General features: G+C 58.9%; 49 protein-coding genes and 4 pseudogenes. 16 read left to right on the forward strand and 37 right to left on the reverse strand.

Annotated elements, in window-relative coordinates; translation table 11 throughout:
- Together IEX91_RS14905 and IEX91_RS14910 are read left to right on the forward strand one after the other, a co-directional pair.
- A pseudogene (locus tag IEX91_RS14905) lies at window positions 1–203 on the forward strand (heavy metal translocating P-type ATPase); the annotation flags it as partial.
- Window positions 204–231: 28 nt separating this feature from the next.
- The gene (locus IEX91_RS14910) at window positions 232–885 is read left to right on the forward strand and encodes a hypothetical protein (protein WP_004594625.1); all 654 of its coding nucleotides are present in this window, start codon (window positions 232–234) and stop codon (window positions 883–885) included.
- A gap of 33 nt (window positions 886–918) precedes the next feature.
- Here the strand turns inward: IEX91_RS14910 and IEX91_RS14915 are convergent, their stop codons facing one another.
- The gene (locus IEX91_RS14915) at window positions 919–2,151 is read right to left on the reverse strand and encodes a tyrosine-type recombinase/integrase (RefSeq protein ID WP_049987695.1); all 1,233 of its coding nucleotides are present in this window, start codon (window positions 2,149–2,151) and stop codon (window positions 919–921) included.
- Window positions 2,152–2,526: 375 nt separating this feature from the next.
- Between IEX91_RS14915 and IEX91_RS14920 the strand changes: the two genes are divergently transcribed.
- Complete coding sequence (locus tag IEX91_RS14920; RefSeq protein ID WP_229772920.1) at window positions 2,527–4,227, forward strand: transposase; 1,701 nt, start codon at window positions 2,527–2,529, stop codon at window positions 4,225–4,227.
- Window positions 4,228–4,632: 405 nt separating this feature from the next.
- Here IEX91_RS14920 and IEX91_RS14925 read toward each other — a convergent pair whose 3' ends face one another.
- The 7 genes from IEX91_RS14925 to IEX91_RS14955 form a co-directional block, all read right to left on the reverse strand.
- Entirely contained in the window at window positions 4,633–6,447 is a 1,815-nt protein-coding gene (locus tag IEX91_RS14925; protein ID WP_188880027.1) for a transposase, read from the reverse strand.
- 320 nt (window positions 6,448–6,767) lie between these two features.
- Window positions 6,768–7,124 (reverse strand): hypothetical protein, encoded by a 357-nt coding sequence (locus tag IEX91_RS14930; protein WP_188879985.1) that lies wholly within the window; start codon window positions 7,122–7,124, stop codon window positions 6,768–6,770.
- 574 nt (window positions 7,125–7,698) lie between these two features.
- A complete protein-coding gene (locus IEX91_RS14935) occupies window positions 7,699–8,118 on the reverse strand; it encodes a hypothetical protein (protein WP_188879987.1) in 420 nt (139 codons plus the stop codon).
- A complete protein-coding gene (locus IEX91_RS14940; protein ID WP_188879988.1) occupies window positions 8,111–9,049 on the reverse strand; it encodes a ParA family protein in 939 nt (312 codons plus the stop codon). The genes IEX91_RS14935 and IEX91_RS14940 overlap by 8 nt, the downstream gene beginning before the upstream one ends.
- 288 nt (window positions 9,050–9,337) lie before the next feature.
- Window positions 9,338–10,141: a nucleotidyl transferase AbiEii/AbiGii toxin family protein gene (locus tag IEX91_RS14945; RefSeq protein ID WP_188879990.1), complete on the reverse strand. Its 804-nt coding sequence runs from the start codon at window positions 10,139–10,141 to the stop codon at window positions 9,338–9,340.
- A 5-nt stretch (window positions 10,142–10,146) separates the two neighbouring features.
- Window positions 10,147–10,977, reverse strand: coding sequence for a type IV toxin-antitoxin system AbiEi family antitoxin domain-containing protein (locus IEX91_RS14950; protein WP_188879992.1), 831 nt, complete (start codon window positions 10,975–10,977; stop codon window positions 10,147–10,149).
- 98 nt (window positions 10,978–11,075) lie between these two features.
- Window positions 11,076–11,513: a TRAM domain-containing protein gene (locus tag IEX91_RS14955; RefSeq protein WP_188879993.1), complete on the reverse strand. Its 438-nt coding sequence runs from the start codon at window positions 11,511–11,513 to the stop codon at window positions 11,076–11,078.
- 233 nt (window positions 11,514–11,746) lie between these two features.
- On the opposite strand from IEX91_RS14955, the gene IEX91_RS14960 reads away from it, so the two are divergent.
- The 5 genes from IEX91_RS14960 (at window position 11,747) to IEX91_RS14980 (ending at window position 16,575) form a co-directional block, all read left to right on the forward strand.
- A complete protein-coding gene (locus IEX91_RS14960) occupies window positions 11,747–12,775 on the forward strand; it encodes a Cdc6/Cdc18 family protein (RefSeq protein WP_188879994.1) in 1,029 nt (342 codons plus the stop codon).
- A 109-nt stretch (window positions 12,776–12,884) separates the two neighbouring features.
- Window positions 12,885–14,798 (forward strand): DUF262 domain-containing protein, encoded by a 1,914-nt coding sequence (locus IEX91_RS14965; RefSeq protein ID WP_188879996.1) that lies wholly within the window; start codon window positions 12,885–12,887, stop codon window positions 14,796–14,798.
- Window positions 14,799–15,152: 354 nt separating this feature from the next.
- On the forward strand, window positions 15,153–16,103 hold the full coding sequence (locus IEX91_RS14970; RefSeq protein WP_188879998.1) for a hypothetical protein: 951 nt from the start codon (window positions 15,153–15,155) through the stop codon (window positions 16,101–16,103).
- Window positions 16,104–16,105: 2 nt separating this feature from the next.
- Window positions 16,106–16,414 carry a hypothetical protein gene (locus IEX91_RS14975; protein ID WP_188879999.1) on the forward strand — a complete coding sequence of 103 codons (309 nt, stop codon included), beginning with the start codon at window positions 16,106–16,108 and terminating at the stop codon, window positions 16,412–16,414.
- 5 nt (window positions 16,415–16,419) lie between these two features.
- Complete coding sequence (locus tag IEX91_RS14980) at window positions 16,420–16,575, forward strand: hypothetical protein (protein ID WP_188880001.1); 156 nt, start codon at window positions 16,420–16,422, stop codon at window positions 16,573–16,575.
- Window position 16,576: 1 nt separating this feature from the next.
- Here the strand turns inward: IEX91_RS14980 and IEX91_RS14985 are convergent, their stop codons facing one another.
- Both IEX91_RS14985 and IEX91_RS14990 read right to left on the reverse strand, forming a co-directional pair.
- Window positions 16,577–17,344 (reverse strand): Nmad3 family putative nucleotide modification protein, encoded by a 768-nt coding sequence (locus tag IEX91_RS14985; RefSeq protein WP_188880002.1) that lies wholly within the window; start codon window positions 17,342–17,344, stop codon window positions 16,577–16,579.
- Entirely contained in the window at window positions 17,344–18,222 is an 879-nt protein-coding gene (locus tag IEX91_RS14990; RefSeq protein ID WP_188880003.1) for a hypothetical protein, read from the reverse strand. The genes IEX91_RS14985 and IEX91_RS14990 overlap by 1 nt, the downstream gene beginning before the upstream one ends.
- A 423-nt stretch (window positions 18,223–18,645) precedes the next feature.
- Between IEX91_RS14990 and IEX91_RS14995 the strand changes: the two genes are divergently transcribed.
- Together IEX91_RS14995 and IEX91_RS15000 are read left to right on the forward strand one after the other, a co-directional pair.
- Window positions 18,646–20,793 carry a type B DNA-directed DNA polymerase gene (locus tag IEX91_RS14995; RefSeq protein WP_188880004.1) on the forward strand — a complete coding sequence of 716 codons (2,148 nt, stop codon included), beginning with the start codon at window positions 18,646–18,648 and terminating at the stop codon, window positions 20,791–20,793.
- 837 nt (window positions 20,794–21,630) lie between these two features.
- Window positions 21,631–23,025, forward strand: coding sequence for a Cdc6/Cdc18 family protein (locus IEX91_RS15000; protein WP_188880005.1), 1,395 nt, complete (start codon window positions 21,631–21,633; stop codon window positions 23,023–23,025).
- 135 nt (window positions 23,026–23,160) lie between these two features.
- On the opposite strand, the gene IEX91_RS15005 is transcribed toward IEX91_RS15000, so the two are convergent.
- Window positions 23,161–23,484, reverse strand: a complete 324-nt coding sequence (locus IEX91_RS15005) for a hypothetical protein (protein WP_188880006.1) — start codon at window positions 23,482–23,484, stop codon at window positions 23,161–23,163.
- A gap of 144 nt (window positions 23,485–23,628) precedes the next feature.
- Between IEX91_RS15005 and IEX91_RS15010 the strand changes: the two genes are divergently transcribed.
- On the forward strand, window positions 23,629–24,555 hold the full coding sequence (locus tag IEX91_RS15010; protein WP_188880007.1) for a MarR family transcriptional regulator: 927 nt from the start codon (window positions 23,629–23,631) through the stop codon (window positions 24,553–24,555).
- Entirely contained in the window at window positions 24,552–25,355 is an 804-nt protein-coding gene (locus IEX91_RS15015) for a DUF6036 family nucleotidyltransferase (RefSeq protein WP_188880009.1), read from the forward strand. The genes IEX91_RS15010 and IEX91_RS15015 overlap by 4 nt, the downstream gene beginning before the upstream one ends.
- Window positions 25,356–25,498: 143 nt before the next feature.
- Here IEX91_RS15015 and IEX91_RS15020 read toward each other — a convergent pair whose 3' ends face one another.
- The 4 genes from IEX91_RS15020 to IEX91_RS15035 all read right to left on the reverse strand — a co-directional run bounded on the left by IEX91_RS15020 (window position 25,499) and on the right by IEX91_RS15035 (window position 29,680).
- The gene (locus tag IEX91_RS15020; RefSeq protein WP_188880010.1) at window positions 25,499–27,205 is read right to left on the reverse strand and encodes an SIR2 family protein; all 1,707 of its coding nucleotides are present in this window, start codon (window positions 27,203–27,205) and stop codon (window positions 25,499–25,501) included.
- 180 nt (window positions 27,206–27,385) lie between these two features.
- Window positions 27,386–28,204 carry a hypothetical protein gene (locus IEX91_RS15025; RefSeq protein WP_188880011.1) on the reverse strand — a complete coding sequence of 273 codons (819 nt, stop codon included), beginning with the start codon at window positions 28,202–28,204 and terminating at the stop codon, window positions 27,386–27,388.
- Between the two features lie 111 nt (window positions 28,205–28,315).
- Window positions 28,316–29,245: a M78 family metallopeptidase domain-containing protein gene (locus IEX91_RS15030; protein WP_049987708.1), complete on the reverse strand. Its 930-nt coding sequence runs from the start codon at window positions 29,243–29,245 to the stop codon at window positions 28,316–28,318.
- 87 nt (window positions 29,246–29,332) lie between these two features.
- A complete protein-coding gene (locus IEX91_RS15035) occupies window positions 29,333–29,680 on the reverse strand; it encodes a hypothetical protein (RefSeq protein ID WP_049987709.1) in 348 nt (115 codons plus the stop codon).
- A gap of 212 nt (window positions 29,681–29,892) precedes the next feature.
- Here IEX91_RS15035 and IEX91_RS15040 point away from each other — a divergent pair, with 212 nt between their 5' ends.
- Window positions 29,893–31,218 (forward strand): hypothetical protein, encoded by a 1,326-nt coding sequence (locus IEX91_RS15040; RefSeq protein ID WP_049987710.1) that lies wholly within the window; start codon window positions 29,893–29,895, stop codon window positions 31,216–31,218.
- A 115-nt stretch (window positions 31,219–31,333) separates the two neighbouring features.
- A complete protein-coding gene (locus tag IEX91_RS15045) occupies window positions 31,334–31,639 on the forward strand; it encodes a putative quinol monooxygenase (RefSeq protein WP_004054295.1) in 306 nt (101 codons plus the stop codon).
- 97 nt (window positions 31,640–31,736) lie between these two features.
- On the opposite strand, the pseudogene IEX91_RS15050 reads toward IEX91_RS15045, so the two are convergent.
- The 9 genes and pseudogenes from IEX91_RS15050 to IEX91_RS15080 form a co-directional block, all read right to left on the reverse strand.
- Window positions 31,737–31,889 (reverse strand): annotated as a pseudogene (locus IEX91_RS15050) (DJ-1/PfpI family protein); the annotation flags it as partial.
- A pseudogene (locus IEX91_RS16405) lies at window positions 31,849–32,340 on the reverse strand (DUF6610 family protein); the annotation flags it as partial. The pseudogenes IEX91_RS15050 and IEX91_RS16405, both read right to left, overlap by 41 nt.
- Window positions 32,341–32,464: 124 nt before the next feature.
- Window positions 32,465–32,731 carry a hypothetical protein gene (locus tag IEX91_RS16410; RefSeq protein ID WP_229772922.1) on the reverse strand — a complete coding sequence of 89 codons (267 nt, stop codon included), beginning with the start codon at window positions 32,729–32,731 and terminating at the stop codon, window positions 32,465–32,467.
- 8 nt (window positions 32,732–32,739) lie between these two features.
- On the reverse strand, window positions 32,740–33,309 hold the full coding sequence (locus IEX91_RS15060; protein ID WP_229772923.1) for a hypothetical protein: 570 nt from the start codon (window positions 33,307–33,309) through the stop codon (window positions 32,740–32,742).
- A pseudogene (locus IEX91_RS16795) lies at window positions 33,242–33,509 on the reverse strand (ATP-binding protein); the annotation flags it as partial. The gene IEX91_RS15060 and the pseudogene IEX91_RS16795, both read right to left, overlap by 68 nt.
- Window positions 33,510–33,630: 121 nt before the next feature.
- Complete coding sequence (locus IEX91_RS15065) at window positions 33,631–33,852, reverse strand: hypothetical protein (RefSeq protein ID WP_144906789.1); 222 nt, start codon at window positions 33,850–33,852, stop codon at window positions 33,631–33,633.
- Window positions 33,853–33,938: 86 nt separating this feature from the next.
- On the reverse strand, window positions 33,939–34,598 hold the full coding sequence (locus IEX91_RS15070; RefSeq protein ID WP_188880012.1) for a helix-turn-helix domain-containing protein: 660 nt from the start codon (window positions 34,596–34,598) through the stop codon (window positions 33,939–33,941).
- Window positions 34,599–34,638: 40 nt separating this feature from the next.
- Window positions 34,639–34,917 (reverse strand): DUF7389 domain-containing protein, encoded by a 279-nt coding sequence (locus IEX91_RS15075; protein WP_188880013.1) that lies wholly within the window; start codon window positions 34,915–34,917, stop codon window positions 34,639–34,641.
- Window positions 34,918–34,936: 19 nt separating this feature from the next.
- The gene (locus tag IEX91_RS15080; protein WP_144906795.1) at window positions 34,937–35,341 is read right to left on the reverse strand and encodes a DUF6166 domain-containing protein; all 405 of its coding nucleotides are present in this window, start codon (window positions 35,339–35,341) and stop codon (window positions 34,937–34,939) included.
- 122 nt (window positions 35,342–35,463) lie between these two features.
- On the opposite strand from IEX91_RS15080, the gene IEX91_RS15085 reads away from it, so the two are divergent.
- Window positions 35,464–36,828 carry a restriction endonuclease gene (locus IEX91_RS15085; RefSeq protein ID WP_188880014.1) on the forward strand — a complete coding sequence of 455 codons (1,365 nt, stop codon included), beginning with the start codon at window positions 35,464–35,466 and terminating at the stop codon, window positions 36,826–36,828.
- A gap of 13 nt (window positions 36,829–36,841) precedes the next feature.
- Here the strand turns inward: IEX91_RS15085 and IEX91_RS15090 are convergent, their stop codons facing one another.
- Entirely contained in the window at window positions 36,842–37,414 is a 573-nt protein-coding gene (locus IEX91_RS15090) for a hypothetical protein (protein ID WP_188880015.1), read from the reverse strand.
- A gap of 330 nt (window positions 37,415–37,744) precedes the next feature.
- Here IEX91_RS15090 and IEX91_RS15095 point away from each other — a divergent pair, with 330 nt between their 5' ends.
- Window positions 37,745–38,485 carry a RecQ family zinc-binding domain-containing protein gene (locus IEX91_RS15095; protein WP_229772924.1) on the forward strand — a complete coding sequence of 247 codons (741 nt, stop codon included), beginning with the start codon at window positions 37,745–37,747 and terminating at the stop codon, window positions 38,483–38,485.
- Window positions 38,486–38,507: 22 nt separating this feature from the next.
- Here IEX91_RS15095 and IEX91_RS15100 read toward each other — a convergent pair whose 3' ends face one another.
- From IEX91_RS15100 to IEX91_RS15155, 12 genes are all read right to left on the reverse strand, one after another.
- Entirely contained in the window at window positions 38,508–38,903 is a 396-nt protein-coding gene (locus IEX91_RS15100; protein WP_188880017.1) for a DUF7567 family protein, read from the reverse strand.
- Window positions 38,904–38,976: 73 nt separating this feature from the next.
- Window positions 38,977–39,342: a DUF7568 family protein gene (locus IEX91_RS15105; protein ID WP_188880019.1), complete on the reverse strand. Its 366-nt coding sequence runs from the start codon at window positions 39,340–39,342 to the stop codon at window positions 38,977–38,979.
- Between the two features lie 3 nt (window positions 39,343–39,345).
- Window positions 39,346–39,837, reverse strand: a complete 492-nt coding sequence (locus tag IEX91_RS15110; protein ID WP_188880020.1) for a hypothetical protein — start codon at window positions 39,835–39,837, stop codon at window positions 39,346–39,348.
- Window positions 39,838–40,054: 217 nt separating this feature from the next.
- Window positions 40,055–41,317, reverse strand: a complete 1,263-nt coding sequence (locus tag IEX91_RS15115) for an RNA-guided endonuclease InsQ/TnpB family protein (protein WP_188880021.1) — start codon at window positions 41,315–41,317, stop codon at window positions 40,055–40,057.
- Window positions 41,314–41,511, reverse strand: a complete 198-nt coding sequence (locus IEX91_RS15120; RefSeq protein ID WP_188880022.1) for a hypothetical protein — start codon at window positions 41,509–41,511, stop codon at window positions 41,314–41,316. The genes IEX91_RS15115 and IEX91_RS15120 overlap by 4 nt, the downstream gene beginning before the upstream one ends.
- Entirely contained in the window at window positions 41,501–41,710 is a 210-nt protein-coding gene (locus IEX91_RS15125; RefSeq protein ID WP_188880023.1) for a hypothetical protein, read from the reverse strand. The genes IEX91_RS15120 and IEX91_RS15125 overlap by 11 nt, the downstream gene beginning before the upstream one ends.
- A gap of 311 nt (window positions 41,711–42,021) precedes the next feature.
- A complete protein-coding gene (acnA, locus tag IEX91_RS15130; RefSeq protein WP_049983736.1) occupies window positions 42,022–44,811 on the reverse strand; it encodes an aconitate hydratase AcnA in 2,790 nt (929 codons plus the stop codon).
- A gap of 201 nt (window positions 44,812–45,012) precedes the next feature.
- Window positions 45,013–47,388, reverse strand: a complete 2,376-nt coding sequence (locus IEX91_RS15135) for a heavy metal translocating P-type ATPase (RefSeq protein ID WP_188880024.1) — start codon at window positions 47,386–47,388, stop codon at window positions 45,013–45,015.
- Between the two features lie 60 nt (window positions 47,389–47,448).
- The gene (locus tag IEX91_RS15140; protein WP_135830760.1) at window positions 47,449–48,198 is read right to left on the reverse strand and encodes a helix-turn-helix domain-containing protein; all 750 of its coding nucleotides are present in this window, start codon (window positions 48,196–48,198) and stop codon (window positions 47,449–47,451) included.
- Between the two features lie 61 nt (window positions 48,199–48,259).
- Complete coding sequence (locus IEX91_RS15145) at window positions 48,260–48,544, reverse strand: hypothetical protein (protein WP_188880025.1); 285 nt, start codon at window positions 48,542–48,544, stop codon at window positions 48,260–48,262.
- A gap of 37 nt (window positions 48,545–48,581) precedes the next feature.
- On the reverse strand, window positions 48,582–49,244 hold the full coding sequence (locus IEX91_RS15150; RefSeq protein ID WP_188880026.1) for a DUF6735 family protein: 663 nt from the start codon (window positions 49,242–49,244) through the stop codon (window positions 48,582–48,584).
- A gap of 68 nt (window positions 49,245–49,312) precedes the next feature.
- Window positions 49,313–49,630 (reverse strand): hypothetical protein, encoded by a 318-nt coding sequence (locus tag IEX91_RS15155; protein WP_407647980.1) that lies wholly within the window; start codon window positions 49,628–49,630, stop codon window positions 49,313–49,315.
- Window positions 49,631–49,642 lie beyond the last annotated feature (12 nt).

Genomic DNA, 49,642 nt, shown 5'->3' on the forward strand with positions numbered 1-49,642 from the left:
TCGAACGCATCCCGTACGCGGTCAAACTCAGCAAGGCGACGCGCTGGAACGTCCTCGAGAACGTCGGGCTCGCGGTGCTGACCGTGACCGTCCTCCTCGCGGGCGTGCTCACCAGCTACGTCACCCTCGCGTCGGGAATGCTGGTCCACGAGGCCAGCGTCCTCCTCGTCATCCTCAACGGGATGCGACTGCTCCGCTACTGACCACGAGACACGATCACAACCACAACTCATGACATCGAATTCGACTGCGACTGACACGACCCAGACGAGAACCAATTGGCAGGTCGACTACGACGCCGACCCGATCGAAATCCGCGACCCCGTCGCGGAGGCCCTCGGCGTCCTCGAACCGGGCGAGCCGTTCGTCGTCACCTACCGGGACGCGGTGAAAGAAGCCGGACACTCCTGTCCGACAGCCTCGGGTGCCTATCGGATCGTCCAGCTCGGGCTCGACGCCCTGTATCCCGACGACTATCCAGTCCGGAGCGAAATCGAGGTCCAGACGGCCGGCCCGCAGGACGATGCCGCGTACGGCGTGATGAGCCGCATCATCTCGTACGTGACTGGCGCGACCGGCGATGACGGATTCAGCGGGCTCGCCGGCGGCTATGGCGGCCGCCGCGACCTCCTGCGCTTCGACGCGTTCGACCCGGACACGGCGGACCCGACGTTCCGGTTCCGGCGAACCGACACGGACGAGACCGTCGAAGTGACCTACCACGTCAGCGACGTTCCTGACGGTGGACCCGCAATCGGGAACCTCCAAGGGATTCTCGACGAATCGGCAACTGACCAGCAACGAGAGGCTTTCGCTGACGCCTGGCACCGCCGGGTACAGGTCGTCCTCAGCGACGACTCGCTGTTCACCGTCGACGCGGTGTGAACGCGACGGTCTACCCCTCTCACTCGAAATAAGTTACTGCGGTACACTATCGATCTCCTCAAGGGCCTCAGTAGCGACATCACCTAACTCACCAGCCTCGATATGCGAGTACCGCTCACGAACCATCTCCTCAGAATTATCGAGATATCGGGCCGCCACAGTATATCCGAATGCCCGGACCAGAACCTCGCCCATGCCACGACGGCCACCGTGCGGAGCAAGATAATCGTGTTTCGGATGGTCGATGTCGATCTCCGCGGCCTCCGAGAGTCGTTGGAGAATCGACCGTGCGCCGTCCGTCGTGATCGACGGCGGCCGAATGTCCACATCGAGCGCCAGCAGCAGGTCGCGAGCGTACTCCGCACGGCGTTCAATGATTGCTTCTGGGCGTTCCCCTCGTTCGGCGAGGTTTTCCCGGACGAGCCCTGCGAGCGTCCGTTGGTCGAACGTCGGAAACACCGGCCAGCGCTCCGTTGGTGGGTCCATCAACTGGCGATAGCTTCGCAACGGCGAGATCACCGGATCGGGAAGGCTCGCGGCATCCCATTGCTGTTTCTTCCGGTAGACGTCCATACTCCCGTCGTCGACGGAGAGGTCCTCCCAGCGGACGCCGCGCCGGCGCGGGTCGTTCGGATCGCGGAGGAGTTCGCCAACGCGGACGGCGGTGTACGCGAGGACAAACACCAGCGCCCGGTCACGAGCCGCCTTCAACGCCGCGTAGCGTGCTCGCTGCTTGTCGAGGGGATCAGTATCCTCCGGGAGTGTCGTGTACGCCTCGACGGCGTCGCGGGCCCGTTCGTCGACGTGACGGGTGAGGGCGTGGCGCTGTTCGGACGTCCAGGCCTGCTGGTCGCCGGGCTTGCGACCGTCGTCCTCCGGCAGCGGCGCCATCGCACTCGCTCGCTGCGCGTAGTGGGCCTCAAGATATCCCTCGTTGACGCACCAGCCACACCACGCAGAGATATAGCGGTAATAGGTTTGTACTGTGTTCTGCTTGAGTCCCCGATCTCCACCGAGATGTCGGGCGTACTCCCGGAACACGCGTTCGTCGAGATCGTCGAAGGTCGGCTCGCGGCCGACGTCGTCGGCGATCCCGGTCCAGTCGTCGGCGCCGCGGTCGCCGGCGGCCCACTCGGCGAACCGTTCGAGCTCGCGTGCAGCGTTACGTCGATAGTTCCCACCGCCGCCGCCGCGGCCTTTCCCCTTGTCTTGGAGGTAGCGCTCGAAGCTGTCGTCGAGCGGCGTCGAAAGCGCTCGGTCAGGCATTCACCGGCCCTCCACCGTCCTGCAGCCCCGGTCTCGGTGCCTCTACCCTGGGGGAAGCGTCGTCGTGAGGCGGTTGCAGCATTCGTGCTTCACCGACGGCGCCGGGGTACTTCAAAGTGGTCGTGATTACTATACTAATCACGTCCAGTTGTTGTTTTGGGCGTACTAGCCAAATCCAGCGGTCTCAGCCTACAATTCCGCCATTCGGAGATATATAAACTTCATATGGCTATACCAATTCGTGGGCCTGATGTTCACAGGTTCGGAGGATGGCAGAATACAAAGCACTAGCGGAGCGATACGACGGATTATCGTCACACTCAGTCGTGAGCGGCGTCGGCATCCGCTATGCCGACGCCACAAACGGAAGCCGCGGTGGATGGCCTCGTCGAACAGGCCGAAGAACTGTGCACGCTTCACGACCACATCACCCGAGTGATCGCCGCCCTCGACGTTTCGGAGGGTCCGTTTTCCGACCAGTACGGACGGGCCAGCACGACCGACTTCGCGTTCGAGTCGGTCGTGCGGATGTTCCTCTACCAGCACGCGCGCGGGTTCAACGACAGCGAACTCCACCGCCGGCTGAAAGGGACAGCCTACGTGTTCATCCGGTTCGAACTCGGACGAGCACCGACTCAGCAGGCAATCAACTATATGTGGCGGCGACGATTCTCACTGGCCGACCGACGAGCGATCAAGGCTACCGCCCGCGACATACGGGCGGTGGCCGCCGACCACGATATCGTCTCAGACGGAGAGCCACGTCTCGATCCCGGCGAAGTCAGTGACGCGGGCGTCACTGACGAGCACATCATGAAGGCAATCCGGACTGCTCGCGACCGCGGCCTCGGTGCCTTCGAGACCGACCGCGCAGCGAATGCGCGGTATCCCGATGAACTGTTCTTCGAACGCCAAGCGTATCTCAACCTTGCCGACGTGGGGACGACGACCCCACGTCGGCGCTTCGACCGGCTGAGCGACTGGAACAACACACCCCACGGCGATACACACCTCCGCACGATGAAACAGATCGCAGCACCGACTGAACAGATGTCGCTCACCGACTTTGCAGACGGTGAGCGACCTCGCGACTGGCAGCGGATCCGTGAGGCGATCCTTGAGCCGTTCCACGCGGGATTGGAGTGTTTACTCGAAGAGATCGACGCGAACGACGGGCTCCGCGAGCCCGTCATCGCGGCAGTCGACATCACTCACTGGGAGTTCTATCCCTCGCCCTACAAAGACGATGACGACGTCGAACCAGAGGATGACGTCGTCATCGTCAACGGCAAGGAGAAGGTTCCAAAGGACGAATTTCCCGGGATGGTGAGCGGTGACAAAGAGGGACGTAGCTACAAATTCGCAACACTGACGATCATCGGTCAGGACACACCGATCGTCCTCGGAATCGAACCCGTCCGGGAGGCGTCGACCTGGGAGGGCGACGCCTCCCAGATCGAGAGCCACACAAAAGCCGGCATCGTCCGGCGGTTACTGGCGCAGGCCCAACAGCACGTCGAGATCCACAAACTGTTCGCCGATCGTGAGTTCGACGCCATGGAAGTCCGGGACGTGATCGACCGGCACAACATTACCTACCTTATCCCGCGGCCAGTCTACGCCGCCGATCTCGATCAGATTGAGAAACTCGAGGAGCACCCGCTCGCCGACGTTGCCGTCGAGCGAGCGGTGCCTCTCTCTGTAGACGGTCGCTCACACGAACTCAGCTTCATGTACGTGCCATCGACGGAAGAAGACGGCAAATACGCCGTCTTCACGACGAATCGTGACGTCACGCCCGACCAAGTCATGGGACTCACCGCACAGTACAGCCACCGCTGGCAGATCGAAAGTGAGTACAAAACCATCAAACACCATTTCCTCCCGACCACAGCCTCCACTGATTACCGTGTCCGGCTGCTGTACTTCGTCCTTGGCGTCGTCATGTACAACGTCTGGCGCCTCACGAACCTCCTGCTTCGTGAGGCGGTCTCCGGTAGTCTTGGCGCGAAGCCACCGCTTCGCGCCGGCGAAGTCGTCGAACTCGTCGGCTTCTGCCTAGTCCCACCTGACTGACCGGCTCCACCCCTCTAGTGGGCGAGAACCGTCCCGGACCGCGGGACTCGGGAGTGACAACTCCCTCCCGAGTCCCGCTCTCTCACTGTAACTCTTCGGCTTCCAGGGTGTCCAACTGACTCACGCATCGATCCTGCCGAACTATCATTCATCTCAACCGCAACACATCCGTCTTCCCCTCCATCTCGCTTGTATTTTCGATATCCTCCGAACCTGTGGATGTTGCGAAGATGGCTCTATAATGCACAGGTATCACAGCTAAGAAGTCTGGAAGAAGTACCCGAGCAAGTCTTGGAACGCGCTTCCGGGAGAACTGTCTGATATCGTTCACAAATCCGGTGAGAAATCGGCGTCCGGGACAGCACTGCCGCTCACGACCGAGCAAGCCCAGCGGAAACGAGGGAGTTAGTCGGGCGGGTCGAGGCCGTAACTCTTCTTGGCAAACGTCAGGAACGAGTTCGCCGTGATCGCCGGTTCGTTCCCAACCTCCCCGTCCATCTCCAACTGCACGAGGATGTCCACAAGCCGCCAGCAGTTGTAGAGGACGCAGGCGAACGCGAAGTTGAAGTACCGGAACCGGTGGTCTGGCGACTGCGTCTCCGCGAGGAACGTCTTCAGCTTCTTGAACCCGTTCTCGATGCCCCAGCGCCGCTTGTACCGGACCATCAGCCGCCCAACCTGGTGCTTCATCTCCTGCTCATCCTCGGGATCAACGTCCACCCACGGGATGTTCGTCTCGAAGGGTACCGTCGGCGCTTCAACCCGTGCCGGCTCCTCGATTACCTCCTCTTCGGCAACCTCATCGAGAAGGTCCCTTAGTGGCGAGTCGCTGTCGCGGTCCTCCGAGAGCGGTGTCGTGTCGCCGACGTCCTCAAAGTCCTCGATGAGTTCCTGTCGAATTGTGACGTCCGTCCCGTCATCGTCTTCGTCCTCACGCCCCCACTCGCGTTTCGGGAGGTAGACCGCTTTCCGTGTCGGGCCATCGTCCAGACGCTCCTGCTCGACCACGTCAAAGTCTTTGTCCTCGCTGGCGAGCTTGGCGATCTGGTGCTCGTGGTCGCTACTGGACCGGACAACGCCGGGGTTCAGGTAGTGGACGTCGTGTTTCTCGCAGGCGTCCTTCACGCCGTCAAGCGCGAACTCGCGGTCCATCATCACCAAATCGAGTCCGGGGACAATGTCGGTCGCGCCGTCGAGGAGATCGTCCACGATGTCCGCTCGCTTCCGACCACGAACAACCGGGACGGCATCAAGGATCAGCGGGATGTCGTGGCCGACGAGTTTGATGACCGCCCACTGGAAGAACGGCCCGTTGTCTCCCTTGTACCCGAGAATCCACGGCTCCTGATTCTGTCCGCTGCTATCGCGTTCAACGTGGCCGCTCCACGGGTTGCCCTTCGTGAAGTCGATTGCCGCCATCTGCTTGCGCCCCATCTTGTCCTTCGACTTCGCCCGCGCAACGAGCGTCCGGCCAGTCTCCCGGAGCATTGTCCGAATGCGCTCAACGCCGAGCGTCTTCGTCTGTAACCGGTGCGAGTCGCCCGACGGCGTCTTCCGCCGGGTCGATTCCTCGGCGAAGTTTCCGGCACCGTCGTGCGGGTGCATATCCGACCGCATCCCGAGGTAGGCCTGCTGCTCCCAGAACGCACCCTCGGGAATGGAGGCGTTGTCGCCGCGGTTGAGGTGGAAGCAGTCCTCGACGATAGGCTTCGCTCCCTTCCAGACCTCACGGGCCTTTTCGCGGGCGAGCGTGTCCTTGCTCTTCGAGTTCGTCACCGTATCGGTCAGCTGATCAGGCAGAAACTCGGGTTCGGGCGCGGGGATGTCGTGGTAGCGGGCGATATCCACGACGACTTCGGCGGCGTCTCGTACCGCGTCCTGTACCTCGGAGAGACGGTATTCCCACGCTCGATAGAGGGTTGACTGGTCGGGAATGCCGTCGAAGCCCAGCTGCGTGCAGAGGAACGGCTTCTGCTTGAGGTAGCGCCAGAGTGTTTTCTCGTTCTTCCAGCCTTTCACGCACCGTAGGACGTGAGCGCGAAAGACGGCTCCCCAGGGCTTCGGGTGGCCCTGTTCGTGATCGTAGGAATCGTAGAAGCGGAGGTAGCAGGCTGGGATTTCGGCGACGAGGTCGTCCAGCGTCACCGAGCGGTCGTGTCGGACCTGTTGTTCACGCGGGTAGGTCTTGAGGACGCCATCGACCATCTCGTAGAACGTCATATCGAAAGAGGCAGCGCGGACGAGCGTGCAATCGTCAGAGCCGTAGAGACCGTCAACGGGGTAATCACTTGGTGTGGATTCGTAGCCAGCACTCTCGATATTCCTCGTTGGACCGAGCCACTTCCACCGGGAATTTTTGGGCGGACGCGCCGTCTGTGACACTACTGTCAATTCTGGCGTTTTGTCATAAAAGCATTCGCCTACTGGGGGTACGCTATTCGTTGGTCCGCTACGCCCCCTACCAGTAGTGAGAGCATCATACAACCATTCACATACCCCGTCTATCGATGCTGTTGCACCGATAAGTGCAGACCGTTGGGCTATCGGCCCAGTGCAGTGAAACATCCATAGAGTACGAATGCGGCCCCAATTACCAGTCCGCCCCCGAACCTCCCAATCGTAGGTGAGGCGGCGACAGCGATAGCGGCGACACAGATTCCGACGAGTATCCAAAACAGCCCGACCACCCGATCATCGAGATCCTTGAACCATGGTACGATACGAGGAGCGAGGGTTTGGGAAAGCCCAAAGATAGCGAGGGCAACACTCGCTATGACCCCGCCACTATTGATGGGGTCTGTCGTAAACACGAACACACCCAAGGCTACCAGTGCAACAAGAAGTGTGCTTATTCCGGCCCAAACACCACCGAACTCGTCCTCATCAATTTCGTGCATATTGTAGAGCGGATTACCGGAATAGTAGTTAGCGAGTACGACCCCGACAGTTCATATGGGTAACTAGCTAGATGGGAAATAAGTATCTTCTGCCAGACCGGGTAGAGTAGTCAGTGTTACATACGCACATCTACTGATCAGATGATTCAGCGCAATTTGATTGGAACAAACGAAGTCCGTTTGCTGCTCGTGGAAACAAATTCTCCCATTGTTCTGATAAAATCGGGGTATCCTCTCGTGAGCAGGGGGTACACGAGACCACTCAGTCCTGCGAGTGATCGCCGTCAGACCTGTGCATTATTCCCTATCTTCGCAACACGTCGTGGGCGTCCATTTTCGAGTTGTTTTACCGATCTATAACGTAGAAACCCGTTCTCTCTGGTCAGATACGCGAATATAGTTCGTCGGGCAGCGATGGACGCATCCAGAATTCATGCGTCCCGTGCCCTTGTGGAGGTGCATATATGAATAGAATACTCTTCATGCTATTTGACCTATTCCAGTAAACCTCCTTCCTGAAGAGATGGACATCCCCCCGTCGTTCTCCTTGTAAAGAAATAGAATGCTATTCAGGCTATTTTGAAATCGTATTCTTTCGTTCTTGCTCGAACCGTTCAGCCACCTCGTCAACCAAGTCTTCCTCTACAACCGTGCGCAGCAACGCATCAGTCATCTCACGGACAACGATATTCTGATAGCCGCGAGTACTGAGCTCGCGCTCTAATTCGTAGTTCAGCCAGGAATCGAAGTTCTCGATAGTCTCTTCGCGTGCGTAAAACGGCCGTTGATTGGCTGCCTCGTATGAAAAGGCAGTATCTGTCATCGGGTCCAGTTCCTCGACGTCCCCCTCATCCGGTTCGTCGACGTGTTCGGTTGTCGTGTCTGAGGCGGGTGGCTCGCGCGGTTCCTGTTCACTCTTCGTCTCGTCCTGATCGTCAGCATCGTCATCCAGCGTCTGACTAAGATCTGCGAACGGGTCACCGTCGTCAGCCATGCCGGATCACCTCACCGGCCTCGACGATGTGCGCGAGTTCGTCGAAATTCTTCAGTTGATCACAGTTGGCGTCGTAGTCCAATAGCGGTTTGCGTTCACCGTACGCTTTCGTGATACTCGTTCGGTCTCGGATACCTGGTGTCGGGCTAATGTCACCGGTGCCCACAGCCTCCCAATCCGTGATTCGAGCGAAGTTCGGAATACGGTCCTGCAAGCTGTTGTGGGAGTTCAGCCGTTCGAGGAGCTGGCGATCTTGCGTTTGCTGGTCGATACGCCCATCCAGCATATTCGGGACGAGTGCGAGGACGTCGACGTCCATGTGCTTTCGCAGCGGAGCAATCTGGCGCTCGATAGTGCGTTCCAGTCCGGACATCGCCTCGTTGCCGGGCGCTAGTGGAAGTACAAGATTAGACGTCGCGACGAGAGCGTTGTCGGTCAGTCGCGAGCGATATGCGGGCGAGTCCGTGACGATGAAGTCGTATTCGTCGCCCAGCAGCGGCTCAACGACTTCGCGCTTCAACAGAGCAGACGGCTGGAAGACGTCACCGACGACGATTTCTCGCTCGACTTGCTCGAGATCCTCGCTCGAGGGAAGGATATCGAATTCATATTCGGTATCGTAGACGACTGAGGTTGGATCTGCCTCATCGAAGAATACCTCACCGATACCTTCGTCTGTATTGTGGTAATGGTCATCGAACCCGAGACCGACTGAAGCGTGTCCATTCGGATCGAGGTCGATGAGGAGGACATCGTGGTCGTGGGTAGCAAGCTGACGCGCGAGATTCACTGCGATGGTTGACTTGCCAACGCCACCCTTCAGCATACAGACTGAGACAGCCCGAGAATTCCCCGCTGTATCCACGGATTCGTACGGGCTATTTGGGCTATTCGTGCTATCTATGCTATTCCTGCTATTCGTTCCCGCCATGCTATTCTGGAATAGTGCTCTACCCCCTCTTATAACTAAGGGCAGTGAATAGCCCGAATCGCCAAGATAGCCTGAATAGATTGAATAGATTGAATAATAAGAATAGCAAGAATAGCAAGAATAGCATAAATAGTATGAGTAGCAAAGGTAGCCCGAATTGTTAGAATAGCATAAGTAGTATCGATAGAAAATTTCTATGAATAGGATGCTATCTTGGAATAGTATCCGATTTCAGAATACCCCTAATAGTGCAGGGCTAGTACGTGCCGCAGGCGAGAGGATTCGTACCTACTCCGTCCCTTTGTCAATGACGGCCTCGTCCAGTCTCTTCCAAACAGTATCGAACAGCGGTGGATCACCGGTCAGGTCTGGAAGTGAGGTTTCCCACTGGCGCTGAATGTCCTCGCTCTGGTCACCCGGCAGACCTGTGGTGAGATCGACGTCAAGGTCGTCGTGGTCGCACTTTGCTTCGAAGGCAGGCAGGACAACGTCGAACTCAATCTCAACAGATTCGGTCTCTAAAAGCTGATAAAGATCGTAGTAGTCTCTGGCAGCACCCCGTTGGAAGATCGCCCGAAGTTTCTCCGCGAAGATCTCTTCGACACTATACGCCTGCAGTTCGAACTCCGGGATATCCTCGTAGGAGTGCGTATGGTGAACCGAGTCGAATGCGACGTACTCGTCGACCATCACGTCGAGACTGGTCGTATTCGGATGGTCAAGCACCGCCCGATACTGGATGCTCATGTCGACGTAGTGTGTCGGATAGTGTTGCTGGCGGGACTCGTGGTGCTCGCTGATGGTGAACTCAATCCCGGAGCGCTCGGTAACTGTGTCAAGGACATCACGGAGGTCGTCTTCTGATCCGTTGTACTGACCTTCGACGCCGAAATCGAGATCCTCTGAGAATCGCCACGACTGGGGGAAGTACAGTTTGCTCAGCGCCGTTCCACCTTTGAACATGAGGTTCTCGCCAAAGTCACTCGTGAAGATACCCCAGAGAATCCAGGAGTTGACGTAGTTCTTCTCAGCATAGCCCTGGCGGACACCTAGCTCACGGGCAAGGACACGGAGTCGGTTTTGACTGATCATTAGAATCAGGACTCCGTCGGACCGAGCGTGCCCGGGTCGACGTTAATTCGGAGGCGATACTCACTGTCGTATGATCCCTGCTCGCTCTGCGTTGGGTCAAGCAGCGAGTACCCGCTCGTGAACGACTCGACGAGCGTCTCACGCGTTGGGAGGTCGATATCCAGCTGGTCGGCCAAGTAGACGATTCGCTTGGTCGCCGCGCCGTTGTCAAGCCGCTGGAGGTACTCGCCGACCGTCGCCCACGAACAGTCTTGGTCGTCCGCCGCGACCATCGCCGTTGCGAGTTCGCGGATGCCACCGCAGTACTCGGGATGGTCGGCACAGTCGACAAGCGTCTTCTCCAGGTCGGCGACGTTCACGACAGTTCCCTCGATGGACGTCGGCTCGTAGCCGAAGAACTTCCGCTCGGTGACCGTCGCGACGCGATAGGGGACGCCGTGAATCTCGCGACTCTGGGCTCGCGTCGGGGTGACGACGTACACGGTTCGGGGAACCTGTTCGGTCAACCCGTGATGGCTGAGGGCGCTGTAGTAGCCGATGTACATCGGCTCAGCGACGTGCGAGGCGATGAGATACTCGTGGGTCGTGTACACGGCCTCCTCGCCAGCAGCGAGCGGGATGATGAGATATCGGCCGGGGAGCAGCCGATCCAGCCACCCTTTCTCGGTGAGGCGGGAGGCGATCTCGCGGGCGGTGTTCGGCGCGACCTCGAGGGTCGCCTCGACGTCGTCGATCGAGATGATTTGGTGGCCCTCAGCGGCGAGATGCGAGAGGAGTCGGCTCTCACGGGTCGAAAGGCCCTGCCGTATAGTTTGGGTCTCTTGTGTGGAACTCATACCTGCATTTCGTACATAGAATATGAAGCCCGGCAGGCATCAACGTTGCGCCTCCTCCTCCTCCTCCTTGCCGGACAGACACCGGATTGTGAGCCTAGTTAGAGTGATTGAGGGCCGGTATCGACAACGCTGGCAAATGCGACGTTCTCTTGGACCTGGTCGATTTCGACGGTCGGCTCGTCACCGGGCTGCGCACCTGGAATGATGACGACATAGCCGCGTTCAACCTTCGCGATTCCATCGCCCTGGTCGCCGACTGTCTCGATCGTCACGTCACGGAGTTCCCCTTCAGTGACCGGTGGGGTAGGTGGTCCCGATTTCCGTTCGGAAGGAGCGAGCTGCTCCTGTGCTGTGCGCTCGTCAGCTGTCTCCGTCGAGGAGTGTCGTTGCGTGAGTACGCCGATCCGGTATGTTTCACCAGCAGAGATAGTGCCGTGATCAACCTCGGCTTGCGGAACTTCGAGCGTATATGTCTCTCCTCGTTTTTCTACAGTTGCGCTAAACAAACTCTGGAGCGACTCCGGAACCTCAACCATACGCCGACCTACAGCCCCTAGTAGTTAATCGGTTATCTTCCGCGAAGATAGGTATCTATTCAGGAAGGCTCGTGTTTCCTAGAATTTCCGGAAAACTTTGAGGTGCAATTCCAGCAGAATCGCCTGCCAGCGATACAGTATCCGGGTAGAACTCAATTACAAGTGCTTCCTTTCCGGAAACGACCCGGTCACTCTTATATGACCTGCCGCAGAATCACTTTTGTACCGAATTCATGATACGCGATGCTCGCGTTCTCCGCGCCGGGTTCGTCCCTCGGGAAGTCGAGCATCGCGACGCCGAAGTCAACCATCTCTCCAGCGTTCTCGAACCCATTACGAATGGCGAACCTGCGGATACAGCTATCGTCACAGGGGCGAGCGGCACTGGGAAAACCTGTATTTCACAGTTCGTTACCGAGCGCCTCCGCGAAGAGGTTCTCGACGTTGAGGCCACCTACGTCAACTGCTGGCGTAACTACACCCGATTCCGAACGCTCTACCAGATCCTCGACGATTTCGGCGAAACCATCGATATCCACCGCCAGTCGACACCCCACGACGAACTCATCGACCGACTCCAACAGTACGACGGGCCACGGACAGTCATCATCCTTGACGAGGTCGACCAGCTCGAAGATCCGGGTATTATCTACGACCTGCATAGCCTGCCCCAGTTCGCGGTGATTTGTATCGCCAACAAAGAAGAGGACCTCTTCAGCCGCGTCGACGACCGCCTCGTGAGTCGGCTTCGGTCCAGCGAACACGTCCGCATGGACAAGTACCACGATGAGCAACTCCACGATATCCTCGATGCTCGTGTGAAAGGAGGGCTTGAACCGGACGTCGTCACGAATAACCAACTCGACCGCATTGCCGACGCCGCTGCTGGCGATGCCCGCCTCGCCATTGGCATTCTCCGGACCGCCGCGAGCAAAGCCGATCGTGAGAGCAGCGAGCGAATCACTGACGATATCCTCCTTGACTCGGCGGAAGATGCCCGCGCCCAGATCAAGCAGAAGAGCCTCGATTCACTCACGCCCCACCAGCGGATCGTCTACGACGTCGTCCGCGAACACAGCCCGCTCGGCCCGAGCGAGATTCACGAGCGCTACACCGACGAGGTCGACGACCCTCGGACGAAACGCACGGTCCGCACGTATCTCTCGAAAATGGCCCAGTACAACCTCCTCGAAGCAGAGGGGACAAGCCGGGATCGGGAATACTCGCTCGTCGATTCGGCGGCTGCCTCGCCGATTCAGTAACTCCGGAAAGTTCGGCTGGGTGCTCGAACTGCATCCCGAGCGGTATCACGTTCGGGGAATTCGGGATCCGACGACAGAGTATAAATACTCTTCTTGCGTTCTGGTGACTATGTCCAGACAGGTCTCCGATTATTTGTCTGAAATAAATGACCACATCTTCCTCCCTGGGCTCCAGCGAGAATTTGTCTGGAACCCGAGACAAATTGAGGAACTGTTCGATTCACTGATCCGAGACTATCCGATTGGCGCAGTAACTGAATGGAGAGTGCGAGCGGCCAATATCAACGACTACAACTCGTATAACTTCCTGCAGATGTACGTTGCCGATGACTACCGACCACCGGATTCAGTTCTAGCGGAATACGACCTCTACAATCAGGAGATTGAGGACGAAGAGCCGGAAATACTAATTATAGACGGCCAGCAGCGGTTGAATTCGCTCTATATCGGTGTCGAGGGTGAAATCGCAGTGTACAATGGGGGACGGGGACAGCCCAGCGATCAGCTCCAGTACTGGGAAGGCCGACGGCTGTGTGTTGACCTGTTCGGCCACCCGGAGTACGACCGCGACGACACGGCAGGCGACTACGGGTTCGAGTTCAGATCGACGGGGAAGTTTGGAGGAACCGACGACACTGGCTATTCCATGACTGGCGACACACGACACCTATGGATGCCGGTAGGGGAGTTATGGAACGGTGGCGGTGAAGCGGCCACCGGGAACTCAACGGTACTTGAGGGGAGAGCGCTTAGTGAGGTCGTCGATAGATACGTCGACACTGCTGAACTGAGGGCGGATAACGAAACCCGATATCAGCTGCGTAGTATTTCGATGGCCGTTGCGAGAGACATCACGAGCAACGTTCTTCAGGACGATCTCGAAACCGACAGTACGAGCAAGGACCGGTCCGAAATTCCCGAGATATTCACTAGGCTAAACATGGAGGGCTCCGACCCGAAGCCGTACCAGCTCCTCCTCTCAAAGCTAATGAGTTACTGGCCGTACGCGGAAGAAGAGAGCAAGCGGATCAACCCCCGGGAAGTGATTCAGGGTTGGATTGACGAATTTAAACAGAGGTTCCCTCAGTATGAGCAGGAGATCGACCGGAACCTGTTCCTCCGGTATACAGCGTACCTCGTCGGAACCGATCTCCTCCGTAGCAACCTCAGCAGTATCGACGAGGATAGAATGGACGAGATGCGCGAGCGTTGGTTGTTCGACGAGCCCGTCGTCGCCGGTCGGCGATTCGAGTGGTTTCGAACGTCGCTCGAGAAGGCATTCCAGACAGTAATTGAGAGCGGGATTCGGAGCTCGGTCATGAACACGATGCCAATCTTCGCATTACTTGGAGTGTTTTACTACCAGAATCCGGATGCCGAGGTCTCTGACGCGAACCGCGAGAGTGTTTTCCAGTTCATCGCAAGAGCGCTCCTGCTGAACAAGTACTACCAAGTTCTGACCTACGGCAAGTGTCGCAACTGGATGCGGTATCTCCGCAAATGGGAACCAGCACCTAACGAGCCCATTGTTTTCCCAGGAGAGGAACTATTTGAATCGGAGAACATCAGCCCGTCCGCCGAGGACATCCGCCGGGTCGTAGCCAACGCCCGTTACGAGAGTAGCCCTGGGAAGCCTGTATTCACCGACACAGATGTCACGGCAGTACTCGGGCTCATCGAGGAATCGTATACGCAGTCGATGTCTGATAGTATCGGCGACTACTCGGTTGACCACATCTACCCGAAAAGCAAGGAAGAAACAGTATCCGAAGCCGTAGGAGAAACCGTTGATCTTGACCGAATTGGGAACCTGCAGCTGTTGCCTCATGAGATGAACGAAGAAATCAAACGCGATCAGTGGCCACATGACTGGCTGGACGACCTCGGCGATGCCGAGGCCGAGCGGATTTGTCGGATAAACCAGTACCCCGATACCGAGCCTACGCCGGAGAACGCACAAGCGTTTATTCAGGCCCGCGAAGAGCAGATTACGGACTACCTGCTCGATAGATATGTCAAATGACTAGCTGCAGCGCGTCTGTCTGTTTCCAACAGAGACTCTCAGAAACAGTTACTGCTACAAGACCGCAAATTCAGCCGACGAGTCCAGAACGTCAACTCTGGAGTGGTAGATTCCAACTGGATCACGCGAACTGCTGAGACTCCGAGCAGGGGATTAACCAACAGATCATCAGATTAACCGCGGTTGTTGGTTAAGCTCAAAGATGGTCATCATCTCCGGAACCGTTCTCGGAAATGGCCTCTTCAAATACGAAGAGACGGCAACAGCGCTGCCACTCGCCCGGTTCTGGTCTGTTTCCTGAAACGCGGAAGCGACACGCCGCGGCTTATCGGGAGCCTGAGCATCTAGTTGAGTATGGCCGAGAGATCAACGTCGTCATCGAACCGGCTGGCAGTGAATCAGCCGACCCGGGGCGCAGAGCGCAATCAGACCCTCGCTGACCAAGCCGATCCAGCGGCCGAGGATCTCCTGCTCCCCTCGCTTGACGACGGCATCACGCTCCTGGACGTCGACGGCAGTCGAGGCGTCCCTGTTCTCCAGTCACTGGTTCTCGATCATCTACTCCTCCACGAGGGGCCCGCCTTCTGGATTGACGCAAACGGCCACGCGACGACGACCACCCTTGCCCAGATAGCCCCGAGTCAGCGGTTGCTCAACCGAATCCACGTCGCTCGCGGCTTCACCGCTTACCAGCACTACGGAGCGGTCTGCGATCTCACGGCGGCGGTGAATCAATCCATCCAGCAATCGACCACTGACATCGAGACTCCAGGCCGACAGCGACCGGGTCGCGACGACGATTCGTCCCCGTATACTCCCTCGCTCATCGTCGCGCCGGCCGTCGATGCGCAGTACCGTGCCGCCGACACGCTCAGAGAGGAGTACACGGAGACGTTGCAGGCGCGAACACTCGCACAACTGGCGACCTACGCCGAGGGCTACGACGTGCCGGTCCTCGTCACCCGGAGCACGGCCGACGAGTTCACGGCGCCGGTCGCGACGGCCGCCGATCACCACCTCAAATGCGAGCAAACCCGCATGGGGCCCCGGTTCGTCAGCGACGAGTTCGAGACACTCGTCTACCCCGTCGACGACGGTGCGTACTACCAGACCACATTCGCCTACTGGCGACAGCTGCTCGATGCTCGTGCCACGCAGGTCGGCTTCGAATCCGCGACACCCCCGTCATCGACGACGAGTACTGCAGACGTCGGGAGAGGAGTGATGGCTGACGGTGAGACGACGTCGCTCACCGCGAATCCCCTACTGGACGCGTGGACTGCCGCCGGGGCTGGAGGGCGATAACGATGGGGCGAACGAACCCGACATATCGGGATGCACTACGGGCCATCGAGGAGCGCTGGGCGGACTTCCGGCGGGCGCTCCGCCGGCGCGACCAACCCCGCTTCGACCAGTTGTTCGCGTACGCTCGCGAACACGCCGACGCCAGCGGGCTGTTGAACCACCAGAACCCGCTGCTTCCGGCCCTCTTCAGCATCGATCTCGAACAGGAGGCCAGGCTCGATGCGCACGAAGAGCGCCTCGCGGAGCTCGAACAACGACTCGCAGCAGTCGACGACAGCGAGTCCGGACAGCCTGACACCAAAGAGGGATAGCTACGGTGGCAGACTTCGATACCGTAGCCTTCGACATCGAGGTGACGGGGTTTGCAACCGACGACCAACTCACCGTCGTGGAGTTCGATGCAGAGGCGGGCACGCATATCTTTCTCAACACCGGTGGACGAGAGTGTGGGAGGAGCCGGTTGAAGGGATGATTTAGGTCCGTTCGATTTTTTCTATGAACGAATCTCCATCCATATCCAGAATCAGCGGGAACTTTCGGCCGATGCCTTTCTGGCCGCTCTCCACGTTGAACTCGTTTGCAAAGCTCTGGCTTACCTGATACCATGGAGCCCGGTCCAGCCGTTCGCTTATTTTAATCGGTGAATCAATCTTCGCGGTGGGTTTTCGCCCCTCAATAATTACGAGGTCGTCATGCTTCGGAGTTCCGGCAGCAGCAAGCCGCTTTGCGTGTGCGTTCTCAGGGAACTGTTCGATTGCATCGTGGTACTCGTCCCCCTCAAGCTGAGACAGGTCGTGGACCGCCTCAACCGTCATGTATCCGTAGAGGAATCGGTTCAGGTTCGAATCATCGGGACCGTCCTTCATTCCGGTATAGAAACCGAGTACATCCTCGCCTGTAGAATCCAGGTGCTTCACTAACGTCGTCCCTTTACCACCCTGACCGCGGCGATCACCGAACGTCATTGCCTCAAAGTTGGGATCGTGATGCACGGGATGTGATTTGATTTTCTCAGCGTCCCGAATCCAGTCGCTATCCTCTCCTCGGGGACTGATACCATCCACAAACTCAGATGCATACCCACCCCGGTGTTGCAACTCCCAGTTTCCGTGCGTGGATTCCTCATTAGTGGGGTATGACTCGGGGATTGGGATGTAGTCGAACTTTCCGCCCTCTGTCAACTCTAACGCTGGACAGAGATGCTCAGTATCGGCTCCAACGCCGACGAGAACCACCGTCATCAGAGGACGCTCCTGAGTTCAGACAAGATCGTTCCGTCCTGTGATTCACCGGAGTCGCGGTAGGATCGCTTTCGTTGTCCCCCTCCCCAAGCATCCGGCCCATTACCGACGGTCCAGTAGAACTGGGGCTCCGACCAACTCATCCAATAGTCAGACGTGGATGCAAATTTCAGAATGGACCTATCATTGTCCTCGTGATAAACGTGGTCGTACTCTGGATTAACTGTCGTGCTACAACCACAGGAGGAGGTTCCCGAGCTGGAGACGTGGTCGTGCTCTGGATACGGGGAATCAACGCCAACCACCTCCCCATCGTTAATTACCGCGTGACAATCGCCTTTCTTCCTCGCCCAAGCCGTGTCCTCGGACGATTCCTGAGTCGCTACGCGGTCTTTCCACGCCGCTTCGTCCTGTTCCAGCAGGAATCGGCCGTAGTCATCCATCCCTCTAAACGCGTGGGTGACCAGAGCGACGCTGGTCACCCATCGTCTCCGGTCAGCCGCCCAGTCCGGGGTATCCGAATTCATCTTCCCTGCACAGGTGAATAGGAAGAAAGGCTGTGTAGGCCGCAACACACCGGGCTCAACCTCCTCGAAGTAGTCGAAGAAGTGTTCCTGGCGCATCTTGTGCTTGCAGCAAGCAAGTGACCAGAGGCCGCCCCAGTAGCTTGGAGAGCTACCACCCTGAACTAGGCCAGAATCGTTGCGGTAGTCAATTGAATCCGCAGGGTAAATTCTACCGTTCACCGGAGAGGTATCAAAGTCGTCTCGTTCCTTTGCGAACTTTTCGACAAGTTGCTCTAACCGGGTCCTCAAATCCTCTATACTAGAAGACTGAGTCGCGTTACCTCGTTCAGGAACGGCTCGCTGCGGCGCCATACAGTCGCATCAGAGGATGCGGAAATAAGTCTAATGTTGACAACCCACGGCTGCTTTTCGTCGACACGAATGCGCTCGTGGCACGATTTGACACGTAGAGAGCGGAAATCCACCACTTTAGGGAAGAGGTCAATTTGGGTCTGATTGCAGTGTCACGCCTCGTATCCAGGTCATAACCAACGCCGGATCAAGACAGAGAGAAGCCTATATTAACCAACAGCCCGCAGCCATTCGTCCCCAACGTTGGTTAATCCGGAGATCGTCGCCGTAATAATTCGGAAAGTTGCTCTAAAGGGTGGAAGTCAGGGATTAGACGGCCACAGTCAATAATTACGCTAATCTCGGAAATCCGGAAGCGACACGCTGCGGCTTATCGGGACACCGGTCGTAGCCTGGTGTACCCCGGAGAACCCGAGATAAACAATGTCGTTCACTATTGACTTCCTTGATGATGGTCGCGTCCTCGAATGGGAGACAAGCGGCGACGGTGCCGTGGCGACCGAACGTGACGACTACACGCCCCATTTCTACGTTGCCTCGCGCACACCTGATACTGACATCGACCTCACGGCGCTTCGCACGCTGTACGAACGTCACCCCGACGTCATTTCGACCGAGGTCGTGTCTCGGCGGCCCGGCTTCCGTCGCGACGACGAGCGCGTCCTCGCCGTCGACGTCCACCACATCAACCAGATCACGTCGCTTGCTCGTCAGGCTCGCCAGCTGTCAACGTATCCGGTCGGAGATCTCGCCTGCTTCAACGTCGACTTCTCGCGTGAGTTTCGGTACTGTCTGGAGAATGGCCTTAATCCAACGCCGGCGACGGAGCTGTCACCACTTTGGCTCAGCGTCCCGGTGACCGAAACGAGTGGGGACACGTACACGGAACTGACCGTCGCCGGCGAGACAGTTACAGGGCCACCGGAAGACATTCTATCAGCTGTTCAAGCGGCGCTCGAGACACACGACCCGGATATCCTGATATGCTCGACGAGCGAGATCATCCCGACGCTATACGAAATGGCCACGGCTGCCGGCATCGACGAGTTCACGCTGAGTCGGTGGCCGGGCGTCGACTACCAACAGCTCGCGAGTCGGTCGACGTACGCGAGCTATGGCCGCGTCGGCCACTCGCCATCCCGGTACAACGTGCCCGGCCGGGCGATCATCGACGAGTCGAACACATTCTTCTACGGCGAGACGAACCTCGACGGTGTCCTCGATCTTGTCTCGCGGTCGAAAAAGCCAGTTCAGGAACTCGCCTGGGCGTCGATTGGGAACGTTCTCACCGCCATCCAGATCTGTGAAGCCCACAACCGCGGCGTCCTGGTTCCGTGGAACTCCTGGCGGCACGAGTTCTACAAGCCGATGGGGACGCTCCACGACGCCGACCGCGGCGGATTCATTTTCGCGCCTGATGTCGGCCTCCACGAGGACGTCCACGAACTCGACTTCTCCAGTCTCTACCCGAACATCATCTGCACGCGGAACGTCTCGCCCGATGTCATCCGGTGTGACTGCCACAGCGACCGCGACGATGTGCCCGGCCTCGGCTACGCGATCTGTGACGACCGCGGCTACCTCGTCGACGTCCTCCAGCCAATCATCGATGCGCGCAACGAGATCAAGACCGCAATCCGTCGCGAAGAACAGCGGGAGAACCCCGACCAAGACTGTCTCGACGAACTCGAGGGGCGGTCGGCCGCGCTAAAGTGGATTCTCGTCGCGTGCTTTGGGTATCAGGGATTCAGTAACGCGAAATTCGGCCGAATCGAGTGCCACGAAGCAATTAACGCGTTCGCTCGGGAGATCCTGCTCACCGCGAAACAGCGGTTGGAAGCGGGCGGATGGCGCGTCGTTCACGGGATCGTCGACTCGATCTGGGTGACGCCCGACCCGGACGTCAGCGACGACGAACGAGGATCACTGGAGACGTTGGCCGCCGAGATTACGGACACCGTCGATATCCGTCTCGAATATGAAGCCGAGTACGAGTGGGTAGCGTTCGTGCCACAGCGCGAGAGCGACGCCGGCGCGCTGACGAAATATTTCGGGAAGGTTGCGGGCAAGGACGAGTTCAAGATACGCGGCATCGAAGCCCGGCAACGATCGACGCCCGGATTCATCGAAGACGTCCAGCGCGACTGTCTCGAGATTCTCGGTCAAACGCAATCTCCGGATGTGGTAATTAATCGCTTGGAACGGGCGATTTCGGAGCTTCACGCTGGCGATGTCGATTCCGACCGACTCGTCGAACGGAACCGTGTTTCCAAGCCTGTCGAGGCGTACACGCAGTACACCCAGAACGTGGCGGCACTCGAGCGTGCTCGGGACCAGAACCTCGCTGTCCATCCCGGTCAAGATGTCGAGTACGTGGTCGTCGACGACGAGAAGGCATCACGAGAACGTGTCGCCCTTGCTCACGAAGAGACGGACCAGTATGATCCATCGTACTATGAGACGCAGCTGGTCCGAGCTGTCGAGAGTATTATCTCACCCTTGGGATGGGATCGGTCGGATATCCGACGAAGGTTAGCAAAGACACGAACGACTAAGATCACCTCGTTCTGACCCTGCGGTTGCAACAAGATACAGCTGGAACCACACACCCCCCTCGTTCGGAATGAGATTATACCCTCCATACCACCTGATTAGAAGCTGAGTTTCCACCCGATGAGAAGGTTGCAGTAATGGATTCGTTGGGTATACGCCCTCGACGTATGGTCTACTGCTTCGATTCAAAGGATAGAATAGCTGTACTTCCAGTGTTAGGCGTATTCACGAATACTTCTAACTAGTGCCGTATTCTACTTAATGAGCTTTTAGCGTAACTAGGTAATAAAGCTAGGGTAGTAACTAGACAAGTGATTCTTCGAAGTCTACGCTATCTTGCGGTTTGGAGAGAATGGCTCGTCCTAGTTAAGAACTGCCTAGTTGGTTGTTGGAAGATCGCGCCCATACGGTCAGTCTTACGGGATCTCATTCCGAATCAGGGGGGTGTGTCCCTCCAACTCCAATCTCCATCCATCCTGTTTAAGCTGGCATCAATATCGTCCATTAGTTCGGGGAACAGCTCACTCCGAATCAGGGGGGTCTCTTTAGCATTCCCGATTCTTGGCTGATGGACCAACTCGTACTACCTCATTCCGAACGAGGGGGGTTGATCTGAACCCCGCTGATCATTTGAGCTGCTGGCAATCCTCTCGTTCTAGGAAATAGCTCACTCCGAATCAGGAGGGTGAGGTCATCAGAAGGCGCAGATTTGAACAACAGCTCACTCTGAATCGGGTATCCTTGGGTATGGCGGTGTCACCTATCGATTTTCCGCTGTTTAGCACCGATATCCAACGAATCTCACTCCGAACCAGGGGGGTAACGACTAAGTAGGTTCCTTCCCAGGATGAATCTATGACAGACAACGAGGAACCAGATGGTGGAGGTGACTCGTCTATCACGGACCAGCAGCTGAATGATTTCGATACAAACAGGGAGGGCAGTTCTGCTTCTGAAATCTCGTCGACCTCGGAGGAAATCCAACGACAAGACTCGAACGATCCGGCAAATGACCCGTTGTTCGTTCGGGAAGGCGATGAAGACGGGTCTTCAACTCATATCTGGGCAGATCGAGATTTACTCTCAATTGGAACAGTTCCTGGCCCTGATCGCATCGTCGGTCGTGACACGGAAATACAATCGGTTGCTGGAGAAATCCGACACCTCATTCACGAATCACAACCAAACCACGTCGTCATTTATGGGGAAACCGGAACTGGAAAATCACTTGTCAGCCGTCACGTGTCCGACCGTCTCGTTGATACTGCCACGGCACGTAACGTTCCCGCTGCTAGCGTCTACGTTGAGTGCAAGAAGAATAATACCGAAACACGAGTGGCCCGAACAATCGCTCGTGCGTTAAGCGACAAATCTGATTCTGATATAGATATCCCTCGTATCGGTTTAGGTTCCGCCGAGTACTACGATTACGCCTACGACATCATCGACGAGTACTACGATGGGCTCATTGTCATCCTTGACGAAATCGACATGGTTGATAACGCTGAGGGGCTCCTCCATGAACTCTCGCGGGCTCGAGAAGCTGGTCACACCGACGCCTATATCGGAATCATTGCTATCAGCAACGACATCGATTTCGGACAAAAACTCAACGCACGCGTTCAGAGTTCGATGCGGACAACGGACTTCGTCTTTGAACCATACCAAAGCGATCAGATTGAACAGATCCTGGAGTATCGACGAGACGCGTTCCATGATGGTGTCGTTCAAGACGGCGTCATAACCGAGACTGCCGACCGGTCGGCGGATGAACACGGTGATGCGAGAAAGGCAGTCGACGTCCTACGGATTGCTGGTGATATCGCTGACGACACCGATGCAGAGGTCGTTAGTCCAGAACATGTCGACAAAGCAGTCAAGCGTGCAGAGGTTAATCGAGTCAAGGAGACGATCGAGAGCACCTCACCCCAGTCTAAGCTCGTTCTCTACACTCTCGGTCGCTTGACTGGCTCGAATAATCGCCGCTTCCGCACCTCTGGTATCTACAGTCAATACGAGACGACCTGTGGCGACGTCGGTGCTGATCCTCTCTCATATGATCGAGTGAGCCAAATTCTCAGCACGCTCGCGCTAATGGGGATTTCTGAGTCACATCAGGTCGGTGGCGGACACAAACAGGGTGTCTACCTGGAGCACCAGCTTATCAAGGACAAAGATGTAGTGATGAAGGCCGTTGTAGAGAGTGATGAACGGCTTTCAGAACTTCACAACGGTACCTACGAGATTTGATTAAGCATCATGAGGGTTCGTTCTACCTAGAACCCTTCTGCTGAAGCTCATTCCGAATCAGGGGTGTCAAATCTTCTGAGAAGTGAACAAGCTCACTTCGAATCAGGGGGGTTGTTCTCGAGAAAACCAGATCAGCTAATCGTCCGGACTGACCGGTCCTTTATACTTTGAGCGCACCTTCTCGCCTTCCCGCCACTGCCAGTAGTAGTAGCGGTTGTCGTTAATCTCCTTGATTGTGATTGTAGCCTTCGAGGGGACGTCGTCCGGGAGATCCTCAGGTCGCTCTTCGATCTCGTCTTCGTCATCCTCCTCGGCGAGGCGGGCTTCACGCTCGCGATATTCGGCGAGTTCCTCGGCGTAGCGGGCAACGTGGCGGAGCAGTTCCGGAGAATACTCGTTGAGCGTGTCGACGACGTCGGTGGGCAGTTCCGATGGCGGCGTCGGTGGCTCGTAGGACATGGGTCAGTTCTTGTTAACCAACACAGACGCCAGGCGCATAGATTTGTTGGTTAAACCGGTGCTCGCTCTCCTTCCCGCCGATTCGCCGAGACTGTAACACTACTCGAAACTCGTTTATATGTGGGTTTCGTACTATGTTACAACGTGCTCGGGAGCATCGAACTCGAGGTCCTCGCCACCGTCGAACGCGGCGACACGATCTCCGACATCGCGGCCAAGCTGAACCACAGCAAGAGCTACGTCTCCCGTGCAGTCACGGACCTCTCCGAGAAAGGCCTCATCTACACGGAGCGCGATGGTCGCCGGAAGCGAGTAATCCCCTCTGATGCCCGGGCGGTCGAAGTATACCAGGACCTCGTCCGTCAGCATTCCCACATCGACTTCCCCGAGCTGTTGACCGGGAAGAGCCTCGAGGTCCTCTATTACTTCGACGGACCGAGTACCGTCGCCGAAGTAGCTGCCGCGAGCGATAACTACCGCAATACCGTCAACCGCATCATCAAACGACTCCGCGACCGCGGACTCGTCGGACCGGACGACGGGCAGTACCGCTTCAACGACGAGTTCGACCAACTTCACGAGTTCGCACAGGAACTCGCGCACCACCTCCATCGCCAGCGGCTCGAATCGGTCGCACCGAGCGGGACGATTCTCTGGGAAGACCACGACGAATTTCTCGCGCAGACGGAGATAGAAATCGACGCGGAGGACTTTCACGAGACTGGGCTGGCCCGGTTCGCGGCGTACGACCTCCAGTTCCTGCTGACCAGCCACCGCTACTACGTCTATTCAGAGAACCTGGAATCAATCTCGCCGGCGGACCTCTGCTGCCATACGCTATTGATCGACGAGGACAGCCGCCACCGGTCGTACTGTCTACTCTTGCTCAGCCACGTTGACGTCGACGAGGCTACGCTCCGAGAGCGAGCGGACAAATACGGACTGGAGGACACAATCGACGCGCTCCTTCGGTATCTCGACACCAATGGTGACGCCCAAAACGTGCGACTCCCGGAGTGGGCCGAGTTCCAGGAGCTAGCGGCTGACTACGAGGTGACCCTGACACAATGAGACCGACGTTTGGACGAGAGTACATCGAGGATGAGTTCCGGCGGATCGCCGATGGTCTGGGTGACCCGCTCACCGTCTATCTGATCGGTGGCGGCGCGATGTCGCTCCGTGACCTGAAGGGCGCGACGAAGGATATCGACCTTGTCGTCACCGATGGTGACGCGTATGGCCAGCTCTGGGCCGTCCTGATGGACCTCGAGTATTCGGTGGTCCAATCGTTGGATCCCGACTACCGGGCCCTCGGAGCGACGAGTTGCGTCGAGAATGACGACGGCTGTCGCCTCGATATCTTCAACCAGCAGGTCGCGAACAAACTCGTCCTGACCAACGGGATGCGCGAGCGCAGCGAGCCGTTCTTGGCGACGGGCGCGTTGGCCGTCCGCTTGGTCAGCAACGAGGATATCTTCCTGTTCAAGATGATCGCCGGACGTGACGATGATATCGCGGATATGAATATGCTCGTGCAGGCTGGACTCGACTACGACGTTGTCCGGGCCGAACTCGAAGCACAGATCGACCGGCTCGGCGACGACCAGTTCGCCACCTTCGCGAACGAAGCCTTAGTCGACCTCGACGAGCGGTACGGGGTGACCACGCCGATTGAAGACCGCGTCCAAGAGCTGACCAACCGATACTACCGCGGGCTCGAAGTCCTCCAGGCGCTCGATGACCCGAAAACGCTCGACGAACTGGCGGCCGCCCTTGACCTCGATTCTGCTGAGGTCGCGGAGCGAGTCACGTATCTCGAGGAGTTCGACCGGGTATCCCGAGATAGCGAGACGATCCGTCCGTCGGAGTAGAGCTTAGATCGCCGGTATTCACTCAGGAGTGAGTGTGTCACAGAATCGTCCGCAAGGAATTGTTTTTCACTCTGTCTTTCAACGAATCAGCTGTTAGATAGAGCGTGCGAATTGAACACACGGCGTATTGAATGCGTGTCCCTCTACCTGAACCAAGTCGACTCATTTCGGAACTTCTCAATTAGGTCGGGGACAACGTCTTCCCCGAGATTTTCGTCCAGAAGGGTCTGGAGGCCGCCTCCGGACTCATATCGCTCCGTCATTTGTTCGAACTGCCCCTCATCATAGACTGCTCTCGGGGCATCAGGCAGGCTTCCCATCATGTCCCCGTTCTCTTTCACGTATAGCAAGTCCGACGCAAATTCGAACGTGCTAAAGGCGTCCTTGTACCGTCGTTCATCCGGGATCACATCCTGAAGTGGCTCACGAAGATTCTCGGCCAGCCTCTTCTTCAAGAGAGAGCTGTTGAGGCGAATGCCATGACCCAGATGCGCGCAAACTGTTGTCGGGTGGAGCTCCAAAGAAGCAGGGCGACCAATCCGTGAAAACTGCACTTCGGTGTTGACGAGCCGTTCGACTAGGCCCCAGTTCTGGGCTTCGACAGCAGCGATTCCTGTCCCGTAAAACACCCGAGTCGCAGGATATTTTTTCAGGTGGTCGTATGCGTCGTTGTATCTCGAAGGTCTCGGAGGCGAACACAGCCTACTGACCGATCGCAGAACATCCCGACTGACCGGGTTTTCGACCTCATTCTCCCAGTAGGCAGAAATCGACGTCGCGATGACTAACTTCTCGACCTGTTGTTCGTACGTCTCCACCCGCTGCTCGACGTTCTCATCGTTCACGTCCTCGTTCAGCGGTAGCGTGGAGTAGTCGAACACCTCGCCATAGACACGCTCTGTTTCCTCTTTCATCAATTCGGAGAGGTCGATTCTCCGATCGTTCCGAGGCAGATACTGCTTCGTACGTTCTCGGATGACCTCTCTGGTCAGCGGAGCGCCATCTTCTGCTTTCTCGAGCGCCCTCACGTTTTCTTTAAGGTCGGAGAAGAACTGGCTCGCTCCCTCTATCTCTAACCTGAACCCCTTGCGATGTTCGATGATCTCCTCTGCGAGGTTGGATACTTCACTCCGATGGGTCCAGTAGGTGGAATAGCGCCTGTCCTTGCTCGAGAGAATCGATTCTCGGAGTGCCTGGTCGGTATCACCGGACCAACCACAGATGATGAGGCCGTAGTCGTTTAGGACCTCGTCGATGAGTTCCTGCATCGGTTCATCGTAGGAAGACAGCTCCTCTGTCGTGTTCCTGAGATTTGTCTCCTTGTAATCGCCGTGAATCTTCAGCACGACCGGACCGACGTGGGCGAGGGGCTCAGCTCCATCAGCGGCCTCCATCGTCGAGATCACAGTCGGCTCTACACCGATATCACGGAGGGCGCTCTCCAAGAGGTTGTCAAAGTTCGTGGTCAGCACGACCCTGATGTACCCCTTTTTCATCAGCCATGCGATACTCTTGTGAGCATCCGTAGGGGTCTTCACTTCATTCTCCCGTTCTTCGTCCGTCGGTTCGAAGTATCGTTCCAGTAGAACGCGGCGCTCCGGTTTCGTATCGGCTAGTGCCTCTATGAGCTCATCGTACCGCGCTGGGTGTCCATACTCATCTTCGTACCACTCGAACGGGTCTCCTGGTTCGACTCCTTCTATTTCAGCCACTTTCTCGATCAGGTCCTCAACCACTCCCCACCCAGTCGGAATCTCAGCAGCCTTCGAGACGCCTGAACCCAACAACAAGGCGTAGACACCTCTGTTGTTCCGCACCGAGAACGTCAACGCCATGTCCTTGTCTACCATTTTTATGAAATCTGTGGGCCAATCCTATTATAGTTGAGTTGGATTGCCACAGCCACGGACGATGGTTTTTGATGCGTGACTTACTTACAGGGTGGTCGAAGGTGAACTAGAGATTAGTAGGCCTCTGTATCTATCATTTCGGTCACTTCGAAGGGGCCGAGGAGAGTTCTTGACACGCTATCAGGTGTCCGAGGGGAGTCGTCCGTCGGGCCGCGGGACACGTCCCTGCTTGATCTCATGGTCGACGCGACGGATATGTTTACACCCACCGTCTGGCGTCCGTTGCGTCCAGTCTGGACAGGTGCACGACTCGCTAATCACGTCGATGTCGTACTGGTTCCCAGACGCGGACTGCACCTCGTACCGGCCGCCCTTTTCGAGCAGCGAGACGCTCATGTCTTCGTCGACGGCGCGTCTGGTTCGTGGCTCGAGGTCGTCGTGCTGCGTCGAGTGCTCCGTGACGACCATCCGATCGCGAACGTCGCCTGTTCGGCCGCCATCTGGAGCAACGGCGGCCGCGGGACCTTGGAGCCGATTCTCTAGCAGTTCTTCGACCGGATGCCCTTCCGGCCAGAGGAAGTGGATTTCGCGCCGTTCGCGATGGTCGTAGGAGCCGCAGGCGGCAGCGCTGCCAGTCCAGATGCGCCACGCGCCGAGTGCCCCCATCACGTCGACGATAACCCGGGGAACGGTCTCGTGCTCGTCGGGGTAGAACACCCGGAATCGCGTACAGTCCTCTTGGGATGGGGTCGTGTCCCACCACTCAACGTCGGTGCCCCAGCTATCGAACATCGCCTCATCCTCCCCGTACCCAACAGTCACGCCGCCGATCCGTGGCACGTTTGCTGGTGTCTCGTCAAGCTCACCTTCGAGTAACCGGAGAATGGCATACCGAAGATACGCATGCGCTGGATTGTCTGTCGACTGGGCGACCTGGTCGTGTTGGTCGGCAACTCGTTCCGCCTCGTCGAGGACGGCGGTTAGATACTGGTCAGTCATGATTCGTGGAGACCGGAATGCGCCTCCGCCCCTCGGCGGGCGCTGAAAAACTTAACCAACGCAGAACGGTATTAGCGTCCAGATGTTGGTTAACAGGCGAGAACCGCGCGTTCAGCTCTCTGTAACCGTTCCGATGATTTCCTGAGCCGTCGAACTGATCCGACTGAGACGATCCTGAATCACGTCCGGCTCATCACCTTGCCACGCGGCTAAGTAGAATGCGGATCCGCTCGTGTCGAGATCGAAATACCGACCGACGATGTACGCGACGGCTTCGGCTTCGACCTCGCGTTTCGCCCGCTCGGTCTCGTCGGTGACGTCTGCGTGGAGGAGCGCGTGAGCGAACTCGTGGATGAGCGTCACGGCGAGATCGGCCTGATTCGTGCGGGCTTTCGCCTCAACGACTGGTTGGAGATCACGCTTACTCCGGTATTTGCAGACGCCCTTGGCGTCGCCATGCTCCCAGTCGACAGCGTCGACGATACGGACCGTCACGTCGATCTCAGCGGCTGCATCCTCGAGTGCGGGTACTAGGTCGTCGGCATCGCCAGTCGCCTCTGTCTCCAACTCGGGAAGCGGCTCACCCTCGGTCTGGGACACGTCGAAGACAGCCGTTGGTTTGAACCCGACAAGCCCTTTCGACCACTCGTCCGGCGCCGTCTCGTCGTACTCACAGCCGCTTTGCTCGTGGTAGCTGGGCGAATTTTCGCACTCAGGACATTGCGTGGTGATGATCGGGGCCCAGATCCAGATCGCCTGCTCGCCCTCCTGGACGTGCCGGTCGAACTCATTCCGCCAGGTGTTGTACCCCGCGACCTTCGTCGCGTCAGGGCACTGGAGATTGATGAGGAGTGTATTCCGGTGCGAATAGTCGTGGAACCGGGATTGAACATCAAGCCACTCCTGGAACTCTGAGCTGGACTGCGCGTCCTCGACGTCTGCAACGAGGTCGTCGATCCAGTCTTCGATGGTACTGTGCATCTCGTCGTGTCGGGCGTCGGTCTCCTCGAACGAGACCGACGAGTCACTGGCCGTAGCCATAATATTCACCGAATCGAGTTCACGGCGATTGCGTCAGTTCAGGACGCGCCGCACCCCTTGGGGCGCACAAAAAACTCGCGGCGGCGGTCACCGCAGGACTGCTTTCTCGTCAGCGAAGCCGACCGCGACGAGGTACTCGAGGAACTCATCGAACTGCTCCACGTCGCTGGGCGTGTCGGTCGCGAGGTGTCGCGCCCACTCGGTGGCCCACTGGAACGCGGGATCAGTCCCGCCCTTCCCGTGGATGTACCACCAGCGAGCCGCTTTCAAGACGACGAGCGGGTTCGTCGGCGGCTGCTCACTTGCGAGTCCACGAGTGATTGACCGGATCTCCTCGGGAACTTCGGCGGGCTCGACCTCGCCGGATTGTGTGTTCGTGATATCGACTGGAATCGCATCGATCGAGACGTCGTTCACACGTTGTTGTTGACTCACGGGAATTCACCTCAGTCTGAAGACTCGTTATCGAGCCTTCGCCCTCTTCGGGGGCTCGAAAAACTGGACGACGGCGTCACACCGGCAGGAAGAATCCGCTCAGGGTTACGGAGTGACTCCGTCGCACCCTGTCATAGAATACGCTCGTGCCCCTCTTGGGGTGGTGTCTGCAACGGGAGTGAAATACCACCCTCTCTTACTGGCCACTACTCATGCACGAAACCGAAGAAAAGACGCTGAACAGCCTCGTACCACTCGGTCTAATTCATGCGTTTCAGAGTTGGTTTCGCGGGTTTCAGGGCCAGCGGGTCGGAGACCCGCGGCCCTGTCCGAAGTGCGGTGAAACCACGGTCTGGAAGAACGGCTACCGAACGGATCGGCTCTTCGCCATCCTCATCACCGAGGATGGCTTCGACGAGATCACTGTCGAGATTCAGCGGTATCAGTGCTCCGAGTGCAGACATTCCTACGATGGCGATATCGGGGAGCTGTTCTACGAGGACTGTGAATACGCCAAACCAGTCGTTGATCTCTGCCTGTTCCATGCGGCGAAGAATCCGTTCCACGCGTGCGAACGGATTCTTCAGAATCAGTACGGTCTCCAGGTTGACCGCGATACGATCCAACGCTATGCCGAGCTGTTCGGCGACGAAGTCGCCGAGCAGCACAGCGTCACGATTGCCGGCTGCATCCTCTCGATGAACTTCCTCTCGCTGTTGTTCGGTGTCAGCACCGTTGACGAACTCAAAACCGAGTTCGCCGACGAACTCGCTGCCGAGGACATCGACGGTCTCGTCGGGGTCGCCGACGAGACCTATCCGGCGAAGAAGGGCGCAAAGAAAGACCTCTACGAGGAAAATATGCGCCGGAAACAGGAGGGAGAAAACCCGAAGAAGTGGCCGGAAGGGTTCACTGTCGGATGTTCCTATCTGACTCAGCTGGGTTGTTTCGCCGGACTCCAGTGTCGGAACACCGCCTTCGCGCGAGCGCTGGCGCTCGCGCTCGTCTTCCCGCTCTTGGGTGTGGATTATTGGCTCACCGACGACAACGACTGCTACAACGACATCTTGCCGGATCGGGTGAAGTGTCTCGTCCACAAGCTCCGGACACGCGCTCGCAGCGACGAGCGCGTGTCCGAACTGCACGAGGCGGGCGAGTTAGAGGAGTTGCGGGAGTATCTCGAAGACGAGTACGAGACTGCGTACGAGGAGATAGTGGCGACACTCCGTGAGGAGCACCCATCGTTCTGGGACGAGGACGAAGAAGAGTTCAATGGGCCAGTGAGTACGAATGCAATCGAAGGGGGGAACTGGCGGCTGAAATACGGCCTTGGAGTCCCGTACGCGCGGTGCCATGCGGCACGCGCGCGTACATCGTTGTTGGCGCTGCGTGAATCGATGTCGACGTTCACAAACGGCGAGCCGGCGGAGAGCTTCGCTCACCGCCACGGCTCATTTAGCTTTGAGCAGGTGTTGGGTGAGTCCTCGACACAGCCGCTACCGCCCCGGAAAGAAGATCACGTAACTCAGGCGGCGTAAGAATCGGAAGGAGGAAGCAGCGGGTAAGGCTCTGCGTTTCACCCGAGTACTCCTCAGCACCTGAGCGTCTAGCATAAATAGTTATGTGAGTTGCGCACCTACCTACGGACTGGGTATGACCGACGCAAACGTCGCCCTCCTCGTTCGACTCCAAGCACAGTCCGGCAAAGAATCCGATGTCGAGGAATTCCTCCGTTCGGCACTGCCGATGGCCGAGGAAGAACCGGACACCACCACGTGGTTCGCGCTCCGCATGGACGATTCGACGTTCGGCATCTTCGACACCTTTCCGGATGAATCCGGTCGGGAAGCGCATCTCTCGGGCGAAATCGCTGCTGCCTTGGAGGAAAACGCGGACGAGCTGTTCGCAGAACCGCCGGAGATAGAAGAAGTCGACGTACTGGAGGCCAAACTCCCCTAACATCTGAAATTGGACAGACAGAAGCAGCAAAGACGAATCTCACATCTCGTTCACGAACGCCGGACGTGGCGATGGACCCTTTCGCGCTACCGCGCCGTTAGTGGCGACCTTCCTCGAACTCCTCGATGATTTTATCACAGAAGGCGGGGATGTCGTCGGGCTTGCGGCTGGTCACCAGTCCCTCGTCGACGACGACTTCCTCGTTGACCCACTCGCCGCCCGCGCCAGTCCACAGGGTCGGAGAACTCGTGGGCGAGTCGATCAGCGTAGCCGCGCGAGTAGCCGACGACGAGGTCATCAGGGATCGCGTGAATCGCCGCACGGCACTTCGGGACGATCACGAGGTCAGCCGCTGGATAGCTTCCCTGAATCTCGCGAGCGGCAGCAACGTATTCGTTGACCTCGTCGACGTCGTAGGCGTCACCGATCACGCCGACCTGTGGTTCGTACTCGAAGAAACGCTCGACGTACCGATCAAGGTCAGGATTGCGAAAGTCGTTATCCAGCATCCCGACTGGTAACTCCAAGTTTGTGTACTGGTGCTGTTGGTAGGTACAGTCCTCGCGAAAACCCGTGAGAAACCCGAGTCGGAATGCGTCAAGCGCGAAGGGAACGCGGTGAAGGAATGCTACGTGGTCGGCCTGCCGGGCTGCCGTAATTTCAGTCGCGATGCTGCTGGTCGGACGTGCTGAAAGCGCCATCTCGAATCACCCAGAAGACGCGGGAGTACTCGCCCCGCGCCCGCTCTCGGGGCGAGAAAATACCACCAGCGGACGCCACTATTAACCAACAACAGCAGCTTTACCGCTCCTGATGTTGGTTAACTCACCGCTGATATCGTGCCTCGAGTGGTTCGATCTCTCCGGCGTGGACGAGACTCATCTGTGAGTCTGTCTCTTCGTGAAGAAGATCGACGAGTGCGAACTGCGCGCAGGAAGTGAACGGACACTCATCGTTGAGACACCAGACGTCGGCGTAGGCGATATCGGTCTGCTCACCAGCGTAAATGGGTTTCCCGATGCCAAGGTGAGATTCGCAGCCGTCGCGAGGGCAGATCGGTTCGATACGCGTGAATGTGGGCGTGTCTTCCATTGAATTCATCAGTAAGGGTCGTAGCTCGGCGTGATATCGCCGGTCAGGACGCTGCTCTCGATGGCGTTGCTCTCGCCGCCTTCGAGGTCGATGATTCGATAGACGGCGTCGCCGCTCCACTCGCAGTCTTCATCGGAACACTTCGCGCTCGCGTACGCGCCGTTCTCGTTGTTCAGATGGACACTCTGGAGATCGAGTCGCTCGCTACAGAGTGGGCACGTCGCCGGAACTTGCGCATAACGGTAACCTGTACTCACGTCAACGTCACCTTGGTCAGCGTCGATGCCACGAAGCCCTTCGACGAGATGGCCGACTCGCGAACGGAATTCGGTGAGAAGCGCGTTGCGGGCTTGCTGGTCGACGGGGAGCTCGGCGCTATCGAGAGTGATCGTTATTCGACACGCTGTCGTCTCGTTGGTTTCTTTCATTTGGCTCGCCTCTGGGGGATACGTTCGATTCCCCCGCACCCCTTTGGGGGCGAAAACTATCCCAAGCTGTAACCCTCCGGCGTTATTGATCGGCTTTACTCTCAAGAACAGCAACGATATCGGATAGATCGAAGAGACGAAGATCATCACGCTCGTCTACAGCTTCCTCGGCCGAGCGTTTGAACCCAGAGCGGCTGAACAAGGCGAATTCATACGTCGGTTCATCACCTCCGGTGGGTGCCCAGCGGCTGGGCGACGTCGTCTTCGAGATCGGCAAACACGTCATAGCCGAGGGGGGTGTTGGTAAATTTCGCTTCGCCAGCGATCAGCGTTGACTCGTCAGTTGATGCTCCAAAGTTAGGAATCAGACTATAATAGTCTGAACTATAATATTCTGACCCCCTAATACGGTGGGTCAATCATTCGAACATTCACCCACTAAGGCTCCGACAGATATTCCCGAATGTTTCGTCAGTCGTCCTGTGAGCGGATTTCGCTGGCCCGCTGTTCAAGCCGACGAAGGATCTGGATGCGCTGCTGATTCGCGTTCTCGTAGGCGACGCAGGCTCGGAGCGTCTCCATGTCGTGAATCGTCGCGATACCAGCGTTGATGAGTCGGGTGTTTGGTGGTTCAAGACGCTGTTCCGGTGTGAGACCGTCTGATTCGACGGAGAGATTCGACGAGTCGCTCATTTTTGTTCGCCTCCGCTCTCTCAAGGCGACAATAAACAGCGGCCAGGCCACTCCCGATCGAAGAAATTTCTTGTCAGAACTCTAGGTCAGTTCGGACGGTAGTTCGCGTCAGTGTCGACGCTGTCGTACATGCGGCCGAGCATGTCGAGCGCTGACTGGAAGTGCGCGTAGTGCTCGTTTGCGAACGCCACGGTTTCTTGGAGCGGGATGACGGGCCGTCCGTCGACCATCTCGGCCTCGATCTGTGGCCGCGGCTCGAGTACCACCTGTATCGCACCATTGAGGTCGCCGGCGGGCTGGCGTTCCTGTGCGGTCGGGATTTCGAATCGATCGAGGAACGCCGTCCAGGCGTTGAGATTGGACTCGTGAACGGCGATGAACAGCGGATAGTCCTCTGGGTCGCGAGCGACCTGATAGCCACCGCGGGTCCAGACGTAGACCGCATCGATGCCAGTGTATGCATACTCCATCCCTGCGAACTGCGGGAGGACATACGCCTCCGTGATGGATGGCGGCGAGATGTCTGCTGCCGCCGTCAGGAACTCGAGACCGACGTCTCGGAGCGTCTGATCGACAAGCTGGAGGCCATCATCGTACGCGACGTATCCCGCCTCTTCGAGGCGATTCACGACGCGCCGAATCGTCTCCCGGTTCCCGTCGATCTTCCGCGCGACGCCTGAGATGGAATCGCCCGGGTCAAGCGCGAGGATAACCTTGAGTTCCTTTTCACCGCACACTTCGTACATCCTTTGGTTACACAATTCTGTGCAATAGTCAAAAGAAGTACTATTCGTGTGGGTCGCCTGGCTGGATCTGGCGAGTGTCCTCAGCGAGGTCGTGGATATACTCGCGGAGGGTTTCCATATCCTCGCGGGCGTCTTCGAGCGTCTTGCCCTTCACTTTGGCCGTGATCTTGTCTTGATCGCGGGTGCCAGTACCGCGAGTGAGTTTGACGGTAAGTGAGACGCCGACATCGCTTCGCTCGACGTACTCGGTTGGTGCCTGACGCTCACGGCTCTGCGGCGATTCTGCGCCCGTACGAGGCTGCTGGGTGTGTTCTGACATTGATTGCTCTCTGTGATCGTTAGTTGACGGACGGTGCGACTGGATCGTCGACTATCTCACGAAGGGCTGCATCTATCTCGCGTCCCGTGAGTCGCCAGCAGCCGTCAGGTCCTGTACACTCTAGCTGGCTCACCACTTCGGTCTTGAACGCCTTGTACTCCCCAAGTGCCACCTCCTCATCGTCAGTGTAATCGAGCAGAAGGGCGAGTGCGAGTTGAGCCGGCCCGCTGCCACCATATCCCCATTCGAAGCCCGAAGGACTGTGATTCGCCAGCTCGAGACTCCGCTCTGGCGTGAGCTGTTCTTGGTCCGATTGCTTCTCGACAATGGCGCGGCCTCGACGACGGTAACCGACGTAGATGACGTCGGGATCAGCCGAGGTCCGTGACTGTACGTGTGAGCGTGGGTCGCTGATTCCACTCATAGGTTGGTTCGCGGGAGGCTCGTTCGATCACCCCCGCACCCCTCTCGGGGGTTCAAAAACAGGACGTAGCTGCGTTCGGCAACGTATTTGACAGTTGCAACGTACTGTCCAGGTATATCGGAATGGCTGTACTGGACGATCTCTCAGGGTTCGAGTTCGAGGACGTGATGGAGGACGTGTTCCGCAACCTCGGCTACGAGAACGTCCGCCAGGCAGAGCGGACGGCCGACGAGGGCCGCGACGTCATCATGGAGGAGGTCGTCGACGGTACCCGCCGCGCGATCATCGTCGAGTGTAAGCACACGGGGACGGTCGGGCGACCGGTCGTCCAGAAGCTCCACTCGGCGATCGCGACGTTCGACTTCGACGGTCCGAAACGCGGGATGGTCGTCACGACCGGCCGGTTCACGAACCCTGCTCAAGAGTACGCCCAGCGGCTCCAGCAAAATGACGATCCCCATCCAATCGAGTTGCTTGATGGCGAGGACCTCCGAGAGATCGCCGACGAGATCGGTCTCGACCTCTACAACGGGCGCATCGAGATTCTATGCAACGATACCCTACGCCCGTACGACCCGGCCGCCGACGTCGACGCGCCCGTCGCGGAGGCGTTCCGCGACATCGATAACATTGAGGCCGCTGACCTCCCAGAACCACATTCGGCGGTGACGTTCCGCCCGGTGGTCGCTGTCACCGCGGACACGAACGCGGTCTTCGAGACGTCGGTGGGCGTCATCCACCGGATCAACGACCGGACTCGATTCGTCGCCCACGCCGAACGCGGGCAGCCGCAGGTCGTCGACGAAGACGTCGCGACGCTGGTCACCGAGAATCTCCACGCGACGGTCGACCTCGATGCCGAGCAGTTCGGAGAGGTGTTCGACGACGTTGAGGAGCGGCGGTTCGGGCAGACGCAAACGGAGTACAAGGAGTGGGCCGTCGAGCGCCTCCAGCAGCATCACACGACGACGGTCACCTACACCGGCGACAACAACGTCACGTACAACAAGACCTGTGAGCCGAACCGCTCGGACATCTCTGTCCAGTCGATCGAACCAGTGTACCTCCCGGAAGTTCGGCACACTACCGACGTCCAGGAGTACACCTACCCCTACGAGTACTACGCGGCAGGCCCGTCGAGAGTGACCGCCGAGGACGGCATCCATCAGTGCGTCCACTGTGACACGAGTGGCGTCACCGAGACGTACACCTACTGTCCGAACTGCGGGGCCATCGCCTGCTCCAGCCACATCAAAACGGAGCGGCTGGAAGGCGAGCCGGTCTGTACGGGCTGCGCGGTGACGGAACGGTTCGCGCTGAAGACGAAGTACTTCTACGACGAGGAGAATCTCGAAGCGTTCCGCGAGGAGTACGCCGCGATGCCGATCCACGAGAAGGTGATGGAAAACAAGTGGCTGGCCGGGGGAAGCGTTGTCGCGACGCTGCTGGTCGTCGTCGGACTACTCGTCATCGGCGGCATCATCTGAGCGGGCTAAGCGTTCACGCCGGCTCAGCGACGATCTCTTCGAGCGCGTGCTCAAGCGGGCCGTGGAACTGCCAGCTGGCCCGCTCGAAGGCGTCCTCGGTCGGACCATCCCAGCGCGGGAAGGCGGAGTGACCACTCACCTTGACGGTCCACTCGGACGGCTCCTCGAACGGGTTCCGGTTCGGGAGCTCGACGACGTAGAGATACTCCTCGTCGCCGTGAATGCCGTCGGCTGGGTTCTCGACGCCGTGTCCGAGTAGGAACATCGGCTGGTCGAGGTGCTCCATATTGTCCGGCTCGAGGAGATCCGAGGGGTGGTCAGCGTGGATGCTCCGATCACGCCCTTCGTCCACGTAGAGGGTCATCGTCGAGAGCGTGTCGAGGAAGAGGAACTGGGCAGCGGCGTACGCAGGCCCGCACTCTGTTCGTGTCTCGTCGAGCAGCTCCTTCAGCTGGACAAGGTCACGGAGGACGCCGTCGGGATAGCCATCCGAGTGACGGTAGATCTGTGCGATGCGGTCGGGTTCGGACTGTTCGTCTGCGGGCTCGCTCCGTTGGATGAATCGGAGTTGACTTCGTGTGGACATCGATTACCGCCGACGCGTGTGCGCCGGCACCCATCGCCGGCGCAGAAACAACTTCTCCTGAATCGAGTGGAGTCACTGGAGTCTCGCCGAATGGCTGTCACTGGACAACTTAAACCCGGTTAAAAATGAACTCCGAAATTCGCAAGACAGCGGTCGGTCGGGGTCCTTGCTCGGAAACTGATGCTGTTCCAGCCCAAAGGTATGCGTATGTCATCGGAGTCTGAGAGGGGCTCACCACTCCCCGATCCAGATGAAATTGCCAGTCGGGCCGAACGGCAGCGTAGTCTGTACGAGGAGGCCGCCGAGAATCCAGACCGGGTGGTACCAGCGATGTTCATCGAGGACTGCGCCCGGTGTGAAACACTCGCCGACAAGCGGCGTCGTGAGGGCTTCCATAAACACTTCTATCGGACACTCCCTGACCGAGAAACGGCGGAGCTGTCCAGCCACGATCTCCCCGAGGAGATTCAGTCTGCTGCGCCCGTCCATCGTGCAATCGATGATACGACTCTCGAGGATGAGAGCGCCGACGTGGCTTCCGTCTCGGAGCTGTGGGAGCAGATCGGTACGGGTGAGCACCCGGGCAAGCTGTGTCAAGCTCCGCTGGTCCACTATATCGACCGTGAGGACTGCTATATCCACGCTGAACCAACGCGAGTCGGCTTCAGCTATGGTCTCCCCGTGTTCGTGTACAAACGCCGGCAATCGGACAACCACTACGGAGTCTTCTTCTCTAGTGAGAAGGCGTATCTGTGGCTCTGTGGGTGGATTCTTCACGCCAACGGATTCTTCGACCCGAAAGAGTTCATCCCATCACTCTACTTCTTGAAGGCCTCGGACCCATCCACAGTTGCTCCTGAGCTGGTGTCCAAAACAGAAGATCTCGTGTTTCGTAACGGATTCCCCGGCGTAGATGCGCCCGAAATCACAAACCTGCCGGACGGGGTCAATCTGTACCAATTCCCGTACAGCAAGGACACGTATGCGGATCAGTTTGCTCGATGGCGCCGCCTCTACTTCGGCGAGCGAACCCCTCGTGGATGCGGAGACTGCGACGTGTGTCGGGCGTAAATTCACCGCCCTAACGCGTGCTCTACGCCAGATGCGACACCTCTGATGGTTCTTCGACGTCGTCGAACTCGCCGCGCTCGACAGGCTCCCAGTCCTCACCCGGCTCCGGACTCCACCAGTCGACCTCGTAGGCGCCCGGTGCGCCGAAGATTTTCACGCGCGCCGACCCATCAGGCAGGTCGCGACGCAGTTTCTCGTCGACGTGGAGGTTCCAGGTCGTGGTTGTATCGAAGCAGGCGAGCACGGCCTCCTCGTAGCCGCGTGTCTCGCGGGATTCTTGGAGTTCGACCTGGGTGTTGCAGTTCTTGCAGAACACCCCCTCGAATGGGATGTGAGTGAAGACCTCCTGCCCGCAGACGGGACACCAGAGGAACTCGAACAGTGCCTCACTGTGTCGGTCAAGTACTTCGAGACTCATTGGTTGACTCACCCGGTCGTCCCGGGCCACCACCTCGTGCCCGGCCGAAAAACAGCGCCCACCGCTCACTCACTCACCGTTCGGCGCCGTAGACGATGCGTGAGGGGGCTTCGTATCCACAGTCGGGGCAGTCGTACCATCGCTGGATTTTTGCCCCGTCTGCTGCCTTCTCGCCGACGCGAACGTCGTTGTTCGGACACTCCGGGCAGCTGAGGTCCGGAGCCGGCCGCTCCCGGAGTTCGTCACGGAACGACGTCGCATCCTTCGTCTCGTATCCCCGCGACCACACCGGATAGCCGTCGACGATGATTGCCCCACGCCATTTGTACCGGTAGGAGTCCGGGGCTCGATGCAGGACGGCTCGCGCACCGGTCTCGGTGTTCCGATACGCAAGCGTCGGCGAGCGGCTTTCGCGTCGCCAGTTGGTGATCCTGGGCATTATTCAGAAGTGGACGTCAGCGGGTACGATCCAGAGCTCTTCACTTTCCTCGAGGAGTCGATCCAGCTGTCCACGGTGACGAATGCCGGTTCCGTGTTCGGTGTACAGGAAGATCGTCGGGCCGTCGTACGCACCGACCTGGTGGAAGGCGTGTCGGGCGAGGTCCTCGTCGCGCATGATCTCCTCGTCGGAGAGCTCCTCGATGGCCTCCTTCACCCGGTCGAGATTACGCTCGAACTCTTCCTTCGTTGCCTCCCAGCCACGCTCGAGCAGGTCTTCGCCATCGTCAGAGTCGACAGGGGCTGCGGTCGGCAACTCCCCCCATCGGGCCGAGCCAGCGACCGTCGTGTCCTCCTCGTCGAAGGCGACAAAGTAATCAAATACAGCACCGGATTGGGGCTCAGCGCCGACCAACTGCCTGAATACTGACTTCCCTGCATCCAATGCTTCGTCTTCTGTCGATGCCTCTACGAGGGCGTAAATGACCAAATGCATCTAAACCACCTCAGTGCCCGTGGGCTAACCGCTACTTGACCCAACGCGCGCCGCTCTCTCACCGGCGCGAACAAACAAATCCTGACTGGTACTCTTAGTACAGCTCAACTTCATAGAGAAATCGTCTTTTACTGCTCAGCTCGTCAAACGTCACATATTGACGTCCACCTCGAAACGAGGTTCCTCCACGCTGGATACGGCGTTCCACGGGAGTGACTTACGGGTTTGTGCGCTGTTCGTTGGGATTTGTCCCGAGCTCAGGGGCGTCTGTGGTCGAACGCCACTCGTGGTTGTCCCACTGGAACCGCACGGGCCGCGCCATCGGCCTGACTTGCTGCTCGGTGTTCCGCCGGAGGAACGTCTCTGCGGCTGTGAGATCGGCGTGTCCCTCGAACCCGCAGGGGCAGGTCAGGGTTTCTCGATGTCGAACTGTCTCGGCTTGCTCCCCACACTCCGGACACGTCTGGCTCGTCCATGCCTCACTCTTCTCCACTACCTCGATCCCATACTCCTCACAGACGGACCGCAGCTGATCGACGAACTGCTTGAACGCCCAAAAGTTCTCCAGCTTCTCGTTGATTTCAGGGGACGGTTGGATTTCGATGACGCCGGAGAGGTCGCCGATGTACACCGTTGCGATCCCCTCGTCGTGTAATCGTTCAACGAGGTCACGGATGAGGGCCTTCTGGGCATGGGTCCGCCGGCGAGAGCGTTTGCGGTAGAGCCGGCGGATTCGCTGGCTTGTGTCCCGCTCTGGCGGCAGCTTGGACGACAGGCGCGCAATCTCTTCGGTCGTTGATCGGAACTGCTCGAACAGCTCCTCACCGTCGTAGAGGTACTGTTTCCCTGTCGTGGTCGTACAGGCAACGAGATTGTTGGCACCTAAATCGAGGGCGACTTCTTCCGAAGCCAGCGGTGAATCCAGTTCCGAGTCGTCGACTGTGACTGGTTGATATGCTCGATAGGTGCCTTCAACCTCGTCGTATTGAATTTCCAGTCGCCCCTTTTCGCCGGACCACTTCGGATCGCCACGCACCTCCAGCCGGAGCCGTTCGTAGTACCCCAGTCCATACTTCTCTTTGAGATCCTGGCCGACCGGAATTTCGACCCGGGAGTAGTCGCCCCACTCGATCTCGTACGAATCGTTCCGAACGAACAGCCGGAGATCTCGCCCGTCCTCTTGATTCCCCCAGTAGCCCGGTGGGGACGCGTCTTCACCGCTTTCCAACAGCGCGAAAAACGACTTCCAGGCGGCGTTGTTCTTTCGTGTCACCGTCTGGACGCCGGCAGCGCCGAGTTGGCCTTTGTACTGTCCGCGAAACTCATCGGTCTCCCAGATGTTCTCGTCATCGAAGAACCGCTGACGGCGGGCATAGGTCAGCTCGTTCCAGAAGCTTGCCGTCGCGTCCATGACGTCTTGTAGAAGGGCCTCATCAGACTCAGAGAGGGGACGTACCTCGAAAGTATTGGTCCGTTTCATCGCTTGCTTACTTCCTGCTGGTCGGGTTGCTCCCACCGGCGCGGGATGTAGCCGAACTGTTCGATCTTGGCGGCCTGTTCTCGGAGAAGCCCGACGAGGACTTGCTCTGGAACGCCTGCCTGTGCTTGTTCGACCAATAGGCTCTGAAGTCCCTCACGGGCGTCCTCGACGGCTTTGAGATCGTTATCGCCCATCGATGCGCTCCAGGGTATCCGCGGTTTCGTATTTGAATGTTGGCGACGCCGTCCGGCTCTGAGAGTTACGGTGAATTCGATCGAAGACGGCGCCGGCGTGTGGGTCCGCGCCGACCAGGCGGTCGAACACCGACTTTCCGGTGGACAGCGCGTCGTCGTGCGTCGATGCCTCTACGAGTGCGTATATCACCATATGCATCTTGGACACCTCGAAACGCCGACGCACGGGTGTCGTTGGTCGCTCCAGCTGCGCCGGCACCCATCACCGGCGCGGAATAAACAACTCTGGCCTCACTCGATCACAGGATATTGTTCGCCCACTCGACGGTGATCGCTACGGCATCGGGTGTGAAAGCTACGATGGTCATTTTACCGTTGATTGAACTGGAAACACTCTTGATATGTATTCACGCACAAAACACGGTGTGCCGTTTCAGAGGGCTACGCTAATTCCGAGCGACGGAATCGGAAATTCGCGATCTTACTGGTCGAGGAGACACTTTGAAAGCGTCACGATTCGGTTAGCAGCTGTCGAAGGACGTAGTGTAGGATGCCGCCGTGTTCGATGTATCGCACCCCGGCAGGTGTGCCCACCTGGGCCGTCACCGGGAACTCAACCGACGACCCGTCCGACCGCTCCGCAGTCACCGTCAACTCGGCCATCGGCTCCAACTCGTCGTCCAACCCGTAGATCGTGTAGACCTCTGACCCGTCCAATCCAAGCGCCTCCCAGGAGTCACCGTCCTGGAACTGCAACGGCAACACACCCATTCCGACGAGATTGTCCCGATAGATGCGCTCGTAGCTTTCCGCGATGGTCGCACGAACACCGAGAAGGTCGGTCCCCTTCGCCGCCCAGTCACGGCTCGACCCAGTCCCGAACTCCTCGCCCGCCATCACGACGAGTGGAGTTCCCTCCTCGCGGTACCGCTGGCTGGCCTCGAACACGGTCGTCTGCTCACCAGTCGGATGGTGGATGGTGTACCCGCCCTCGACGTCGTCGAGCATCTGATTCTCGATGCGGACGTTGGCGAACGTGCCCCGCATCATCACCTCGTGGTTACCCCGGCGGGCACCGTACGTGTTGAACTCGTGGGGCTCGACACCGTGGTCCATCAGCCACTGGCCGGCCGGCTGATCCGTCCCGAACGGCCCGGCAGGACTGATGTGGTCAGTCGTAACCGTGTCACCCAGCGTTAGCAGACACCGTGCATCCTCGACGTTAGAGACGCCGGGTTTCTCCAGCGGGAAATCTTTGAAGAACGGCGGCTCCCGGATGTATGTCGAGTCCTCGTCCCACTCGTAGACCTCGCCGGTCGGGGCCTCCAGCGCGTCCCATCGCTCGTCGCCTTCGAACACTTCGGCGTACTTCTCCTCGAACATCGACGGGTCGACGAAGTCGTGGACGGCTTCGTGGATCTCGTCGCTGTCTGGCCAGAGGTCCGCCAGATAGACTGGGTTTCCGTCGTCATCGTACCCCAGCGGGTCGTGCTCCAGATCGATGTCCATCCGCCCAGCGAGCCCGTACGCCACCACCAGCGGCGGGCTGGCGAGGTAGTTCGCGCGCACTTTTGGATGGATGCGCGCCTCGAAGTTCCGATTCCCGGAGAGTACGCTCGTCGTCCAGAGGTCGTGTTCGTCGATAGCGGTCTCGATCGGCTCCGGGAGCGGCCCTGCGTTCCCGATGCAGGTCGTACAGCCGTAGCCCACGACGTTGTAACCCAGGTCTTCGAGGTATGGCAACAGCCCCGATGCTTCGAGGTACTGGGTGACGACGCGGCTGCCGGGCGCGAGGCTTGTTTTAACGTAGTCCGGGACGTCGAGGCCACGCTCGACGGCGTTTTTCGCCAGGAGCCCGGCTGCCAGCATCACGGAGGGATTCGACGTGTTGGTACAGCTGGTGATGGCGCTAACGACGACGCTCCCGTGCCCGATTTCGACGTCGTTGCCGTCGATATTCACGGAGGCGCGCTTCGTGAGAGGGTCGAGGTCGGGGCGGTCTCGACCGGTGTCCACGACCGCCTTGCCGCCGTCGGTCTGCCCCATCGATTGGTCGCTCTCACCGAGCCACCGGGCCAGCGCCTCCTCGTCAGCGTCGTCGAGTTCGTCCTCGAACTCGCCGTGGAGTAATTCCCGGAAGTGGGTTCGCATGTCACCCATCTCGACGCGGGACTGGGGTTTCTTGGGGCCGGCGAGACTCGGCGTCACGGTCGAGAGGTCCAGTTCGACCGTCTCGGTGTACTCGGGGTTCTGCTCACCGAACAGCCCCTGGGCGTCCAGATACTTTCGGACGAGTTCGATGTGGTCCTCGTCGCGGCCCGTCAGTTCGAGGTAGTCCAAGGTGGCCTCGTCGACGGGGAACATGCTGATGGTCGAGCCCTGCTCGGGCGCCATATTCGCGATTGTCGCCCGATCAGGAACAGTCAGCGTCTCCACGGCGGGCCCATAGAACTCAACGAATCGATCGACAACACCGACATCCCGCAGCAGTTCGGTGACGTGCAGTACGAGGTCAGTCGCCGTCGCACCCTCGGGGAGTTCACCTGTGAGTTTCACGCCGACAACCTCGGGGAGGTTCATCGTGATGGGCTGGCCGAGCATCGCGGCTTCGGCTTCAATACCGCCGACGCCCCAGCCGACGACGCCGATGCCACCAATCATCGGCGTGTGGCTGTCGGTCCCGACGAGGGTGTCTGGGAACAGCCAGTTCTCGCCGTTCTGCTCGCGTTCGTGGACGACTTGCCCGAGATACTCCAGATTCACCTGGTGGACGATACCCGTCCCTGGCGGCACGACACTGAAGTCGTCGAAGGCGTTTTGCGCCCACTTCAGCGCCCGGTACCGTTCGCTGTTGCGCTCGTATTCGAGTTCGACGTTCTTCTCGTAGGCGTCCTCGTTGCCGAAGTAGTCCACTTGGACGCTGTGGTCGATGACCAGGTCGATGGGGACTTCGGGTTCGACGAGGGTTGGGTCGCGGTCCTTGCGTTCGACGGCCGATCGGAGTGCCGCGAGGTCTACAACGGCGGGGACGCCGGTGAGGTCCTGGAGGATAACCCGGGACGGCTGGAACGGGATGTCGGCGTCGGGAACGTCCGGTTGCCAGCCAGCGAGGGCCCGGATGTCGTCCTCGGTAATGTCCTCCCCGTCGGCGTTACGGAGGACGGATTCAAGCATAACACGGATACTGACCGGGAGTTTGTCAAGTTCACAGAGGCCTTCCTCTTCGAGGACGGTGAGGTCGGCCATTTTGTAGGTCGTTCCATCGGCTTCGAACTCGCGGATCGCATTGAAGGGGTTCATTATTGTGGAAGATTTCAAACGGAGTAACCTTATTCTTGTTCCCGTTCTCGGGAGACGGGATTCGAGCAGTTCGACGTGTTCGTTGGACCTGCCCGAAGGGGTTCAGAGAGCTCGTTGCTCTCGTGTTCGACGAGTGACACAGTTCTGCATAAGGTGGCACTGTCTTTCTCGCTAGTCTTCATGGATTCATGCACCCGTTTCTTAGCCAGTCTTACCGTCCATGCGTTCAGGCGCGATTCGCGACAACCGCATCGCGTTCCCGGTGACACCGAGGCTCATCCCCATATCACCGACAACGACCGCCAACGCAACGCTGACCAGCCCCAGCGGCACGCCTAGCGCCAGCAGGAGCTTTACGCCGAGGCTCGCCCAGATGTTCTGCCGGATTACGCCGTTGGCCGTACGCGACAGGTCGTACAGGTACGGGAGCTTCCCGACGTCGTCGCCCATCAACGCAATATCGGCCGTCTCAAGAGCGGTGTCGGTGCCGGCTGCGCCCATCGCGATGCCGACCTCTGCGGTGGCGAGCGCGGGCGCGTCGTTGATGCCGTCACCGACCATCGCCACCTCGCCGTACCCCGCCTGCAACTCCTCGACTGCGTCGACCTTCTCGTCGGGCAGGAGTTCTGCGCGATACTCATCGACACCGACCTGCTCGGCGATAGCGCGGGCAGTTCCCTCGTTGTCGCCGGTCAACATTACCACGCGCTTGACGCCCAACTCGTGCAGGCGTTCGACGGCCCGCTTTGAGGCCGGGCGCACCTCGTCGGCGATGGCGATTGCACCCAGCAGTTCCGACTCCGTCCCGACGATAACGACCGTCTTGCCCTCCTGCTCCAGCGCGGAGAGGGCATCCTCGGCGAACGCCCCGTCGTCGACCTCGGCCGCCTCTTCCGCCATGACGCCGCCGTCCGTTTCGCGGCGTGCCCGAGCGAGGTCGAAGCCGAGCTCTTCGAAGAGCGCTGGCTTACCCGCATAGTACGTCTCGCCGTCGATCTCGCCGCGGATGCCCCTCCCGGTGAGGCTCTCGAAGCCAGTCGGGTCGGGCAGGTTGCCTACGCCTGCCTCTTCAGCGCGGGCGAGAATCGCCGTGGCGATGGGATGCTCACTGCGCCGCTCCAGCCCTGCGGCGCGACGGAGCAGATCGTCCTCCGTGGTGTCACCCACCGGAACGACGTCGGTGACGGCGAGTTCGCCCTTGGTGAGCGTCCCGGTCTTGTCGACGGCAACGGCATCGACCTCGCCCATCGCCTCCAGATAGTTGCCGCCCTTGATCAGGACACCGTTCTTCGCGGCGCTAGTAATGCCCGACACCACCGAGACGGGTGTGGAGATGACGAACGCACACGGGCAGGCGATCACCAGCAGCGTGAGCCCGCGGATGAACCACGTCTGCCAGCTGCCCGCGAAGGTGAATCCGTATCCGGCGAGGTCCACCGACACCGGGTCGGCAATGACCAGCGGCGGGATGGCGGCGGTCAGGATTGCCAGCGCGACGACGAGAGGCGTGTAGTAGCCCGAGAAACGGTCGACGAACTGCTCAGACTCGGTTTTCTTCGCCTGTGCACCCTGTACCATCTCGATGATGCGCGAGAGCGTCGAATCGCCAGCGGTCGAGGTAACCTCTACCTCGAGGTACCCCTCTTCGTTGATCGCGCCGGCGTAGACCTCGTCACCGGTAGCCTTGTCGACGGGGACACTCTCGCCCGTGATCGGCGACTGGTCGACTGCACTCTCGCCGTCGATGACCGTCCCGTCGAGCGGAATCTTGTCGCCGGGGCGGACGACGACGGTCTCGCCAACGTCGACCTCCTCGGCGGGAACGGTCACTTCCTCACCATCGCGACGGACGGTCGCCTCGTCGGGCGAGAGTTCCATCAGCTCGCGCAGGGAGTCCCGTGCCCTGTCCATCGCATAGTCCTCGAGCAGTTCGGCGATGCTGAACAGGACGGCCAGCGTGGCGGCCTCGACGAAGTAGCCGATACCGGTCGCCGCGATGATCGCCGTCCCCATCAGCAGGTCGATGTCCAGACTTCGGTTCTTCGCGGAGTAGTACCCGCTACGGACGACCGGGATGCCACTGGCCGCGACGGCGCCGAGGAACAGAACATCTGCGATATGGAGCGGGTACTCGAGGACGCTCGCCACTGTGACGTTCTGCCCGGTGAGGAGGAACTCGAAGAGGAGACCGAGCGTGACGAACGCCGCGCCGAGCCACGTCTTCTTCGCGCGGGGACTCGTCCAGACCTCCGACGGTGGCGCGATGTCGACGCCATTGCCCGACTCCTCTCGCTCATCGCTCTCGGCGTCCGAACCTCCGACGACCTCATAGCCGGCACCTTCGATCGCTTGGACCACGTCGGATTCGCTGATTCGGTCAGGGTCGTACGTAACAGTCGCCGTGCCGGTGGTCGGCTGGAGCGTCGCGTCGACGACGCCGTCGACGCGCTGGAGGCTCTTGTCGACCTTCTGGGCGCAGGAGGGACAGTCCATCTCGGGGACGGTGAAGCGGGCGGTCAACTCCTGTCGCTGCCCGCCCCCGCTCGCCTGTCCCGCTATATTCGGATTCTCTGTCATCACTTCACGGTAGGAGCGGGAGTTCGATAGGTCTTTATTGGAATATTCCAACTACTGGCGTCAGTGTGATGCCAGCCGTTCTTCAGCTACCCGCTCGCCGGCGACATGTTGCTTCGCCAAATGTTCTTCCGCCCGACGGAGTCGGTAGGTGAGTGTTGACCGTGGCACGTCGAGATGCTCGGCGAGCTCGCCGACGTCGACCTCGCGGGGCGACTCGTAATAGCCGTGTTCAACCGCAGCCTGAAGAGCGGCCTCTTGGGCTGGCGGTAGGCCGCTCGGTGTCCCGTCGCGTCCCCCAGCTGATGTTGTTGTGTCCGCTGTGCGGAGCATCTCCATTTGTGCACACTCCCCCACGGCGACTTCGAGAGCGTCGAAGAACGCCGCCACGTCACCATCGCCGGAGTGGATGAGTCGCCACGTGTAGTGGCGCCCCTCGTGACGGGTCTCGAACAAGACGCCGTCGCCGAGGTGATCTCGAGCGATATGGGGAACTGAGGCGCAGGTCGGAGTGCGCTCCCAGTCGGAGTAGAGGATGAGCGTGTCGTCCGTCCGATCCAGCACACGAGTCGTCTGTGTGGCGCCACAGTCCTCGGTGGCGAGACAGTCAGCGTAGTAGTCGCCGGTGAGAAAGGCGTCCTCGATGGCGTCGAGCGCCTCAGGAGTTCCGGTGGCGTGGTCAACCCGCCAGAGACGCTCGGCAGTGGCGTGCAGCGAGAGCGAGCGGACACGGGCGTCGGGGTGGTCGGCGAGGGCGTCCGCCACCCGGTTACAGCCCGGCTCGTATTCGAGGGCGAAGACGAGTTCGCGCATACCCTGTGTACGGCCTCCTACGACATAACCCATGGCCCGGGGCGATGTCTACTGGCGGGTATCAGATCACGTCGTCCGGGTCGTGGACCTCCTGCATTCGCTGCGCTTCGGCCGCGTATTGTTCCTGGAGGTCGGGGTCATCGACCGTGCCGAGATTGTCGGGTTCAGCGTCGACTGCTGCCGTCGTATCTCGGACGTCGGTGAATGAGGTTAGTGCTCGTTCCTTCCGATAGTACTGTTCGCCATCGGGTGTTGCGTAGGTGAGGATGATCAGATTCTGTTCGTCATCGGAGTACGTCCGCTCGACAAGCCAAACACGAACACCGCCTTTAGGCTGATTTGACATACTTGGGTGTTTCCCGGGATCCACTAAGGAAGTGGTGTTACGGCTTGCTGAGACTCGCCTTCTCGAAGGGTAATTCTCCGGTCGGAATGAGCAGCTCCTGTCGGTCTCCGACTCGCTCGGCCAGCTTCCGTTTCAGGTACTGTCTCGCCGTCGACGGCGTGAAGACGCCCTTGTCGAGCATGTCGCCGACGACGTCTTTGAGGGCCGCGAACTGTCCCTGCAGGTGGCCGTCGCCGACCGGCTCACCGTCGTACCAGCGCACCGTCGCGAGCGCGCCGTTCCCGACGGTCTCTCCCTGTTCGACCGTCTCAGAGTCGTACTGGAGCCCGAACCACAGCGTCCGATAGGCGGTCACCTCGAACGTCGTCGACACCACGAAGAACGCCTCGTGGTGGAGGTAGTCGAGGTGGTCAGCGACGATCTCGTCGAGGGTGAGCCCGGTGGCGCGGGGCTTCGGCTCGACGACCGTCGACGGCCGATCCTCGCCGGCGAGGTAGCCGTCGACGGCATCTGCCTCGAGGCCATCGGCTAGTTCCGCCAGCAGCTGTTTCGCCCACTTTGAGTCGGTGTCGTCGCCACCGAACGGCGACTCAGCCGAGATTCGGCGCTTGAGCTTCAGGTTCGCAGCGCCCCAGTGAGAGTAGTGGAGCGTGTACTGTCCATCGGTACGTTCGTGCGCAACAAGTGCGCGGTGTCCCATGATTCAATCACCTCACGAGGCGATGCTTGTGCAGTGTCGCCCCGCACCCCTCCTGGGGGAGAACAACGCTACACGTCGATCGGATCGAGGGAACTGAGATCCGCGTGGAGGACTTCGCCGTTGCGGATGACGTACCGCTTTGCGAGGACTGGGAACCGACATTTCGTGAACCCGGCTGTCTGGATGTCGAGTTCTTCGTTAGGCTCGAGATAGCCGGCGAGTGTTCGGAGGAACTCGTGCGTCACAAGACCATCTTCGTAGTCAGGGAGGCCGTCTTCACGCGCTTCGTAGACCTCGAAGGCGTCGTATCCCCAGATGATGAGCTCTCCTTGCCTCGTTGAATCACAAGATAGCGTCGGGGTAGGGAAGACTATTCGTAGTTTCACAGCGTCAGAGAC

Origin of the sequence: Halarchaeum nitratireducens (genome assembly GCF_014647155.1) — an archaeon.
Taxonomy (GTDB): Archaea; Halobacteriota; Halobacteria; order Halobacteriales; family Halobacteriaceae; genus Halarchaeum; species Halarchaeum nitratireducens.

What these genes read in the sequence shown, in the direction of transcription:
- IEX91_RS14910 (WP_004594625.1), top strand. Translation starts at nt 232, where the DNA reads ATGACATCGAATTCGACTGCGACTGACACGACCCAGACGAGAACCAAT.
- IEX91_RS14915 (WP_049987695.1), bottom strand. Translation starts at nt 2,151, where the DNA reads ATGCCTGACCGAGCGCTTTCGACGCCGCTCGACGACAGCTTCGAGCGC.
- IEX91_RS14925 (WP_188880027.1), bottom strand. Translation starts at nt 6,447, where the DNA reads ATGACGTTCTACGAGATGGTCGATGGCGTCCTCAAGACCTACCCGCGT.
- IEX91_RS14930 (WP_188879985.1), bottom strand. Translation starts at nt 7,124, where the DNA reads ATGCACGAAATTGATGAGGACGAGTTCGGTGGTGTTTGGGCCGGAATA.
- IEX91_RS14935 (WP_188879987.1), bottom strand. Translation starts at nt 8,118, where the DNA reads ATGGCTGACGACGGTGACCCGTTCGCAGATCTTAGTCAGACGCTGGAT.
- IEX91_RS14940 (WP_188879988.1), bottom strand. Translation starts at nt 9,049, where the DNA reads ATGGCGGGAACGAATAGCAGGAATAGCATAGATAGCACGAATAGCCCA.
- IEX91_RS14945 (WP_188879990.1), bottom strand. Translation starts at nt 10,141, where the DNA reads ATGATCAGTCAAAACCGACTCCGTGTCCTTGCCCGTGAGCTAGGTGTC.
- IEX91_RS14950 (WP_188879992.1), bottom strand. Translation starts at nt 10,977, where the DNA reads ATGAGTTCCACACAAGAGACCCAAACTATACGGCAGGGCCTTTCGACC.
- IEX91_RS14955 (WP_188879993.1), bottom strand. Translation starts at nt 11,513, where the DNA reads ATGGTTGAGGTTCCGGAGTCGCTCCAGAGTTTGTTTAGCGCAACTGTA.
- IEX91_RS14960 (WP_188879994.1), top strand. Translation starts at nt 11,747, where the DNA reads ATGATACGCGATGCTCGCGTTCTCCGCGCCGGGTTCGTCCCTCGGGAA.
- IEX91_RS14965 (WP_188879996.1), top strand. Translation starts at nt 12,885, where the DNA reads ATGTCCAGACAGGTCTCCGATTATTTGTCTGAAATAAATGACCACATC.
- IEX91_RS14970 (WP_188879998.1), top strand. Translation starts at nt 15,153, where the DNA reads ATGGCCGAGAGATCAACGTCGTCATCGAACCGGCTGGCAGTGAATCAG.
- IEX91_RS14975 (WP_188879999.1), top strand. Translation starts at nt 16,106, where the DNA reads ATGGGGCGAACGAACCCGACATATCGGGATGCACTACGGGCCATCGAG.
- IEX91_RS14985 (WP_188880002.1), bottom strand. Translation starts at nt 17,344, where the DNA reads ATGACGGTGGTTCTCGTCGGCGTTGGAGCCGATACTGAGCATCTCTGT.
- IEX91_RS14990 (WP_188880003.1), bottom strand. Translation starts at nt 18,222, where the DNA reads ATGGCGCCGCAGCGAGCCGTTCCTGAACGAGGTAACGCGACTCAGTCT.
- IEX91_RS14995 (WP_188880004.1), top strand. Translation starts at nt 18,646, where the DNA reads ATGTCGTTCACTATTGACTTCCTTGATGATGGTCGCGTCCTCGAATGG.
- IEX91_RS15000 (WP_188880005.1), top strand. Translation starts at nt 21,631, where the DNA reads ATGACAGACAACGAGGAACCAGATGGTGGAGGTGACTCGTCTATCACG.
- IEX91_RS15005 (WP_188880006.1), bottom strand. Translation starts at nt 23,484, where the DNA reads ATGTCCTACGAGCCACCGACGCCGCCATCGGAACTGCCCACCGACGTC.
- IEX91_RS15015 (WP_188880009.1), top strand. Translation starts at nt 24,552, where the DNA reads ATGAGACCGACGTTTGGACGAGAGTACATCGAGGATGAGTTCCGGCGG.
- IEX91_RS15020 (WP_188880010.1), bottom strand. Translation starts at nt 27,205, where the DNA reads ATGGTAGACAAGGACATGGCGTTGACGTTCTCGGTGCGGAACAACAGA.
- IEX91_RS15025 (WP_188880011.1), bottom strand. Translation starts at nt 28,204, where the DNA reads ATGACTGACCAGTATCTAACCGCCGTCCTCGACGAGGCGGAACGAGTT.
- IEX91_RS15030 (WP_049987708.1), bottom strand. Translation starts at nt 29,245, where the DNA reads ATGGCTACGGCCAGTGACTCGTCGGTCTCGTTCGAGGAGACCGACGCC.
- IEX91_RS15040 (WP_049987710.1), top strand. Translation starts at nt 29,893, where the DNA reads ATGCACGAAACCGAAGAAAAGACGCTGAACAGCCTCGTACCACTCGGT.
- IEX91_RS15045 (WP_004054295.1), top strand. Translation starts at nt 31,334, where the DNA reads ATGACCGACGCAAACGTCGCCCTCCTCGTTCGACTCCAAGCACAGTCC.
- IEX91_RS16410 (WP_229772922.1), bottom strand. Translation starts at nt 32,731, where the DNA reads ATGGAAGACACGCCCACATTCACGCGTATCGAACCGATCTGCCCTCGC.
- IEX91_RS15065 (WP_144906789.1), bottom strand. Translation starts at nt 33,852, where the DNA reads ATGAGCGACTCGTCGAATCTCTCCGTCGAATCAGACGGTCTCACACCG.
- IEX91_RS15070 (WP_188880012.1), bottom strand. Translation starts at nt 34,598, where the DNA reads ATGTACGAAGTGTGCGGTGAAAAGGAACTCAAGGTTATCCTCGCGCTT.
- IEX91_RS15075 (WP_188880013.1), bottom strand. Translation starts at nt 34,917, where the DNA reads ATGTCAGAACACACCCAGCAGCCTCGTACGGGCGCAGAATCGCCGCAG.
- IEX91_RS15080 (WP_144906795.1), bottom strand. Translation starts at nt 35,341, where the DNA reads ATGAGTGGAATCAGCGACCCACGCTCACACGTACAGTCACGGACCTCG.
- IEX91_RS15085 (WP_188880014.1), top strand. Translation starts at nt 35,464, where the DNA reads ATGGCTGTACTGGACGATCTCTCAGGGTTCGAGTTCGAGGACGTGATG.
- IEX91_RS15090 (WP_188880015.1), bottom strand. Translation starts at nt 37,414, where the DNA reads ATGTCCACACGAAGTCAACTCCGATTCATCCAACGGAGCGAGCCCGCA.
- IEX91_RS15095 (WP_229772924.1), top strand. Translation starts at nt 37,745, where the DNA reads ATGTTCATCGAGGACTGCGCCCGGTGTGAAACACTCGCCGACAAGCGG.
- IEX91_RS15100 (WP_188880017.1), bottom strand. Translation starts at nt 38,903, where the DNA reads ATGAGTCTCGAAGTACTTGACCGACACAGTGAGGCACTGTTCGAGTTC.
- IEX91_RS15105 (WP_188880019.1), bottom strand. Translation starts at nt 39,342, where the DNA reads ATGCCCAGGATCACCAACTGGCGACGCGAAAGCCGCTCGCCGACGCTT.
- IEX91_RS15110 (WP_188880020.1), bottom strand. Translation starts at nt 39,837, where the DNA reads ATGCATTTGGTCATTTACGCCCTCGTAGAGGCATCGACAGAAGACGAA.
- IEX91_RS15115 (WP_188880021.1), bottom strand. Translation starts at nt 41,317, where the DNA reads ATGAAACGGACCAATACTTTCGAGGTACGTCCCCTCTCTGAGTCTGAT.
- IEX91_RS15120 (WP_188880022.1), bottom strand. Translation starts at nt 41,511, where the DNA reads ATGGGCGATAACGATCTCAAAGCCGTCGAGGACGCCCGTGAGGGACTT.
- IEX91_RS15125 (WP_188880023.1), bottom strand. Translation starts at nt 41,710, where the DNA reads ATGCATATGGTGATATACGCACTCGTAGAGGCATCGACGCACGACGAC.
- acnA (WP_049983736.1), bottom strand. Translation starts at nt 44,811, where the DNA reads ATGAACCCCTTCAATGCGATCCGCGAGTTCGAAGCCGATGGAACGACC.
- IEX91_RS15135 (WP_188880024.1), bottom strand. Translation starts at nt 47,388, where the DNA reads ATGACAGAGAATCCGAATATAGCGGGACAGGCGAGCGGGGGCGGGCAG.
- IEX91_RS15140 (WP_135830760.1), bottom strand. Translation starts at nt 48,198, where the DNA reads ATGCGCGAACTCGTCTTCGCCCTCGAATACGAGCCGGGCTGTAACCGG.
- IEX91_RS15145 (WP_188880025.1), bottom strand. Translation starts at nt 48,544, where the DNA reads ATGTCAAATCAGCCTAAAGGCGGTGTTCGTGTTTGGCTTGTCGAGCGG.
- IEX91_RS15150 (WP_188880026.1), bottom strand. Translation starts at nt 49,244, where the DNA reads ATGGGACACCGCGCACTTGTTGCGCACGAACGTACCGATGGACAGTAC.